Here is a 56,511-nt window from a genome sequence, read left to right as displayed (position 1 = left end):
GCGCTGAAATACGAGCCGTCGCGCGGCGGTGCGCTTTTCCCGCATCTTTATGCGCCGCTCGATCTCGCGGCGGTGAAATGGGTAAAGCCCCTACCCGTCGGGCCTTCGGGCAAACATGAACTCCCGCTGCTGGAGGCCGCATGAATTTTTTCGAGCGTATCGGGCGCAAGGCGCTTTTCACCCTCGATCCTGAAACCGCGCATGGCATGTCGATTGCGGCACTGCGTTGCGGTGCGCCGGTCGGCTTTCATCGCGCATCTCAGGATGCGCGTCTAAACGTTCAGCTTTGCGGGCTGAATTTTCAGAACCCGCTCGGTATGGCCGCAGGCTACGACAAGAATGGCGAAGTGCCGGATGCGCTCTTGAAGCTCGGTTTCGGCTTTACCGAAATCGGCACGGTCACGCCGCTCGCGCAGCCGGGCAACCCGAAGCCGCGTATTTTCCGGCTTGTCGAAGACGATGCCGTTATCAACCGGCTTGGCTTCAACAATGAAGGACACGCTGCCTGCGAACAACGCCTTGAGGCACGCAAGGGCCGCAGCGGCATCGTCGGCGTCAATGTCGGCGCGAACAAGGACAGCACTGATCGCATCGCGGATTACGAGGCAGGCGTCAGCCGCTTCGCAAAATACGCCTCCTATCTGACGATCAACATCTCGTCGCCCAACACGCCCGGCCTGCGCACGATGCAGGCGCGCGAAAGCCTTGCCGAACTTCTTTCGCGCAGCCTCGCAGCGCGTGCGCAAACCGGGGTCAACGTGCCGGTTTTCCTGAAAATCGCGCCCGATCTCGTCGAGGCCGAACTGGAAGACATCGCCGCCGAGGTTCTGGAAAAGGGCGTCGACGGGGTGATAGTTTCAAATACAACCATTTCCCGCACCGGATTGCGCAGTGCTACGCATACCGGCGAAACGGGCGGGCTTTCCGGCAAACCGCTTTTCGAGCGCTCGACCATCGTTTTGGCGAAAATGCGCAAATTGCTTGGGCCGAAAGTCGCGATTATCGGCGTTGGCGGCGTGGATTCGGCAGAAACAGTGCTCGAAAAAATGCGCGCCGGTGCCGATCTGGTCCAGCTCTATACGAGCCTGATATATGGCGGACCGGCATTGCCGGGCAGGATCGTTTCGGATCTGAGCAAACTTGTCGATCAGAGTGGTCTTGCTTCAATCTCCGAATTCCGCGACCTGCATCTCGATCGCTGGGCCGATCGGACTATACAAAGTTAATTGGCCGAAGCGCCGCGGTGCGTTAATCAGGCAGACCGTCCCAAAACTCTTCGGGCAGATGGTTATGAGCTTGGCTTACCATGCACCAACCACATCAGGAATCGGCTCAAGGGTTTTGGGACGGTCTGCGGAAGTTGTGCGACAAACCCTGTCAAGAATGTATGGTGCAATACATTGGCTACGCTTTTTGATGACGCGCTCGATGAAAAGCGCCTTCTGCGCCCTGCATTCCTTCTGGCGCGTGGGTTCAAAGCTCAGATATTGCCTGATGTTCTCGACAGGGCCGCGTTCCTTGTCCTGGCAGGGATTGCTGGCTCCCCCGGAAGGTCCGTCAGTATCTTCCATGCCGAGTTCGGCAAGCGGCCGGAGAAAACCACCAGCATCGAACCGGTTCGCGCATGGGACGATCTTTTTCAAGTTTTCCATGAGGACGTCATCCTGGAGTTCTCATTTGGTCCGCTTTGTGTGTGGCTGCCCGCTGGCGAGCGTTTTCATGTCGTGTTCGGGAGCAAAGAGATGATCGACCAACTCGGCAATATGCGGGATCAGGCCGGCTCGTTTTCCGCATTCGTTGACGCATCGCACCTGACCGAGAAAGGCAAGCAATTCCTGCGCGAAGCCTATAAGCGATACACGATCTGATGTTGCGCGTTCCAGGGTGCATTGGGTCAGCCATGTCGAGCAACCGCCTGCGTTCGAGTAGCGCCGGTGGCAGCCTGATCAACGGAGCGGAAGATGACAGCAGCGTACCAATTTCGGGCAATTTTTCCGGCGGCGATACTGTCGATAGGTTTGGCTATCAATGTTGCGTCGGCAGAATCTGGCAACGATGAGGCCCGCGACTGGATAATCAGCGGGACGGAGCTGATCAAGGCGCTCGAAGGAAAGTCCGATGATGGCGCTCTACGGAGCGAGGCTGGCCGTATCAAGTCGGGCGCTCGCGGTGGTGCTTATATAGCTGGGGTGGCGGATGCTACCAGCGGGACGGGGTGGTGTGGGGCCGGATCGGTTCTCCCTCATGAGCTTGCAGACCGCGTATACACCCATCTTCGGATCGTCACGCCAGAGCGCCTCAAAGAGAGAGCATCGACATTGGTGATTGAAGGACTGGCCGCTATTTTTCCCTGTCCTACGGATTAAAGAGGAGTTTTCCCGTTATGCTATTATTGGAAATCTTGCTTTTTTCAGCAGCGTTCGTGGCGGTCGGCCTTCTAGCCGCTCACCAGATTATCGCGCAGGTCAGGGAATACCGATTTTATAAGAATAATGGAGGTGATTTTTCCGTCGATAGCGGCATGGACAATGTGAAGCTTGATGAGCGCGTTTATATCAATGCTCTCGGCCTCACGAATTGGCAGCGTTTCTATCTCTTCCGCCCGTTTTACATCGTGCTGCTCATAGCCTTCGCTGGCATGATGATCTTCTCCCTGTTCTAATGCCGCTTCACATCGTTCATCACCCGGACTACGACGCCGCCTTCCCTGTGGCGCATAGATTTCCAATGGGCAAATATTCGATGCTTATGGAGCGGCTGCACGAATTGGCGCTGGTCCATCCCGGCTTCCTGCATGTGCCTGCGCCCGCACGTTCTGAATGGCTCGAATTCGCCCATGAGCCCGCCTATGTCGAGCAGGTTATTTCCTGCAAGGTGCCGGAAAAAATCGAACGCGAGATCGGCTTTCCGATCAATGAGCGCGTCTCGCGCCGCGCACTGCTCGCCGCTGGCGGAACGATCCTCGCCGCACGGCTGGCGCTGGAACATGGCCTTGCCTGCAACACGGCTGGCGGCAGCCATCACGCCAAGCGCGCGCATGGCGCAGGCTTTTGCACCTTCAACGACGTTGCGGTCGCAGCACTGGTGCTGATTTCGGAAAAACTGGCGAAGAAAATCCTGATTGTCGATCTCGACGTCCATCAAGGCGATGGAACGGCCGATATTCTGGCAAAGCACGACCGGGTTTTCACCTTTTCCATGCATGCGGAAAGGAATTATCCGGTGCGCAAGATCGCGTCTGATCTAGATATTGCTCTGGCCGACCAGACGGACGACGAAGCCTATCTGTCACGGCTCGACACGGCACTTCATACGATTTCGCATCAGGGGAAATGGGACTTCGTGTTCTACAATGCAGGCGTCGATCCCCATCGCGACGACCGCCTTGGACGGCTGGCCATGACGGATGAGGGTTTGAGAAAACGCGACGATCTGGTGATCGGGCATTTTCGCGGTCGCGGCGTACCGGTTTGCGGTGTGCTCGGCGGCGGCTATTCCAACGACCTGCCGACGCTTGCCGCGCGCCATGCGATCCTGTTCGAAATCGCCGACCGCTATGCCGGACCGGTCAGCGGCGGTAGCTGAAAAGCCTGAGCAGGATGAAGGCCGGGACGACGATCACCGCACCGATCACGAAATAGTCGCCGAAGCGGCCAAGCGCTGCGAAGCCCATATTCCAGATGCGCAGGATGAAATCGCGAACGCCGTGCAGAACGTCCATCGGATACCAGCCGAACGTATTCATGACGATACCGACCAGAAACGAGACGACGACCAGCTTGAGCAAGACCCTGAGCGGGGTGTCTCCCAGAAAACGCGTCAGTCCGGACATGGCATTCTCCAAGTTTAATAATGCGCCCCTGCACATACGCAAAGCAGCCGCTCGCATCAAGCGGAGCGCATCTGAATTTCCATTGCGACGCTCGCGCCGCGCGTGATAAATGATCGTCTGTGCGGGTATGATGTAATGGTAGCTTGTCAGCTTCCCAAGCTGATCGCGCGGGTTCGATTCCCGCTACCCGCTCCAGCCGTTTCTAGAATAATTCCTGTTTCGATGGAATCGCGAGGCACCCCCCTCTGGCCTGCCGGCCATCTCCCCCTCAAGGGTGGAGATTGGCTGACACGATCCTCCACCTTCATTCTGCAACGTCAGCAATTCGTACCGTGCGTTGATGACGGGGTAATCTCCACCCTTGAGGGGGAGATGCCCGGCAGGGCAGAGGGGGGTGCTGTCCCGCCAACGTTTCTATTTAAAAATAAGTTCTAAGCCCGAAAATGCTTCGACAGTTTCAGGCCCTGTGCCTGATAGTTCGAGCCGAGATCCAGCCCGTAAAGCGCCTTCGGTCGCGACAGCATGTGCTCATAGACCAGTCGTCCGACGATCTGGCCGTGTTCCAGAATGAACGGCACCTCATGGCTGCGCACTTCCAGCACTGCGCGGCTGCCCGTGCCGCCTGCCGCCGTGTGGCCAAAGCCGGGGTCGAAGAAACCCGCATAGTGAACGCGGAATTCGCCGACCAGCGGATCGAAGGGCGTCATTTCCGCTGCAAATAATGGCGGCACATGCACCGCTTCGCGCGAAACGAGAATGTAGAATTCATCGGGATCGAGGATCAGTTCACCGCTGCCGCGATTGTAGAGCGGTTCCCAGAATTCGTGCAGATCGTGCGCGGCCCGCACATCGACATCGACAAGGCTCGTATGGTGCTTGCCACGATAACCGATCAGGCCGTTTTCACCGCCCTTGAGGTCGATCGACAGCGCAATGCCGCCGCCCGAAATATTGGGCTGTTCGGAAGCGACGAGCATGTCTTGCGTATGCAAATCCTGCAATTCGCTTTCGCCAAGCAGCGCATTGCCGATGCGGAAACGTATCTGCGAAAGACGCGAGCCGGTGCGCACGACGATGGGGAATGTGCGCGGGCTGACTTCCAGATAAAGCGGGCCGGTGTAGCCCGCCGGTATCTTGTCGAACTCCTGTCCGAAGTCGGTCATGACGCGCGTGAAAATATCGAGACGGCCGGTCGAGCTTTTCGGATTTGCCGAGGCCGAAATGCTGGTTGGAAGCTGAAGTCCCTCCAGAAGCGGCACGATATAGACGCAGCCTGTTTCCAGCACCGCACCTGCCGTCAGGTCGATCTCGTGCAGTTTCAGCCGGTCGAGCTTTTCCGAAACAAGGCTGCCCGGTCCCGGCAGAAAGCTTGCGCGCACCCGCCACGCCTTTTCGCCGAGCCTCAGATCGAGGCTGGCGGGCTGGATCTGATCGGTATCGAGCGCGCGGGGTGCAGCCAGCGCGCCGGACTGAAACAGCCCTGCAATGTCCTGATCCGGGAGAATTCCTGATTGCCGCAAAACTTCGCTCCGATGATGGTCGCGGAAGGTTTAATGATGACAAAGATTGACGCAAGCATGGTCGGGGTCTAAAGAAACGTTATCCCGTGGTGATTTGGCCGGTCGGCTTGCAGCCACGTTAAACAAATCGCTAAAGGGCCGCTGACAGACCGGCGTGCGACTTTCGCGGCCGGTTTTTTTATTTAGGTCAGGACCGATGACGACAGATAGCAAGCGCAACTGGAAGCCTCAAACCGCTCTCGTTCACGCAGGCACGATGCGCTCCGGTTTCGGCGAAACGTCCGAAGCTATTTTTCTCACGCAAGGCTATGTCTATGAAACCGCCGAAGCTGCCGAAGCGCGCTTCAAGGGCGAAGAGCCCGGTTTCATCTATTCGCGCTACGCCAACCCGACCGTCGATATGTTCGAAAAGCGCATGTGCGCCCTGGAAGGCGCGGAAGACGCCCGCGCCACCGCCTCCGGCATGGCGGCCGTTACCGCCGCCGTTCTGTGCGGCCTGAAGGCTGGCGACCACATCGTTGCAGCGCGCGCGCTGTTCGGCTCGTGCCGTTGGGTCGTCGAAACACTCGCGCCGAAATACGGCATCGAGGCAACGCTGGTCGATGGCAAGGACATCGCCAATTGGGAAAAGGCTGTCCGCCCGAACACCAAGCTTTTCTTCTTCGAAAGCCCGACCAACCCGACGCTTGAAGTTGTCGATGTCGCCGCAGTCGCAAGCCTCGCGCGCTCGGTCGGCGCACGGCTCGTGGTCGACAATGTCTTCGCAACGCCTTTGCAGCAAAAGCCGCTGGAACTCGGCGCGCATGTCGTCGTCTATTCCGCCACCAAGCACATTGACGGCCAGGGCCGCTGCCTCGGCGGCGTGATCCTTTCCGACAAGGAATGGATCGACGAAAACCTGCACGATTATTTCCGCCACACCGGCCCCAGCCTTTCGCCTTTCAATGCATGGACGCTGTTGAAAGGTCTGGAGACCTTGCCGCTGCGCGTTCGTCAGCAGACGGAAAGTGCTGGCAAGATCGCCGACTTTTTGGCCGAGCGTTCCGAAGTTGCAAGCGTGATCTATCCGGGCCGCGCCGACCATCCGCAGGCCGATCTGGTCCGGAAGCAGATGAGCGGCGGCTCGACTTTGATCTGCCTGAATGTGAAGGGCGGAAAGAAAGCGGCCTTCGCATTCCAGAACGCGCTGGAGATCATGAAAATCTCCAACAATCTTGGCGATGCAAAAAGCCTGATCACGCATCCGGCAACCACGACGCATAAGAACCTGACCGACGAGGCTCGCGAAGAGCTCGGCATCGATCCGGGCACGCTGCGCATTTCGGTCGGCCTCGAAGACGTGGACGATCTGCTGCAGGACGTCGAGAAGGCGTTGCGCGCAGCGGGTTGATCACGCGAAAGTCACATTCCGATTTACGATGGCTGAATTACGATAGATCGGACAACCCGGTCTATCAAAAGCCTTCGGGAGCATGCCCATGTACCGCGCAGTAACGCGCAACATCGCAGTCGTCGTACAGCCCTTCTATCTCGAAGAGCAGTCGTCTCCCGCTGAAAACCGCTTCGTCTGGGGCTACCGGATCACCATCGACAATCAGTCCAACGATTCCGTGCAGCTCATGTCGCGCTACTGGCGCATCACGGATGGCAACGGTACGGTCGAAGAGGTGCGGGGCGCGGGCGTGGTTGGCGAACAGCCCGAACTCGACCCCGGCGACAGCTATCAATACACATCCGGCTGCCCGCTCACGACGCCATCCGGCATCATGGCCGGGCTCTACACGATGCGGAACGAGCGCGACGAGGTTTTCGACATCGAGATACCGGCGTTTTCGCTGGATCTGCCCGGCGCGCGACGCGTGGTGAATTAGGACAGTGGCCCCTCATCCGCCTGCCGGCACCTTCTCCCCGTAAAAACGGGGAGAAGGGATAAGCGGGTTCGCCGCGCAAATCTTGTTCGTCCGGTTCACTCCAACATGCTAAGCGAAACATTGAGGACATCGTCCTTCTCCCTGCTTGCGGGGAGAAGGTGCCGGCAGGCGGATGAGGGGCGAGCCTTCCCGAATTTAGGACCAACATTCAATGCGGATTGAGACTTTCGACACTGTCGTTCTGGGGGCAGGTGCTGCGGGAATGATGTGCGCGATCCACGCTGCGTCGCGCGGCGGGCGTGTGCTTATCGTCGATCATGCGAAATCGCCCGGCGAGAAAATCCGGATTTCGGGCGGCGGGCGCTGCAATTTCACGAATATCGGGACCAGCGCGCGCAATTTTCTCTCAGGTAATCCGCATTTTGCGAAATCCGCGCTTGGCCGCTACACGCAGCGCGACTTCATCGCCCTGGTCGAAAAACACCGCATCGCCTACCACGAAAAGACACTGGGGCAGCTTTTCTGCGATAATTCCGCCAAGGACATTATCGCCATGCTGCTAGACGAAATGCGTAGCGCGGGTTGCGAATTGCGGCTCGCGACCACGCTGGAAGGGCTTGAGCGGGCCGAAGACGGATTTGCGGTGACGCTTGGCGGCGATGGCGCCGCAAAAATCCGCTGCAGGTATTTCGTTGTCGCCTGCGGCGGCAAATCCATTCCGAAAATGGGCGCGACGGGGCTTGGCTACCAGATTGCGGGCCAGTTCGATTTGGCTGTGACCGAAACACGCGCAGCACTGGTTCCGCTGACATTCGGTGAGGATGTTCTGGCAAGCTTTCGTGAAATCGCAGGCGTCGCAGCAGATGTCCGCGTCTCGCACGGCAAGACCTCTTTCGACGAGGCCCTGCTATTCACGCATCGCGGCCTTTCCGGCCCGGCGATTTTGCAAATCTCGTCCTATTGGCGCGAGAAAGAGCCGATAAAGATCGCGTTTCTGCCCAAGGATGACATTTTCGGAGCCCTATGCGCATCGAAACGCGAAAACGGCCGCCGAAGTATCTCAAACGCGCTCGGCGAAATCCTGCCCAAGCGGCTGGCGACATATCTGGCCGAAGCGCATGGCTGGGCGGGTACGATGGGCGAGTGCAGCGACAAGAAGCTCGCGGCGATTGCCTCGATTGTTCAGGGATGGGAGGTGTTCCCCATCGGATCGGAAGGATACCGCACCGCCGAAGTGACGCTCGGCGGTGTCGATACGGCAGGTCTGAACTCGCGCACGATGGAAGCGAAAACCGTCGATGGGCTCTACTTCATCGGCGAAGTGGTGGATGTGACCGGTTGGCTCGGCGGATATAATTTTCAGTGGGCGTGGTCGTCCGGCTGGGCGGCGGGGACGGCCATTGCGGAGCGTTAGGGTGCTTCCTGTTTTAACGGAATCGCGAGGCGCCCCCCTCTGTCCTGCCGGACATCTCCCCCACAGGTGGGGAGATTAGATTTCATCTATGATTTCGCAAAACTTCGTCGCCAGTTAGCCGCCATCGACAGCGGACGGCTAATCTCCCCACCCGTGGGGGAGATGTCCGGCAGGACAGAGGGGGGCGCTTTCCCCCCAACCTAAAATGAAAGGCTCTTACGCCTTCGCGGCAAACTCCGAAGGCTCAAACGCATACTCCTTCGAGCAGAATTCGCAGTTTACGCGAATCTTGCCGTCTTCCACGCTGTCCTGGATCTCTTCGGCGGAGAAGCCGTCGAGAATGCCGCGGATGCGATCGCGTGAGCAGGAGCATTCGTCCGCCACTTCGACGCCTTCGAACACCCGCACGCCATGCTCGTTGAACAGACGGTAGAGCAGCCTTTCGGCACCGACAGTCGGGTCGATAAGTTCGCTGGGCTCGATGGTCGAGGTAAGCGCCAGCAATTCGCGCCAGGAATTGTCCTCGACTTCAACGTATTCCTCATCAGGCGCGCCATCGCCGCCCGGCAAATCCGCTACGCGAAGACGCTCCGGCGCTTGCGGCAGGAACTGCGCGAGAATGCCGCCAGCGCGCCATTGCTCGACATTGCCCTTCTCGGAAGGCTGGACGAGCTTCGCGACCGACAGACGCACATCCGTCGGGATCTGCTCCGACTGCCTGAAATAAGTGCGCGCGGCATCTTCAAGCGACGTGCCGTCAAGCTGCACGATGCCCTGATATGGCTGCGTGTTCGGCCCCTGATCGATGGTCAGCGCCAGCACGCCGGAGCCAAGCAATTGCGCGGGCGTCGCAGCCTTGGCCTGCACGGCCGCATCGACCCTGTCCGCATTGAAGCGGGCATAGGCGCGCAACGAACCCGGCGTCGAAAAATCCGCAACCAGCAGATCGACCGGACCGTCCGAACGCGTCTGCAGAATGAATTTTCCGTCGAATTTGAGCGACGTTCCGAGAAGCACGGTGATGGTAGCGGCTTCTGCGAGAAGCTGCGCGACGGGTTCCGGGTAGTCATGGCGGGCCAGAATCTGGTCGATCATCGGTCCAAGCTGCACCGTGCGGCCACGCACATCGAGCGAGGCTACCTCGAAGGGCACCACATGATCGTCGCCGGCAAAGCCAAATTCGCCGAGTTTTCTTTCGGTTTCAGCCACAGAATCGTTCCTGTCAAAAGCTCGTTAGAACGGCATTTTATGCAAGCATGCGTCGCTCACCCGCAACGCGTCAACAAAAACGCGCGCGGTTAATCGTTCAAACGAATGTGAATTTCGATTTCCGGCAGATAGGCATTGTGCCCGGCTAGATCAAGCACCGAGGCTCCACGCCAGCACGGCCTTCTGCGCATGGAGACGATTTTCCGCCTCGTCGAAGACGACCGAATTCGGCCCGTCGATCACTTCGTCGGTGACTTCCTCGCCGCGATGCGCGGGCAGGCAGTGCATGAAAAGCGCATCGGATTTCGCGTGTTTCATCAAATCTGCATTGACCTGATAGGGCAGGAAAACATTGTGGCCGCGCGCGCGGTGCTCCTGACCCATCGAGACCCAGGTGTCGGTGACAATGCAATCGACATCGCTGACCGCCTGTTCGGCCGAGCCGAAGAAATTCACCACGCCGCCATTGGCCTTGGCCCAATCGACATGCTTTTGCTCCGGCTCGCTGCCATCCGGCACGGCGATGTTCAGGTTGAAGCTGAACCGGGCGGAAGCTTCGAGAAGCGAATGCAGCACGTTGTTGCCATCACCGACCCAGGCGAAGGTGCGGCCCGAAACGCTGCCGCGATGCTCTTCGAACGTCATGATGTCGGCCATGATCTGGCACGGATGCGTATCGTCGGTCAGGCCGTTGATCACCGGAATGGTGGCGTTTTCGGTCAGTTCCACCAGACGCTCATGCGAGGTCGTGCGGATCATGATCGCATCGACATAGCGCGACAAAACCTTGGCGGTGTCGGCAATCGTCTCGCTGCGGCCAAGCTGCATTTCCGTGCCGGTCAGCATAATCGTTTCGCCGCCGAGCTGGCGCATGCCGACGTCGAAGGAAACGCGGGTGCGGGTCGACGGCTTGTCGAAAATCATCGCCAGAACCTTGCCGTCCAGCGGACGGCTTTTCTCGCCGGCCTTGAGACGGGCTTTGCGGGCCGAAGCGTCTCGCAGCATTCCGCGCAGATCGTCGGCGGAAACGGTGGAAAGATCGGTGAAATGGCGAATGGCGTTCGTCATAAAGTCCCTTTTTCAGCCCGGTAACAGGGCAATCTGCGCAGGCTACGCCGCCTTGGTGGAAAGTTTTGCGGCAGCGGCGCCGATGCGGTCCAGCGCTTCGCGGATGTCCTCATCCGTCGAGGTAAGCGGCGGAAGCAAGCGGATGACATTATCACCCGCCGGTACGGCCAGAAGCTTTTCGTCGCGCAGAGCGGCGAAAAGAGCCGTGTTCGGCACCTTGCATTTCAGGCCAAGAAGAAGGCCAAAACCGCGAATTCCCTCGAAAATCGCGGGATATTCATCGGCAATGCCTGCCAGACCCTGCTTTAGAAGCAGTGCCTTCCGGTTCACTTCCTCAAGGAAACCGTCTTCGAGAACGACGTCGAGAACGGCGTTACCGACGGCCATGGCCAGCGGATTTCCGCCGAAGGTCGTGCCGTGAATACCCGCCGTCATGCCTTTAGCGGCCTCGTCCGTCGCAAGGCATGCGCCGACCGGGAAGCCGCCGCCGATGCCCTTGGCGATTGCCATGATGTCCGGCGTCACACCCGACCATTCATAGGCGAACAGCTTGCCGGTACGTCCAACGCCGCATTGAACTTCGTCGAAAATCAGCAGCAGGCCGTGCTTGTCGCAAAGCTCGCGAATGCGCTTCAGCGACTGCGCCGGGAACTGGCGAATACCACCCTCACCCTGAATGGGTTCAAGCATGATCGCCGCCGTTTCAGGCGTGATCGCCTTTTCGGCCGCGTCGATATCGTCGAACGGAACCTGATCGAAGCCTTCAGCCTTCGGGCCGAAGCCTTCCAGATATTTGGCCTGACCGCCTGCGGCGATGGTCGCCAGCGTGCGGCCATGGAATGCGCCCTCGAAAGTGATCGTGCGGAAACGCTCCGGGTGGCCGCTTACATATTGATAGCGGCGCGCGGTCTTTATCGCGCATTCGATGGCTTCCGCACCGGAGTTGGTGAAGAACACCTTGTCGGCAAATGTCGCGTCAGCCAGCCTTTCGGCGAGCCGTGTCTGGTCTGGAATCTGGTAAAGATTGGAGACATGCCAGAGCTTCGCGGCCTGCTCAGTCAACGCTGCAACAAGCTTTGGATGGCTGTGGCCCAAGGAATTGACCGCGATGCCGCCTGCGAAATCGAGGTAGCGCTGGCCATCTTCGGTCACAAGCCAGCTTCCCTCCCCAAATTCGAAAGAAAGGGGAGCCCGAGCAAAAGTCTCGAAAAGCGCCGAACCGCTCATTATATGCGTCTCCGGTACCGGAAAAATCAAAAAAGCCGCCCAAGCGGCGGCTTGGGCGACATATTCCGTTTTTCGGCCATCAAGTCAACGAAAAGGTCACTTAACGGGACCGATCAACAAGTCTAACCGTTTTAACGCCCCCAACTGTCGGCAAGTTGGGGAAAACCGAAAAAACAGATTCGCGAACCTGCCCGGACTCTTGTCATGGAGTCAGCCGATAAGGTAGTTTGCGGCTAAGAAATAACTAGATTTCGTGCGGCGATCCTAATCACCCTGTATATGTGGTGTCGCCTGGCGGTTGCCAGGACGTTGAAGGATTCCGATTGCTGCACCAGCATCAGGAGCCTGCTCTCATGAATTGGACTGACGAGCGCGTCGAACTTCTTAAAAAACTTTGGTCCGAAGGGCTAAGCGCAAGCCAGATTGCAGCGCAGCTCGGCGGCGTCAGCCGCAATGCCGTCATCGGCAAGGTGCACCGCCTGAAACTGTCCGGCCGCGGCCGCACGACAGCAGCACCGGCGCGCCAGAAAAAGCCAAGCACGGGCGGCACTGTCGCACCGAAGAGCCCGACCCGCACCGCACCGCGCGCGGCACCAAGCTCGATCGGCGCAACGGCCCTTCAGGCACAGTTCGACGCCGAGCCGATCGTTCGCCAGAATGTGCGTTCATCCGACAATGTCGTGGTGCCGATCTCGCGCCGCCTGCAGCTCGTCCAGCTCAGCGAACGCACCTGCAAATGGCCGAATGGCGACCCGCTTTCGGAAGATTTCAGCTTCTGCGGCAATGAATGCTCCGATGCAGGCCCTTACTGCACCTATCACGCAAAGCTCGCCTTCCAGCCAGCTTCCGAGCGCCGTCGCAGCCGCTGAGAGACCATTTGCAAATTCTACCCCGCCGGCCATCTGACGCGGTTTTCTGCGCTTCCGGTGCTCACGTACTTTATGTACGCTCCGCTCCGGTTCTCGAAAACCACGCCATATGACTCGCCAGGGCGAATTATCAAACGGTCTCTATGGGCGTAACTGCAATTAACAGGACGGTCGCACCCTGGCGCCGTCATAATCACTTGCCGCTATCGTACTGCACAACTCGACCCACTCGCATCCGGCACAGGCTTCCCGGATGCGACCGGCGCGGAAAGCCAGACGCATTCTGGCAAGCAGCGCCGCATCCAGTCTGAGCACCTTGCCGATATAGATCGCCTCGCCCAGCAATTCGCCGAGATCGCGCGCCGCCAGATTATCCCGCTTATGCACGCTGTCGCGCCTGCAATGCGCTTCGGCGTCGGCCAGCAGTGGCGTGCAAATATCATCCGGGCCTTTGACAATCAGAACATGTTCGCCTTGCGAAAGCCGCCCTGCGATCGCGTCGTAATTGACGACGAATGCAGGGCTATAGCCTTTTCCGATATAGGTCAGCGCGCAAAGAAGATGGTGCGCACGTAGCCTGATGGTCATTCGCCGGAACGCGCCTTGCCTCGCACAAGCACTTTCAGGACGGCAGCGCCCAAAGCCGACTTCAAAACCGCGCCGACAAGAAATGGCGTGACACCAAAGGCAATCGCCTGCTCCGCGCCGATAAGCGTCGCCAGCCATGCGGCTCCAAGAGCGAGGCCGAGCGCGTTTCCGAGCAGCATGCCGAGGAAAGCCAACCCAGTCCGATTGCCGCTCCATCCGCGTTCGGCCAGCCAGCCCATAAGCACGGCCATAAGCGGGAACGAGAAAAGATAACCGGCGGTCGGGCCTGCAAAATGATGCAACCCGGCAGCCCCGCCAGACAGAACCGGCATTCCCATTGCAGCTTCGGTGAGCCAAGCGACGATCGTAATACCGCCAAGCCGCCATCCATAAAGCGCGCCGATCAGAAGCACTGCGAAGGTCTGCATCGTGACCGGCACCGGCACCATCGGCACTTCGATATAGGATGATGCGGCCAGAAATGCGGTGCCGCCGACAACAGCAGCAATCTGCCATCCGACGGAGCGGTTTTGCAGATTAAGCGGGCTGAACGGACGGGCAGTAATGGATGCAGTAGCGTTGGACACTCGTCTCTCCTAAATTATAGATAATTTTACGATTCTATCGCTAAAAGAATCCACAAATATTCAAAGAGCGCAAGAGGGCTTGTTTTCGATGCCGTTTGAGAGGGGGATTCGGGTGCATGCTTCGACATGCTCAGCATGAGGGAGGTGGGGTGCGTCTTTCGAGGCTCGCTTTGCTCGCACCTCAAGATGAGGGAGGCTGGTTCTAAAATGCGTGACTTCGAAGGTTGGCAACTGAATGTTGCTACCTCCCTCATGCTGAAGTTGCACCTACCTCCCTCATCCTGAGGTGCGAGCAACGCGAGCCTCGAAGGACGCACTATTTAGCCCCTCAAAAAACGGATGCGGCCTTGCTTCGGGATGAAAAGCGACCCTGACCAATGAGCCTGAATCTATCGCCTTGAAAAAGACTGGGTCGGTTTTCCGGGCTTGTTGCCAATCCATTGAACGTGCCGGGACAGAACGGAAGCTGCCAGTTCGATCTGGCCTGCCCGCAAGGCGCCGAGAATAGCGCGGTGGTCCCTGTCGGTCGGGGCTTCCCATTCGGCGCGCCAGCCGGAGAACAGAAAGCGTGCGCTGGCGGCTTGCAGATCATCGATCGCTTTCAGCAGACGCGGCATGGCGCAGGGCGTCAGCAAAATGCGGTGGAATGCCCTGTTTGCATCTTCCCACGCCTGCACGTCGCCGGCCTTATCGCCTGCCTTTGTTGCATCTTCCGCGCGGTCGAGGATCGCGGATGTCAGGTGCGGCGCGGCATGACGCAGCGCCAGAACTTCAAGGGCGGCGCGCATTTCCGCAACTTCCTTGACCTCGTCCAGACTGAACCCGGCAACACGAACGCCACGGCGCGGTTCGCTGACGACCAGCCCTTGCGCTTCCAAAAGCCTGAACGCTTCGCGCACAGGCACATGGCTCGCATCGAATTCAACGGCAATATGGTCCTGCCGGAGTCTCGCTCCAGCCTCGAGAGTTCCCGATATTATGCGCTCGGCCAGCGTCTTGCTGATCCGCACGGCCAGCGTGTCATCTTTGGGTGGCGTCATATTTTATAGATAATTCAGACGCAGCGAGCCGTCGAGCGTATTTAAACGCTCAGCGGAATTTCAAGCTACGCGGTCGAGCGCTCCAGCGTCACGGTATGGGTCGTGTCTTCCTTTGGCCGTTCGGCCGGAAGCAGCGAACCGGTGACGACGTAGTAGATGGTTTCGGCGATATTGGTCGCATGATCGCCGATACGCTCGATGTTTTTCGCGCAGAAAAGCAGATGCGTGCAGGGCGTGATGTTACGCGGGTCTTCCATCATGTAGGTCAGAAGTTCGCGGAACAGCGACGTGTACATCGCGTCGATCTGCTCGTCGCGGTCGCGCACGAAGCCGATCTTCTCGACGCTTCGCGAAGCGTAGACGTCGAGCACTTCCTTCAACTGCGTCAGCGCAAGTTCGGCCAGCGCTTCCAGCCCGCGAAACAGGCTTTCGGGCTGGCGCGCCTCGGAAATGGCGCTGACCCGTTTGGCGACGTTTTTGCCAAGATCGCCGACGCGCTCAAGATCGGCCGAAATACGGATCGCACCGATGATTTCGCGCAGATCGGTCGCCATGGGCTGGCGACGCGCAATGATGAGGATCGCCTTGTCGTCGATTTCGCGCTGCGCCTCGTCGAGTACGGCGTCGTCCTTGATGACACGCTGCGCTAGGCCGAGATCGGAATTCACCAGCGCGATTACAGCCTGATCGACCATGCGTTCGGCGTGACCGCCCATCGAGGCGATCTTCCTTGCGAGGAACTGCAATTCCTCCTCATAGGCGCGAACGATATGCTGTGACGTCATCTTTGCCCCAAGGCCTCCCGAAACCCGTGAATCAACCTTTGAATCTCGACCGTTAGGCTATTCGTGTGACGGTAAAAAGAAACCGCTATTCGACCGGCCGGTTATTTTTGAGCAATGGCAGGTGCACCGAGAATGTCGAGCCCTTTGCGAGCGCCGATTTGATGGACAGCCTGCCATTGTGTCTCGTCAATATATGCTTGACGATCGCCAATCCCAAACCGGTACCTTTCTGGGCGCGGCTGGTTTCGACATCGACGCGGTAGAAACGCTCGGTAACGCGGGGGATGTGTTCTGCCGGAATGCCCGGACCGAAATCCCGGAAGGAAATCTCGACTTCACTTCCATCGCCCTTTGAAAGACCAGCCGAAACGATGACTTTTTCGCCGGACTGACCGTATTTGCAGGCGTTTTCGAGCAGGTTTTCGAAAACCTGAAACAGTTCGTCGCGACTCCCGGCCACTTCGATCTGCTTTTTGGGAAGGTTTTTCTCGATCGTGAGGCCAGTTTCACTAGCAAGCGGCGTCAGCGTGTCGATGACGCTTTGCAGGATTTCGCCAACATCGACCGTTGCGCCCGGCACGAGATAGGTCTTCATTTCAAGACGCGACAGGGAAAGCAGATCGTCGATCAGCCGCGCCATGCGTCCCGTCTGGTTCTGCATGATCTGCAGGAAATGGTCGCGGGCATTGGCGTCATTGCGGGCTGGGCCGCGCAGGGTTTCGACGAAGCCTGAAATCGAGGCAAGCGGCGTGCGCAATTCATGGCTGGCATTGGCGATGAAGTCGGCCCGCATCCGATCAATGCGCCGCGCTTCGCTCTGGTCCTTGAAGACCAGCACATAAAGGCCGGTGCCGCGCCCAACCGACGAGGCGGTGACGCGGTAGACCCGCTCGATGGGAATGCGCTCGATATATTCGGCAGCGAGGCTGCCCTGCGGAACGGTGCGGATCGTCTCGATCAAATTCTGCATTTCCGGCGCGCGGAATTTCAAAAGCAGCGACATTCCCTGATCGAGCGGATTGAATGCGCTGATTGCAGCGGCGTTCGCATGGACGATGCGGCCATTGGCATCGAAGATCACCATCGGATCGGCAACGGCTGCGGCAAGCGTTTCCGCCGTCAGTCTTTCAAGCCCGGAACGCTCGCCCTTGGTCGCCTCCCGGTCGGCTCGCATTCTGGATCTTTGGCGCGGCGCGACGAAAGCGATTGCGACGAGGCCGAGCACGATCAAGGCGGTAATGCCGGGTGAAAGCTCTGTTATTGCCGCTATGACGAAGATCGCCGCGATGCCTGCCGCCAGCATCCAGCGATTGTCGCGGAACCGCGCTGCGGCAAGGCGCGTGCGCCGTCGCAGATCGCGCCTTTCGCTGTCGTCGTTCTGGCCGCCCGTTTCGCTCATGCTTGTTCCATTTTGGCGTGAAATCCCGCTGGACCCTGCATCACGCACCCAATAGCATGTGTTGCAACTGTGGAAAGGCATTGCCTACATGAAAAATGTTCCAGAAATATCTCAGGCTGCAGAAACAGGCCCGATCCTCATCGGCTCCGGCAAAAGCCAGAGGACGTTCGACATCAACGATCCGGTTCTTCCCGAGTGGATCGAAAAGAAAGCGATGAGCTCCGGCGGCTATCCGTATGACAAAAAGCTGAAGCGCGCAGAATATGACGAGACGCTGGAAAAGCTGCAAATCGAGCTCGTAAAATTGCAGGCATGGATGCAGGCCAAGGGCGAGCGCGTGCTGATCCTTTTCGAGGGCCGCGACGCTGCCGGCAAGGGCGGCACGATCAACGTGCTTCGCGAATATATGAACCCCAGAACCGCCCGAAACGTCGCGCTGACCAAGCCGACCGATACGGAACGCGGTCAATGGTACTATCAGCGCTATATCGCGCATTTCCCGACGGCGGGCGAATTCGTGACCTTCGACCGCTCCTGGTACAACCGCGCGGGCGTCGAGCCGGTCATGGGGTTTTGCACGCCGCAGGAGCATCAGCATTTTCTGGAAGAGACGCCGCGCTTTGAGAAAATGATAGTCAAGGAAGGCATCCGCTTCTTCAAATTCTGGCTGAGCATCGGGCAGGAAATGCAGCTTAAGCGTTTCCATGACCGGCGGCACAGCCCGCTGACGAACTGGAAGTTTTCGCCGATGGACGTGGCCGGAATTTCCAAATGGGACGCCTATACGGAAATGCGCGATCTGATGGTCGAGAAGACACATACCGATCTTGCGCCATGGACAATCGTGCGGGCCAACGATAAGCGCCGTTCGCGCCTCGCCATCATGCGCCACATTCTGCAAGCGCTGCCCTATGACGGTCGCGACATGAAACTGGTCGGCGAAGAAGACGAGAAGATCGTCGGCGACGGCCCCAAGGTGCTCGAAAAATAGAAATTACTGTGAGTTCATGCGACGCAAAGACCTCGCTCTGTGCGGGGTCTTTTCCCATTCATGCGGGCTTCTGATGAGTTTGAAAACGGCGCGCCACGCAGCAAAAGAAAGCATCATCCAGTAAACCGGCGTGAATAGGCAAACCTTCCAGAAATCCTTCTTCTCGGTTTTTCGCAGCACAGCGCGACCAAGCAGAATGAACGACAGATAGCCAAGCGCGATATTGACCGCATCGATGACCAGCAGGCTCGATTGCAACACGCTGAAAGGCGATCCGATGATGAGCTTTGTCATGAGCCATATCGCCGTCACCACCAGCATCGGGTGAACCAGCGCAGAAAATGCCATGCCCGCAAACAGGATTTGCGCCACGAAGAACGACCGCTTTTCCATATCCGACCAGAGTTCTGCCGGATTGCGCATATGCACCAGCCAGGTTTGCAGCCAACCCTTGAACCAGCGCGTTCGCTGCGGAAGCCATGTCCGGAAATCTTCGGGGCCGTCTTCCTGCGTCGGGTAGGTCAGCGTGCCGGTCGAATAGCCGAAGCGTGAGAGACGCAAGCCGAGATCGGCATCTTCGGTGACGTTGTGTGGATCCCACGCGCCGACATCTTCAAGCACGGAGCGCCGGAAATGGTTCGACGTACCGCCAAGCGGCAGCATCAGCCTCTTGCTTTCGAGCCATGGCAGCGTCCGCCGGAACAAAGCCGCATATTCGAACGCGAACATCAGTGCGATGCCGCTTGCCGATCTGTTGGTGACTTCCAGCGGCGCCTGAAGGCAGGCAAGCTCTGCTGGGCCATCGCGAAAGCGCTGCCAGGCTTCGGCAAGCTGAAGCGGGTGCGGATGATCTTCCGCATCGTAGAGTACGACGAATTCGCCGCTGGTCAGCGACAGCGCATAATCGAGCGCCTTCGGCTTGGTGCGCGGCATGGATTTCGGCACGATCACCACCTCGACAAAATCACGCAAAGGGTGTGCGGTGATTGCCGCGATGGTCTCGGCGTCGTCCTCCTCGCAGATCAGCTTGATCTCCAGCTTGCTGCGTGGCCAGACAATCTTGCTGAGACCGACCAGCAATTCGGGCACCACATCGGCTTCCTGATAGAGCGCAACAAGTACGGAATAGACCGGGCAATCGCGCGAAAGCGGGCCGGGTCTTGCGACTGGAACCGGCGGGGGAACCCACCACACCGCCATCATCCGCAGCACGATGCAGGCAAGAAAAAGCAACGAGCCCAGAATATGCAAGGCCAGCATCGTCTCATGAAAGAAGGCGAACAGCGCGACCGGCAAAATGATGGTCAGCGCACCGGCCGCATAGGCCTGCCAGCCACTGAGAACGATTTTGGCCGAGCAATCCGCGTAGAGCTTCGACAGGCCGGATGTCGCCTTCTCGGTCAGGACTGGCCGCAACCGCCAAAGAAGCGCCTGACGCAGCACGGTCGGCGCGACGATCCTGATGCGCTGGCGGTTCTGCGGGTCCTTCTCACATAGTTCGCGCAGTCGCCTGACCGAAGCGAGGTCCGGTGCGAACAGAAAGGGGGCGCCCGCGTCCCGGCTTTCCATGCGCACGCACAGCCCCCTGTCCTGCCGGCGCAGCAGCGCAGTATGATCTTTCTCATGCAGGATGATGTCGTTCGGTGCGACCTTTTCCTGAAACAGGACTCCGAGGTCGTCGGCTATTGCACGGTAGAAATCCTGTTCCGTGACCAGTCGCGAAACCATCAACTCGGTCTGGAAATTCGTGCCATGGGACGCAGCACGAGAGGCAACCCAAACAGCCGTTTCGAAGGTGATGCCGAGCCTTTCAAGAACCGGGTTCCACTCAGCAATTTCGGGAAGAAGCAGCGCAGTGAAAAGGCTTATGCCATTTTCATTCGCCTGCTCCGCTTTGAGGCGGGGATGCGTGGCCGAGGGCCAGTTTTGTTTGCGACGGGACGTTTCACCTGAATGATGCTGCTCCGCTACAGCCATCGCAGAGCGTCTCCGCCGCGGAACGGTTTCGACAGCAGGTCACAAGATGCAAAAAGACGCCATTCGCATCGGCAGAAAGCTGCTGACGCCAAGAAAAATGCGAATGCCCCTGAATACGCGGCTGCAGATTGCACCACGCAACATCCCCCAATGTTGCAAACCCCGGTTCAATTATGCACATGATGCGCGACGCGCCAACGGTTTAGTTTACCGGCTAAGAAAATTTCACGCCCGGCAAGTTTTGGAACATGTGCTTGAAGCTCGTTAGAATTCTGCTTGCCGCGATTGTCGGCATCGTCCCGTTTTCGAGCCAGGCTCAGAAAACCGAAGTTCCCGTGTTCTGGGACGCGAAGGAGCGGCTGCCGAAGCCCGATCTTTCAACGCTCACGCGTATGCGCTTTCTGACGACGACGGACTTTCCGCCTTTCAATTTCATCGATGGCGGTGGCCGTCTATCCGGCCTGCATGTCGAACTGGCGCGCGCGATCTGCGCCGAGCTGGACATTGCAGATCGTTGCCAGATACAGGCGCTGCCTTGGGGCGAACTCGACGATGCGCTGAAAAAGGGCGAAGGCGAAGCAATCATCACCGGCATTTCGGTAACCGAGGAAAACCGCGAAAAATATGCGTTTTCGCGACCATATCTGAAGTTTCCGGCCCGTTTCATCATGTCGAAGACCAGCGTTCTTTCAGAACCGCTTTTCGACAAGCTTGATGAAAAACGCATCGGCGTCGTGGCCGGATCGGCGCATGAGCGTATGCTGCGCGCCTATTTTCCGAATGTTCAAACCGTCACCTACACCAAGCAGGAATGGCTGTTCGACGATTTGAAAGCCGCAAAGATCGAGGGGGCTTTCGGAGATGGAATGCGCCTCGGCTTCTGGCTGGCAGGTGCGGATTCCGACGATTGCTGCCGCTTTGCCGGTGGGCCTTATCTGGCGCCAGAGTTTCTTGGGCAAGGGCTGGCAATCGCCGTCTCGAAGGACGACACAAATCTGACCGGGGCGCTCGACTACGCCCTGCAGCAGATTTCCGCCAAGGGAACCTTCGCGGAACTTTATCTGCGTTATTTCCCGGTCAGCTTCTTTTAGGGTCGGCTATCTCACGTCAGAGTGCGATGGCGCGCCTTGGTCGCCAGCTCCAGCGCGCCGATCGTCACCGAATCCAGTTCGAGATGCTCTCGCATGAGCTGAAGCACGCGCAATTCCTCGAAGCGCATTTCGAGATCGACGGATGCGACCTCGAAGGCAAGCGCATAGGCAGTATCGTGCAGACGGTGCGGCAGCACCTTGCCGACGAGCGCAAGCGCGCCCGAAAGCCCGGCAGGTTCGTGCAGAAGCACCTGGCAGGCGCGCGCCGTTTCGACCAGCTTGTTGTCGTCGAAATCGACGAAAATCGGCCAGGAACGGACGATCTCGCCGATGCGCCCCAATTCGACATTGGTCATATCGCGGTCCGAGGCGGAGGTTATGACCATCAGATAAATCAGAGCTTCGTGGGTCGAGGGCAGCGCCATGTATCGTCCTTGTGAATGATTAGCGCCACTCAATTAGGAACGAGCGCGCCGCGCAACAAGGAAAAATCCGCCAAATCGTTGACGCCTTGAACCCCGGCGCATAGAGCAATCAGCAAATTCGCTGAAAAGAATGCAGGATCACCCATATGACGGGATCAAACATCATCGATCTCAACCCCGAAGTTTTCGAGGCCGCCACCGAGAGCAAAGCCTGGCCTTTCGAAGAAGCGCGCAAGATCGTCGCGCGCTACAAAGGTCATGAATTCCCCGAAACGGTCCTGTTCGAAACCGGCTACGGCCCATCTGGCCTGCCGCATATCGGCACGTTCGGCGAGGTAGCGCGCACGACGATGGTGCGCCATGCCTTTCGTATTCTGACGCAGGACAAAGTCGCAACCAGACTGCTCTGCTTCTCCGACGATATGGACGGGATGCGCAAGATTCCGGAAAACGTGCCGGATCGCGCCGCACTCGAACCCTATCTCCACATGCCGCTGACTGTCGTGCCGAACCCGTTCGACGGCGACTATCCAAGCTTTGGCGACCACAACAATGCGATGCTGCGGCGCTTCCTCGATACGTTCGGGTTCGATTATGAATTCGCCAGCGCAAGCGACTATTACAAGTCGGGCCGCTTCGATGCGATCCTGAAGCGCGTGGCCGAACGCTATGACGACATCATGGCCATCATGCTGCCAACGCTCGGCGAGGAGCGCCGTGCGACCTATTCGCCCTTCCTGCCGATCTCGCCGAAATCCGGCCGCGTGCTCTACGTGCCGATGAAAAAAGTCGATGCCGAGGCAGGCACGATCACCTTCGATGACGAGGACGGCCAGGAAACGACGCTGCCGGTGACAGGCGGTCGCGTCAAACTGCAATGGAAGCCCGATTTCGGGGCACGATGGGCAGCGCTGAACGTGGATTTCGAAATGTTCGGCAAGGACCACGGGCCGAATATGAGCGTCTACGACCGCATTTGCGAAGCGCTTGGCGGGCGGGCGCCGGAGCATTTCGTCTACGAGCTGTTTCTCGACGAGCAAGGCCAGAAGATTTCGAAGTCGAAGGGCAACGGCCTGACGATCGACGAGTGGCTGACCTATGCGCCGACAGAAAGCCTGGCCCTCTATATGTTCCAGAAGCCGCGCACGGCCAAGAAGCTGCATTTCGACGTGATCCCGAAGGCGGTAGACGAATATTACAGCTTCCTCGCCGCCTACCCGAAGCAGGACTGGAAGAACCGTCTCGGCAATCCGGTCTGGCACATACATGACGGCAATCCGCCGGCGATCGAACTGCCGGTGAGCTTCGCTCTGCTGCTCAATCTGGTGAGTGCGTCGAACGCGCAGAACAAGGATGTTCTGTGGGGCTACATTTCGCGCCATGCCAGCGGTGTTACGCCCAAGACCAATCCCGAACTCGACCGCCTCGCGGATTTTGCGATCCGCTATTTCGACGATTTCGTGAAGCCTACGAAAGTTTATCGTCCAGCCGACGAGGTGGAGCAGGAGGCTTTGCAAAGACTGTCAGACGCGCTCAGCGCACTGCCTGCGGGTGCCGACAGCGAGGCTATCCAGAACGCATCGCTCAATGTGGCGCGTCAGATCGAGCGCTATCAGGATCATACCAAGAAGAGCCCGGAGGGAGGCCCCGGCGTCTCCGTCGCGTTCTTCCAGATGATCTATCAGGTGCTGATCGGCCAGGAACGCGGGCCGCGTTTCGGCTCATTCGCAGCCTTGTACGGCATCGCGGAAACGCGTGCGCTTATTCAGAAGGCGCTGTCGGGACAATTGGCGGCGTAGGCGCTGGCGGAAAAACGCCTGCGCCGGTTTCCGGCGCGGGCTCTTGAACCACAGGCGCCTCAACACTTGGCAATCTGACTGCGGCAGGCGGACGACCGAAGACGCCCTTGCCCGCTTTTTGAGCCGCCTCGCCAGCGTCGGCATAAGGGCCGCCTTCCGCGGCGCGCGCCCAGCCATTGGCGACAAGCCATTCGCCGATATCCTGCCTGCCGATGTGGCATGAAGAAATGACAGACTGTTTCGACGGCTCCGGCGGAACGGTGCAGGTGACCGCCCTGCCCCTCAGAAACGAACGGAACGCGGTGCGTGCGCTTGCTCCGCACTGCCATTGCGTTCCATCGGTCGTGCATGTCTCGTCGGCAGTGACGGCGTCGATATTGTCGATCTCGACCGTATAACCCATCGCCTCGATCCTGCCCGCAGCCGATGCGACCGGCCGGTAAAGCGGCTTGGCCCTCGGCTCTCCCTGTTGCGGCGGCTGGGCCTGACCTATGCCGCTCAAGGGATCGCGCGGTTCGACACGTTCGAAGCCTGCCTGCGTTTCAGGTGCAGGCGGTTTATGGCGTGAGGGTCGCCATGGAAGAGGCTTTTCCGCCTCAGGTTCGACGTCGCTCACCTCCGGCGGCAAATCTGCCGGGTCGATCGGATCGATGGTGATTGCATCTGGCTGGCCGGGCTGAGGCACGGAGACTTGCCGGTCGAGCAGATTGCCGCCCGCGACAATCAAAATTCCCATGACGACGATCGAGCCTGCGGCGCTGACTGCTATGAGGGGTCTCATCGCCAAAGCTTAGACTTACTGGCTTGCCCAGACAATCCGCGCCAGCCATTCGACCTCGGCCACCGGAATGTGCCTGTTCGGATGTTCGGGATTGAGCGAAAGCAGGTCGACAGCCTTGGTGTTGCGGTGTTCGAGCACCTTGGCCATGACTTCTCCCGAAACCGTCTTCAACACCACGCGGTCGCCCTTGCGTACCGTGGCGCCCGGCTCGACGATCAGCACATCGCCATCGCGGTAAAGCGGCAGCATGGAATCGCCCTGCACCTGCAACGCATAGGAGTTTTCCGTGGAACGCGATGGAAGCTCGATCAGCTCATGCCCCTGCCCGGTCGGGAACCCGGCATCGTCGAAGAAGCCGCCAGCACCTGCCTGCGCAAAACCGAGCAACGGGATTTTCGAAGTTTGGGCGGAAGCATGTTGAGGCTTTTCTTCCAGCAGCCGCATGAACTCCTGCATCGAGGAATTGGTGGCGTCCATGATCTTGGCCAGCGATTCGGTCGACGGCCAGCGCGGCCTGCCATCAGATGACGCCCGCTTCGATTTGTTGAAAGCCGTCGAATCCAGCCCGGCGCGCTTGGCAAGCCCGGATGCGGAGAGAGAATGAAGAGCAGCCAGCGCATCGATCGCGGCCCAAACCCGGCTATGCGAGAGCATTCATTGCTCCATTCCAAAGAGGAAAAAATACCTTTTTATGTTTAAACGTGTGGGATTCGGATGTCTAGGGGGATTTGGTGCTGGGAGGTGTGGGGGTGCGTGCTTCGACAGGCTCAGCATGAGGGAGGTGGGCGCTTGGGTGCGTCCTTCGAGGCTCGTTTCACTCGCACCTCAGGATGAGGGAGGTAGTGGATTTCAGGAAATAAACCTGAACCACCAACGTCCATATTTTAAGTAGCAAGTGCGCCCACTTCCCTCATCCTGAGGTGCGAACGCAGTGAGCCTCGAAGGACGCACCTAAGCGCCCCTCATGCTGAGCCTGTCGAAGCACGCACAACCTACCCCTAGCGCTTCGCAATCTCCCGCAAGCCCGAATGTGATTCCATGAAGATGCGCTCCGCCTCGCTTGGCTCACGCGGATGCGCCACGACACCCAGCGCATCCAGCACATCGGACATTTCGAGGAACTTCTTGTTCCGGGTGTCGTAAAGCCCGGCAGTCGTCAGAACGATTGCCGCGACGCGCCCGTCTTCCAGCACGAATTTGTGCCGCCCGATGACCTGCGAGCCGTCCCAGGTCTCGATGCTCGAAACCACGTCGAATTTCTTCCACAGCCGGATCTCGCGCACGAAGACGGCTTGCAGGCCGCCGAGCATCGGTGCCCACTTATTCTTCCGGGCAATTTCGATCAGGCCGGTGCGGTAGAAAATATCGATGCGGCCGATGTCGGCCAGCATCATGTAGCGCGCATTGTTGAGGTGCACGTTGGAATCGATGTCGGTCGGCAGGCATCGAAACGACAGGCGGCTTTCATCACCGACCATATACGGGCCGCGGCGAGAAGACGTCGCCACGACCCTTAGAAGACGCGCCCAGACATACATGCGGTTTCTCGAAAGCGGCCTCAGGCCGCCTTCTTCGCCTCGCGCTTGCCGTATGGATCGAAACGCTCGTAGAAGGTTTCGCCCTTGGCGGCCATGTCGATGAGAAGCTTGGGCGCCTTGAATTCCGCGCCGTATTTCTTCTGAAGCGACTTGGCGATTTTCACAAACTTGTCCGCGCCAATGCCATCGATGTAGGACAAAGCACCGCCCGTATAGGGCGCAAAACCGAAGGCGAGGATCGAGCCGACATCGGCTTCGCGCGGATCGGTGACGATGCCCTCCTCCATGACGCGGGCCGCTTCCAGCGCAATCACCACGAGGAAGCGCTGCTTGAGTTCCTCATAGTCGATCTTGTCGGCATCGAGCTGCGGGTAAAAATCCTTGAGGCCCGGCCACAGGCTCTTTTTCGCGGGCTTGGCCGGATAATCGTAAAAACCCTTGCCGTTCTTGCGGCCGAAGCGGCCATGCTTGTCGACCATGGTGTTGATCAAATCCATCTGCTTTGGATCGACGGCCTTGTCGCCAAGATCGCGGATGGTCTGCTTCATGATCTTCTGCGCCAGATCGACGGCTGTCTCATCCGTCAAAGCGAGCGGGCCGACCGGCATTCCGGCTGCCTTGGCGGCATTTTCCACCATAGGTGCAGGTACGCCCTCGATCAGCATCTTGTAGGCTTCCGACATGTAACGAAGCACGCAGCGATTGACGTAGAAGCCGCGCGTGTCGTTGACGACGATCGGCGTTTTCTTGATGGCGCGGACATAGTCGATCGCCACCGCGAGCGCCTTGTCGCCGGTCTTCTTGCCCAGAATGATCTCGACCAGCAGCATCTTGTCGACGGGCGAGAAGAAGTGGATGCCGATGAAATTTTTCGGGCGGATCGAGTTCTTCGACAGTCCGGTGATCGGAATGGTCGACGTGTTGGAGGCGAAGATTGCGGCAGGTTTCAGCACCGCTTCGGCCTGTTCCGTCGCAGCTTTCTTGACCTCGGAATCCTCGAACACGGCCTCGACGACGAGATCGCAGCCGTCCAGATCCGCATAGTCGGCGGTCGGCGTGATCAGCGACAGAAGACGGTCCTTGTCTTCCGCGCTGGCGCGGCCCTTCTTGACCTGCTCGGCGATAAGATTTTCCGAATGGGCCTTGCCCTTGGTAGCGAATTCCAGATCGCGGTCGAGCAGCACGACGGGAATGCCCGCCTTGGCCGTGACATAGGCAATGCCCGCGCCCATGAAGCCCGCACCGAGCACGCCGATCTTCTTGAACTTCGTTTCGGCAATGCCTTCGGGACGACGCGCGCCCTTGTTCAGTTCCTGTAGGGACACGAACAGCGAGCGGATCATCATCGCCGCTTCGGTCGTCTGCATGATTTCGGTGAAATAGCGCTGCTCGATCTTCAGGCCCGTATCGAAGGGAATCAGCAGACCTTCATAAACGCATTTCAGGATCGCGGTTGCGGCGGGATAATTGCCGTAGGTTTCGCGGCGCAGAATAGCGATTGCCGGTGGCCAGAGGTTTGCACCGGCTGCGGAATAGACCGGACCGCCGGGTGCCTTGAAGCCTTTTTCGTCCCAGGGCTGGACCGGCTTCAGGCCATTCTTGATAAGGCCCTTTGCAGTCTCGATCAGCTTTGCGGGTTCGGCGACTTCATGGACGAGGCCCATGCCCTTCGCCTTCTTGGCGGAAAGGTTTTGGCCCGACGTCAGCATCTGCAGGGCTTCCTGCGTGTTGGCCAGACGCGGAACGCGCTGCGTGCCGCCAGCACCGGGGAAGATGCCGACCTTCACTTCAGGAAGCGCCATCTTGACCTTGTCGCCATCGGCCGCCACCCGGCCATGGCAGGCCAGCGACATTTCGAAAGCGCCGCCCATGCAGGTGCCGTTGATCGCCGAAACCCACGGCTTGCCGGAGGTTTCGATCTTGCGGAAAAGCGCGCTCATGCGACCGGCATTGTCGAACAGAAGCTGGACTGCCGCCTGCGGGTCCTTCGCCTTCTTTTCGTGGAATAGCGTCAGCATACGCTTGAGCATGGTGAGGTCCGCGCCGCCGGAGAAGGTCTCCTTGCCGGACGTGATGACGGCACCCTTTACGGACGCGTCGGTCACCACCTGATCGACGATCTTGTCAAGCTCGTCCATCACCTCCTCGGTGAAGACGTTCATGGATTTTTCAGGCATGTCCCATGTTACGAGGGCGATGCCGTCGGCGTCGGTTTTGACGGTGAAATTTGTGTAGTCGGCCATTGGAGAGTTCCTCCTTGAAGTCTGTTGCGTCAGCGAAAAACCGCGACGGTGAAACTGTGGTCTTCTCCCCGTTCACGGGGAGAGGATGCCGGCAGGCAGGTGAGGGGCGGAACTGACCTTGCAAACTTTGACGCCGCCCCTCATCCGACCCTTCGGGCCACCTTCTCCCCGCACGCGGGGAGAAGAAAGAGGCGCTACACCCGTTCGATGATCGTGGCCGTGCCCATGCCAGCGCCGATGCAAAGCGTGACGAGCGCGGTGTTCAGATTGCGCCGTTCAAGCTCGTCCAGCACGGTGCCGAAGATCATCGCGCCGGTGGCACCCAGCGGATGGCCCATGGCAATCGCGCCGCCATTGACATTGATCTTGTCATGCGGAATGTCGAATGCCTGCATGTAGCGCAGCACGACCGAGGCGAAGGCCTCGTTGAGCTCGAACAGATCGATGTCCGAAATCTTCATCTTGGCGCGCTTGAGCAGCTTTTCCGTCACATCGACTGGGCCGGTCAGCATCAGCACAGGTTCCGAACCGATATTGGCAAAAGCGCGGATGCGCGCGCGCGGCTTCATGCCGAGCGATTTGCCAGCCTTCTTGGAACCGAGCAGAACTGCCGCCGCACCATCGACGATGCCGGACGAATTGCCCGCATGATGGACGTGGTTCACCGCTTCGATTTCGGGATGCTTTTGCACCGCGACCGCATCGAAACCGCCCATTTCACCGGGCATGACGAAGGACGGATTGAGCGCGGCAAGCGACTGCATGTCGGTGGTCGGGCGCATATGTTCGTCGCGGTCGAGAATGGTCAGGCCGTTCTGGTCCTTCACCGGCACGACCGAATTCTTGAAGTATCCCTTTTCCCAGGACTTGCCTGCGCGCTTCTGGCTCTCGACGGCGTAAGCATCGACATCGTCGCGGCTGAAACCGTATTTGGTGGCGATCAGATCGGCCGAAATGCCCTGCGGCACGAACCAGCCCGGAAAACCAACTGACGGGTCCATGAACCACGCGCCGCCCGACATGCCCATGCCAACGCGCGACATGGATTCGACGCCACCCGCGATGACGATTTCGTCTGCGCCCTGCGCGATCTTGGCCGCGCCGAAATTGATGGCATCCAAGCCCGATGCGCAGAAGCGCGAAATCTGCATGCCGGGAGCGGCATTGTCATAGCCAGCCTCGAAGGCTGCCGAGCGCGGGATGACCGAGCCTGCCTCGCCGACCGGATCGACGCAGCCGAAGATGATGTCGTCTACCGTGCCGGTGTCCAGATCGTTACGGTCGCGCAGCGCTTCGAGCACCTTTGCGCCAAGCCGGACGGCAGGCACTTCGTGAAGCGCGCCATCCTTCTTGCCGCGTCCGCGCGGCGTGCGCACCGCGTCGTAGACAAAAGCGTCGGCCATGTTTCTTCTCCCTGTTTTTCCGGTCGTCGCGTCAGACTGGCGACCGGCAGTTTAATTTCGTGCGGGGTCGTTTCGGGCGATAGATGAGTTTTAGAACGCGTCCGCCGAAAGCGCCATCATCGTGTCCGCGCCGGTCGAAATGCGGGCCAGATGGGCCGACGTTTCGGGCATCACGCGTTCCATGAAATAGCGGCCGGTGACGAGCTTGGTTTCAAGGAAATCCGCCGAACCATTTGCGCCTTCGGTGATCTTGCCCTGCGCCGTCTTGGCCATCCTTGCCCACATGTAGCCGAGCGCGACGAGGCCGAAGAGGTGCATGTAGTCGGTCGATGCAGCGCCTGCATTATCCGGCTTCTGCATGGCGTTCTGCATCAGCCACATGGTCGCCGCCTGCAGATCGTTCAGGCCTTTTTTCAGCGATTTGGTGAATGGTGCGAGCTTTTCGTCGGAACGGTTTTCCTCGCAGAATTCGCCGACTTCCTTGAAGAAAGCCTGCACTGCGCGGCCACCGTTCAGCGCCAGCTTGCGGCCGACGAGATCGAGCGCCTGAATGCCGTTGGCGCCTTCATAGATCATGGCGATGCGTGCATCGCGCACGAACTGGCTCATGCCGTGTTCTTCGATATAGCCGTGGCCGCCGAACACCTGCTGCGCCATGACAGCGTGATCGAAACCCTTGTCGGTCAGCACGCCCTTGACGATCGGCGTCAACAGGCTGAGCAGATCGTCGGCTTCCTGACGCTCCTTGTCATCGGCAGAGCGATGCGCGATGTCTGAGGAAAGTGCGGTCCACAAAAGCAGCGCGCGGCCGGCCTCGTTGAACGACTTCATGGTCATCAGCGAGCGGCGGATGTCGGGGTGCACGATGATCGGATCGGCCTTCTTGTCCGGCGCCTTCGCACCCGAAAGCGAGCGACCCTGAATACGCTCTTTCGCGTAGTCGACCGCGTTCTGGTAAGCGACTTCCGAGATCGCCAGACCCTGCAGGCCGACGCCCAGACGCGCTTCGTTCATCATCGTGAACATGGCTTTCAACCCGCCATTTTCAGCACCCAGCAGATAGCCGGTCGCCTCGTCGTAATTCATGACGCAGGTCGAATTGCCGTGGATGCCCATCTTCTCTTCGATGGAACCGCAGGACACGCCGTTGCGCGTCCCCGGATTGCCGGCATCGTCGAGATTGAACTTCGGCACGATGAAAAGCGAAATACCCTTCACGCCTTCCGGCGCACCTTCGATGCGAGCCAGAACGAGATGGACGATGTTGTCGGAAAGATCATGCTCGCCAGCGGAGATGAAAATCTTCTGGCCGGAAATCTTGTAGCTGCCATCGCCATTCGGCACGGCCTTGCTGCGCAGCAGGCCGAGATCGGTTCCGCAATGCGGCTCGGTCAAATTCATCGTGCCGGTCCACGTACCTTCGACCATCTTCGGCAGCCAGGTGGTCTTCTGCTCATCCGAGCCGTGGACGAGAAGCGCTGCAATCGCGCCCTGCGTCAGACCCGGATACATGATAAGCGACATGTTGGCCGAGGACATATACTCGCCGACAGCCGAATGGATTATGTAAGGCAGGTTCTGCCCGCCATATTCCTCAGGGACCGAAAGGCCGATCCAGCCGCCTTCGCGATATTGCTCATAGGCCTGCCGGAAGCTTTTCGGCGTCGTTACCGATCCATCGTCGTTGCGCACGCAACCTTCGAGATCACCGGCACGGTTGGTCGGCTGGAGAACGTTTTCCGCAAGCTTCGCGCCTTCGGCGAGAATTGCTTCCAGAACGTCTCCGCCGGCATCCGAAAAGCCGGGAAGATTGCTGTGACGCTCATAGCCCAGAACATCGTTGAGAATGAAAAGGGTGTCCTGAACAGGGGCGCGATAGATCGGCATGCATGTTCCTCCAAACACATGGGAAATCGGCCCTCGGAATGAAGGCCACATCCGCTTGCGAGACGTCTTAGCAAAAGTTGACGTTTGCGTAAACGTCAATTTAGTGCGTGCGTCGATTTTTCACCAGAGCACACTGACGATTTCTTCAAAATCAGAGATTGAAACTTGGCGCAGACGCGCAATGCGTCAACCACGCGACGCGCAAACAAAAAGGCCAGCCGCGTGAACGGCTGGCCTTCGAAGACGAAATATTTGAGAGATCAGTTCGCAGCGCTTGCCTTTGCCGGTGCCGCAGATGCCAGCATTTCGCGCACGGTGGACATTGCCTGGTCCAGTTCGGAGATGGCGTCCTCGATCACCAGCTTCTGCTTTTCAAGGCGGGCACGCTGCTTCTCGGATTTTTCGAGCGTCAGGCGAAGCTGCTTGGAATTGCTGCCGGTCGGATCGTAAAGATCGATCATCTGCTTTACTTCGCGCAGCGAGAAACCGACCTTGCGGCCGAGCAGGATGAGTTTCAGCCGAGCCCGGTCCTTGCGGGTATAGAGACGGGTGCTGCCGTCGCGCTTGGGATTGAGCAGGCCCTTGTCTTCGTAGAAACGAAGGGTGCGCAGCGTCACTCCATAGTTCTTGGCCATTTCGCCGATACGGGCAAAATCGTCATCATTGATTGCGTGGGTTTCATTGGAATTGGCCGCGGTTCCGCTGCCTACGGTTTGGGTCATCATCATGTTCTTGTATCCCCGTCGCGGCGTCAAATGTCAAAACGCCAGATCGGAAGCTTGGGGCTTCGCTTGCCGATCAAGGTTTAAGGAAGTGAGGAAATGGACGCATCGCCCTGCGTGCCCTTCCATCGAAGCCAGCGATATAATCGTGGCCGCTATATGTTGCAAGCGGCAAAAATCGCACTTTTTGACGCGTTTCGAGATCAAACCTTTGCGAGATTTTAAGTTTGGTTAACACCTTGTTTACCACGATTGGTCAAAGGTGCGTGCGTCAGTCTCCCGTGTTTGTCCAGTAACTGAGTCTCGCGGTCTTCGAAGAAGGGGCAACCCTGAGCAGGCGGACGGCAAGCCCAAGGGCGCGTTGTTCCAAAAGAGAATTCTGGGGCACCGGCGCCAGCCGGAACAGGAAAACGGGCGTTTCGATGAACAGCAAGCGATCCTATCTCGATACACTGAACGCAGGGCGTCAACGGCGCCCGCACTCGACGCTAGACCAGCTCAACAGATCGCTGGAAGAGCTCGAACAGCGCATTGGCCGGTCGAGAACCGAAACGCCTTACGAGGCCCCACGTGCTGCGCCGCGCCAGACGCAGAGCGCACGAAACATCTTTGAAGAAGAGCGCCTTCGCCAGCGCAGGCCTGCCGCAAACCCGCGTGTTTCGGATGCCGCCTACCATTCGCTCGCGCATGACATCGACCGCGTACGCGCACAGGAAAACGGCGTTGCCGAATTCGGCAAGATCGCCAGCGAATTAAAGGGCCTTCGCGAAGAACTGCGCGGCCAGTTGACCTCCGGTGTGAAGCGCGAATTCGATACGCTTCGCAAGGAAATGGCGGATACCTATTCCGGCGGCGTCAGCATGAAGGATTGCAGCGAGCTCGGCGTTGAGTTCGAACGTCTTTCGGGCGCAATTGCCAATCTTTCCGAACGCAGCGACGACAAGAGCATCGGCCTTCTGCGGCTCGAAGTCGAACAGGTGCGCAATGCACTTTCGACGCTTGCACGCGAGGAGACGCTGCGCTCCGTCGATCAGCGCTGGGATGATTTCGACCGGCGCTGGACGGATTTCGAAAGCCGCGTGACCGCACCTGCAAGCCCTGCATCCGATCCGGCCATCGAAGCTTTGACCGAGCGGCTGGAGCATATCAGCGCTGCCGTGAACAATCTGCCGGAATCGCTTTCGCTGCGCACGCTGGAAGAAAAGGTCCGGACGCTCTCCGGCGCGGTCGATCATTTCGTAGGCCAGGAAGCAAATCGCGGCTCCGACACATTCAACCTGATCGAGGAACGCCTCGATGAAATCTCGCGCGCCATTCTGGCTTCCAGCGTTGCAGCGCAGATCCCGAATTTCGACCCGGAGCCATTCCAGCGCATCGAGGCACGCATCGGTTCGCTGGCGCTTCAGATCGAGGAAGTGGCGGGCAGGCAAGCACCTCAGGCGCTCGATGCAGAGCCTATCTTTCGCGGTATCGAGCAGCGCTTCGACATTCTCTCGGACGTAATCGAGCGCCGTCAGGGCGACGCTATGGAACAGAGCAGTGTTCTGTTTCGCGATCTCGAGCGCAGGCTCGAAGACGTCGCAGACCGCCTCGACCGCAACAATGCTGAAAAGTCGCTCGACAATTCCAGCATCATGGACGCCATCGACGCCCGCTTCGCGGCTCTTGCGACGCGCCTCGAAACGCATGGCAGGGACGAATCCAACGGGGCGATCAGAGCGCTCGAAACGCGGCTTGAGGAAATCTCGGCGCGCATCGACAATTCTGCCAGCCAGTTTTCCGGCATCGATTCCAGCCTGATCAAGAGCCTTGAATCGCAGGTCGCCGGTCTTTCGGCCCATCTCTCGCAGCCGGGCGCTCCATTGCCCGAATTCGAAGACATCAGCCCGCGCCTCAGCGACATCGAAAAATCCATCGCCGAAAGCCGCGACAGCATTATGGAGGCTGCACGCTCTGCCGCCGAAAACGCCGTGCGCTCGCTGGCCATTCCGGCCAATGACGGCGCTTTGGCAGAAGATCTGAAAGCACTCGAGACGCTTACGCGCCGCTCCGACGAGCGCAACGCCAAGACGTTCGAGGCCATCCACGACACGCTTCTCAAGATCGTCGACCGTCTCGGTTCGCTCGAAACCCACGAGCCGGAATTGCCGGCGCTGGCCTTCGCGAACCGCGAAGCCGTTAAAAACGTTCCGTCGCTCGACCTGAACGACGCACTGCCGCTTTCGGCAGAAACGCCGTCCGTGTTCCAGGAAGAACGTCCGGTTCGCACGCCAGCGGAGGCAGCGGCTGCGGCCGCAATGGCAGCGATGGACTCCGACGTTACCGAAGAACAGGAAGGCAGCCGCAAGGCCAAGTCGCTGTTCGGCGGTCTTGCCCGCGCCTTTGCATCGCGCAAAAACGCTCCGCAGGCACAGCGTACGGAACCGACGACAAGCGCTTCGGCTCCCGAAGTCGCGCCGGCCGTCGATCTCGATGAACCGCTGAGCGCAAAATCGGCCAATCGTCCGCTGGAACCCGGTTCGGGCGCACCGGACTTGAACGCAATCCTGCGCCGCGTGCGTGATGAGCGTGGCCAGGCAAGCCGTGCCAACGAGATCGACGCAGGCAAGTCAGATTTTATCGCAGCCGCACGCCGCGCAGCGCAGGCCGCCGCCGCAGAGGCCGAAGTCCTCAAGCAGCAGTCCGGCGTAAAGGGTCCGGTTCGCGCGCTTCGCGTCGGCGACATTCTCAAGAAGCGTCGCAAGACGGTTCTGATGGCAACCACCGCCGTCGCACTCAGCATTGCCGGTCTGCAGCTTGGCAGCGCCTTTATGAGCGAGCCTGCGCAGAGCGTGCAGCTCGAAGACCAGACCACCGACACGTCGATGGATCTGTCCGCCACATCCGAAGTCACAAGCGACGCACCCGAAATTCAGGCTGCAAGCCCCGCGCCTGCAATCGAAAGCCCGATCCAGACGGCAGCAATCCAGCCGGATATCGACACGCCGGACCTTCCCGTCCAGCCTGCCGCACCTGCCATGGAAAAAGCAGAGACGCCTTCTCCCATCGTCGTGCCTGCAAATGCCGGTCCGGAGCCACTGCGCGAGGCAGCGCAGGCGGGCGATGCGAAGGCAATGTTCGAGGTCGCGACGAATTACGCAGAAGGCCGCGGCATGAACGCCAATATGGCGGAAGCCGCAAAATGGTACGAGCAGGCAGCCGAACTCGGCTTCGCGCCCGCCCAGTATCGCATCGGCAATCTTTACGAAAAAGGATTGGGCGTCGAACGCGACATCGCGAAATCCAAGACCTGGTACCAGCTTGCCGCAAATCAGGGCAATGCCAGCGCCATGCACAATCTGGCCGTGCTTTTCGCCATGGGTGCGGACGGCGTAACCGACAATGATTCGGCCACGCGCTGGTTCATCGAGGCCGCCGATCTCGGCGTGAAGGACAGCCAGTTCAATCTGGGCATCCTTGCCGCCAAGGGCGTCGGCATGCCGCAGAGCCTGGAGGAATCCTACAAATGGTTCGGCCTCGTCGCCAAGACCGGCGACAAGGATGCGACCGCAAAGCGTGACGAGATCGCCACATCGCTTCGCCCCGAACAGCTCGAGCGCGCCCGCGCCTCCGTCGAATTGTGGAAAGCCAAGCCGCTCAACGCCGAAGCGAACACGGTCGAGATCCCGGAATCCTGGCAGTCGATCGATCCGACGCCGACCGCCGGCATCGACGTGAAAAAGGCGATGCAGAACATCCAGACCTATCTGAACAAGAACGGCTATGACGCCGGCAAGCCGGACGGCCTGGCCGGGCAGAAGACAAAGGCTGCAATCGCCCAGTTCCAGAAAGACAACGACATGCCAGCCACCGGCGAGATCGACGAAAAGTTCGTACGGGCGCTGATTGCGCGCAATTAATTGCCGTTAGATCGCCATGCGTCCTTTCGGACGCACAAAGGACGATCTGAATATTTGATGGAGCGCGGGAATAATCCGAAAACCGGATTCCGCTTTTCCGTCCGACGCTCTGGTGTCGTTTCCGGAATGCCGCAGGCGAAAGCCGCGTGTTAACTATTTGACTTGTTTTTCGTTTCAGCAGGCCGCGGCATTTGACACTGCCGCAATGTCGGCGCAAGAACGACCTAATTCTGCAACATCCGTTTCCGACAAGAGACGGGAACCTTCGCAATACGAACTAGCTGATCGAGACCACGGGTGGGGATCTATCTCCCGATAGCGGAAATGTCCGTGAACGTCCTTGTACTGCTTGCCATGGGGGCGGCGGTAGGGTTCCTCTCGGGTCTTTTCGGCGTTGGCGGCGGCTTTCTCATCACCCCGCTTCTGATCTTCTATAACATTCCCCCCGCCATCGCAGTCGCCACTGGCGCGAACCAGGTCATCGCCTCCTCTTTTTCCGGCGCCCTGGCGCATTTGAAACGCAGGACGATCGACTTCAAGCTGGGCACCGTGCTGCTTGCCGGCGGTATCGTCGGCTCGACGGGCGGCGTCTATGTGTTCTCGCTGCTGCGCAGCATCGGCCAGCTCGACCTGTTCATTTCGCTGCTCTATGTCGTTCTGCTCGGCACTGTCGGCGGGCTTATGCTCGTCGAAAGCGTCAACGCTTTGCGGCGCAGCAAGGGCGGCCCGCCGCCTTCCCTGAAAAAACCCGGCCAGCACAATTGGATTCACCGCCTGCCGCTGAAAATGCGGTTTCGCACCTCGAAGCTTTTCGTCAGCGTCATTCCCGTTCTGGGCATCGGTGCTGCCATCGGCTTCCTGTCGTCGATCATGGGTGTCGGCGGCGGCTTCATCATGGTGCCAGCGCTCATCTATCTCCTGAAGGTGCCGACCAATGTTGTCGTCGGAACGTCGCTGTTCCAGATCATTGTCGTGTCCGCCTACACGACGATCGTACACGCCTCCACGAACCATACGGTCGATATCATCCTGGCCATCGTGCTGATGATCGGCGGCGTGGCGGGCGCGCAATATGGCGCGAAGGCAGGTCAGCGCCTGCGCGGCGAACAGTTGCGTGCATTGCTTGGGCTTCTGGTTCTGGCGGTGGCTCTCAGGCTGGCATTCGACCTGTTTATCCAGCCTTCGAACCTCTATTCGCTGACCGGTCTCGAAGGGCAGAGCCAATGAGGGCGGCGCCCGCAATCTTCGCGGCAGCAATGCTCTGGGCGGGCGCGGCCACGGCGCAAGAGCCCGATGTCAGGCAGGAAAACATCCAGATCGGGCTTTCGACCGACCGCGTTTCCATCACCGCCGATTTTTCGGGTGCCGACCTCACCATTTTCGGAGCGCTCGAAAATGTCGATCCGCTGATAAACCGGCAGGGCCGCTACGACGTCATCGTCGTGCTGGAAGGCCCGGCGCGGCCCGTGGTCGTGCGGCGCAAGAGCCGCGTGCTCGGCATGTGGATCAACACGGATTCCGAAACATTCGTCAACGTGCCGGTGTCCTATTCCGTATCGACCACGCGCATGCCACAGGACGTGACCGATCCGAATTCATACAAACGTCTGTCGCTGGGCGCCGACTATCTGCACATCGAACCGATGGACCGTTCCGGCAATCCAACAACCATTGCCGAATTCAAGGCGGCCTTGCGTGATCGAAAGAAAGCCACCGGCGTCTACACCGAGCGCATCGGCGGCGTGCACTTCCTGTCGCAGAACCTGTTTCGCGCCACGGTGGCACTGGCACCCAACATTCCAGTCGGCACGCACAAGGCCCGCGCCTTCCTGTTCCGCAACGGCCTGTTCGTGAAGGAAACCTCGGCACAGCTCGCAATCGTGAAATCCGGTTTCGAGCAGACGATCTATCGCCTGGCAAACAACCACTCGATTTTCTACGGCTTCTTTGCCGTCGGGCTGGCCATGCTTACGGGCTGGATCGGGCGGATCGTGTTCAAGAAGGATTGAGGCGGTTTCGGTTTGGAAGTGCGTGCTTCGAAAACCTCAGCCCGGCCTCAACATAGACCCCGCAATAGCAAACACCCTGTTCGCCCCCAGCATATAAGCCGTCAGGCTCTGGCGCTGGAAAAGCCCGGAATAAGCGCGGTCCAGCACGTTCAGCGACCCAGTAAAACTCCCGAATGCGGGCATGATCAGCCGGTGTCCATCGCTGGCAAAACAGCGCCGCCGCACCGAGCGACCGCGTTGCACGACGCGCGCGCAAGGGTGCAGATGCCCTGCGATCTCGCCGCGCCCCGCCTTATGCGAAGGCTCATGCCGGAAAAGCAGATTGCCGAGCGCGATTTCGAGCACGGTCTCGCCGGGAAGATCGGCAGGCGCATCGGGATCGTGATTGCCCGCAACCCAGAACCAGTCGCGACCAGCCATCATGTCGACCAATCTGTCGCGGAACGGCGTCGGCATGCGTGCGGCACCGCCGCCATCGTGGAAACTGTCGCCGAGGCTGATGACCGTGCGTGGCCTGTACGTCTCGATCACGCCATGAAGCCGCATGAGCGTCGCCGCCGTATCGTAAGGCGGGATCATCGCGCCGCGCCGCGCGTAGGACGAGCCCTTTTCCAGATGAAGGTCAGAGACTGTCAGCACGCCGAGATCGGGGAAGAACAGCACGCCGCGCGGGTCGCAGATCGCCAGTTCTCCGGCAATTTCGACCAGCTCGGGCTTAGCTCCCGTATCTGCCTTGAGTGCTATGGTCATCCTTCGCCCATGGCTTCTTCGATCATGCCGGATGCTTCGAGAAGCAGCGTGTCGTTTGCCTCGCCATTCACCGATTCCTTGCCGACTTCGAGCATGATCGGCACTGCAAGCGGCGAGATGCGGTCGAGATCCTTATGCATGATTCGTCCCTTGATGCGCGAGAGCATCTCGGCAAGTCTCCTGACATCGAGCAGGCCCGTGGCGGCTTCAGCCCGCGTCGCCTGAAGCAGAATATGGTCCGGCTCATGGCTGCGCAAAACGTCGTAAATGAGGTCGGCTGAGACCGTCACCTGCCTGCCGCTTTTTTCCTGGCCGGGATGGCGCTTTTCAATGAGCCCGGAAATCAATGCGCAATTTCTGAAAGTGCGCTTGAGCAGCCAGCTTTCCGCCAGCCACGCTTCCAGATCGTCGCCCAGCATGTCCTCGTCGAATAGTGCGTCGAGCGAATAGTCCCGCTTTTTGAACATCCGTCCGAGGTCGCCAAGCGCCCAGATGCCAAGCGCATAATCGGTCGCGACGAAACCCAGCGGCCGTGCCCCTGCCCGCTCCAGCCGTCGCGTCAGAAGCATGCCCAGCGTCTGGTGCGCCAGCCTGCCCTCGAAAGCGTAGGCAATCATGTAATGGCGGTTGGCGCGCGGAAACGTTTCGATCAACAAATCTTCCCGGCGCGGCAGGACCGATTTTTCGGCCTGAATGCGCAGCCAGTCGGCCACCTGTTCGGGCAGCGCCTTCCAGCGTTCAGGATCGGCGATCATGCTGCGCACCTGATCGGCAAGATAGGTCGAAAGCGGGAATTTCCCGCCGCCATAATAAGGCACTTTCGCATCGCTTCCGGTCGCATCGGTGACGTAGCATTCGCTCTCGCGAATGCCTTCGAACCGTACGACCCTGCCCCCGAACATGAATGTGTCGCCATTGACCAGCGTTTCGAGAAAGGCTTCCTCGATCTTGCCGAGCACCATGCCCCCGCGCATCGGCATGCCTTTTCGCGCGCGGCGCGCATAACGCACGTTGAGCGCCGGAACCTCGATGATCGTGCCGACATTCAGCCTGTATTGCTGCGCAATGCGCGGATGGCTGACGCGCCACAGCCCTTCCTTCGTCTTGCGGATGCGGGCATAGCGCTCATAGCTTTTCAGCGCGTAGCCGCCGGTCGCAACGAAATCGATAACACGGTCGAATGTTTCGCGGTCGAGGTCCGCGTAGGGTGCGGCACCGCGCACTTCCTCGTAAAGCGCATCGGCATGAAAAGGCGCGCCGCAGGCGCTTCCCAGAACATGCTGCGAAAGCACATCGAGTGCGCCTTCGACCAGCGGCGGCGTGTCCTGCGCGCCGAGATAATTCGCCTCAAGTGCTGCGCGGCATTCCAGCACTTCGAAACGGTTTGCGGGCACCAGAATCGCCTGGCTCGGCTCGTCCATTCTATGGTTGGAGCGACCGATGCGCTGCGCCAGACGGCTGGCACCCTTGGGTGCGCCGACATGCACGACCAGATCGACATCGCCCCAGTCAATGCCGAGATCGAGCGTCGAGGTCGCGACGATGGCGCGCAACGCATTGTCTTCCATCGCCTTTTCGACTCGCCGTCGCTGACTGACATCGAGCGAGCCATGATGCAGCGCTATCGGCAGGCTATCCTCGTTGACGCGCCACAATTCCTGAAACAGCAATTCGGCCTGGCTGCGCGTGTTGACGAACAGCAGCGTCGTCTTGTGATTTTTGATCGCTTCATAGACTTCCGGCACCGCATAACGCGCCGAATGCCCGGCCCACGGAACGCGCTCTTCCGAGTTCAGGATGGTGATGACAGGTTTCGCGCCGCCCGAAACGGTTATCAGATCGGCCATGTCTCCCGGCGGGTTCTGATCGACCAGCCAGCGGCGCAACTCGTCCGGTTCGGCAACGGTCGCGGACAGGCCGATCGCCTGCAGATGCGGATTGAGGTGGCGAAGCCGCGCCAGCCCCAGCGACAGGAGATGCCCGCGCTTGGACGTCACCAGCGAGTGGAGCTCGTCCAGCACGATGTAGCGCAAATCTTTGAAGAAACGCTCTGCATCATTGGCCGCGATCAGCAGCGCCAATTGCTCCGGCGTCGTCATGAGAATGTCCGGCGGCACAAGCTTCTGGCGCTGGCGCTTGTGTGCGGGGGTATCGCCGGTGCGCGTTTCCAGCGTTATCGGCAGGCCCATTTCCTCGACCGGCTTGCCGAGATTTCGCTCGATATCGACGGCAAGCGCCTTGAGCGGCGAAATGTAGAGCGTGTGAATGCCGCGCTGCACCTGCCCCGGTCTGCGCTTCGGGCGTTCCGCCAGATCGGTAAGCGTCGGCAGGAAACCGGCAAGCGTTTTGCCTGCACCCGTCGGCGCAATCAGCAGCACCGATTTGCCCGCCTGCGCACGCGACAGGAGATCGAGCTGGTGCGGCCGGGGCGACCATCCGCGCTCGCCGAACCATCTTAAAAATGGGGCTGGCAGGGTCGCTGCGGCACTGATCTCAGGATCGGGGCGGACTTGCTTCGTCACACGCCTGAACTAGCGCGAATATCTGCACTCGCCAAGCAAAATTGCGAACAAAAGGTGATCAGGGCTTTTTCGCCACGACGATCAACCCCTCCAGCGGCTCACCGCGATCACGCCGGATAATCTCCATTCGCATCGACAGGATTTCGAAATTCCAGCACGCCAGAACCTCTTTCAGGTAGCTTTCCGAATGCGCATAACGTCTCGATGGTCGAAGCGTAAAACCTTCCGGCTCGTCATGAAGCTCAACCGAAAACGCGAACAAACCGCCCTTCGAAAGCCCATTGGTTACAGTTGCAACTATATTTTCCAACGCTCCCAAATACATGAAAACGTCGGCGGCGGCGATCAGGTCGGCACTTTCGGGCGGCAGGAGCAGATCCTGCAGATCGGCTTTGGTGAGACTGTCATAGACGTTCTTGGCGCGGGCTTTTTTCAGCATTTCCGCCGAAATATCGTAGCCGTCGAGTCGCTCGCAGATCGGGCGGAGGCGTTCGCCCATCAGGCCAGTACCGCAGCCGAGGTCGATTGCATGACGAAAATCGCTCGTTTTCTGCGCCAGAATTTCGGATTCCAGCAGTTCAGGAACCCGATAATCGAGCAATTCGACCAGCGATTTCTCGAATTTCGGCGCGTATTGATCGAAAAGTGTCTCCACAAATGCGCTTGGCGGGGCGCTTGTGGCGGGTTCAACGCCTAGCAATTCGAGTTTGAGCGTTGCGCCCGGACGATCCGCCGGTTCGAGTTTCAAACTCATACGCCATGCCTCTGCGGCCTGAACTTTATCGCCAGCAGCCTCATGGAATTCGCCAAGACGGAACCAGCCCATCGCCCAATCGGGTGCGATTTCCAGCGCGCCCATCAGCACTTCGGCAGCGGCGGCATGGTCTTTCGAGGCGAACAGCATATTCGCATAGTCCGCACGGCGGTCCGCCAGCAGGTCGCCGGAAGAGGCAGGCAATGGCTTCACGGCGGTCGTCTCGCAATGTGAGGAAAGCAGCGCGATCTAGCGCCCGGAATATGATTTTGCAACAGGCTTTTCCCGCGCCACTGAGACACTATCTTGAAAGAATGCGCGCCAGCGAATTGCTCCATCCTCGGCCCGAAGGCCTTTATTGTCCGCCGGGCGATTTTTTCATCGACCCGATCCGGCCCGTGAATCGCGCGCTGATAACGCATGGCCATTCCGATCACGCACGCTCCGGCCACCGATCGGTGATGGCGACGCGCGAGACGCTGGACATCATGGCGCTGCGTTATGGCGAAAACTTTGCTGAGGAAACGCAGGCCGCGAAACTTGGCGAGCGCATCGACATAAATGGCGTGATGATCAGCTTTCATCCGGCGGGGCATGTGCTGGGCTCAGCGCAAATCGCGGTGGAACATGGCGGCGTCAGGATCGTCGCTTCCGGCGACTACAAGCGCGTGCGCGATGCGACCTGTCTGCCGTTCGAGCCGATCAAATGTGATGTCTTCATCACCGAGGCGACCTTCGGCCTGCCGGTGTTCCGCCATCCGCCGGACACCGAAGAGGTCGCGCGGCTGTTGAAATCCGTCGCGCAGTTCCCGGAGCGCTCACATCTCGTCGGCGCTTATGCGCTCGGCAAGGCGCAGCGGGTGATGCGGCTTTTGCGCGATGCCGGTTTTGACAGGCCAATCTATATTCATGGCGCGCTCGTCAAACTCAGCGAATATTACCAATCGCAAGGCATAGCGCTTGGCGATCTGCAGCCTGCTACCGTCGATAGCGGGCATAAGGGCGATTTCGCTGGCGCCATCGTCGTCGGCCCGCCATCGGCCTTTGCCGACCGCTGGGCGCGGCGATTTCCCGATCCCGTCTCGTGCTTTGCGTCCGGCTGGATGCGCATTCGCCAACGCGCCAAGCAGCGCGGCGTCGAGCTTCCGCTGATCATTTCGGATCATTCAGACTGGGACGAGTTGACGGAGACAATCGTCGAGACCGGCGCGTCGGAAGTGTGGGTGACGCATGGGCGCGAGGAAGCGCTGGTTCGCTGGTGCGAGATCAATGGTATTGCGGCGCGACCGCTGCATTTGGTCGGGTATGAGGATGAGGGGGATTGATGCAGTCTGTAATCATCGCCCCGCTCTACGTTGCCCCCCTCTGTCCTGCCGGACATCTCCCCCACAGGTGGGGAGATCAGACTTCATTGGTGATTTCGCCAATCTTTGAAGGATTAGCGCCGTCGAGGACACAGCCAATCTCCCCACCCGTGGGGGAGATGTCCGGCAGGACAGAGGGGGGCACGAAGGAACGCAAACCTCTCATCGCGCGGGCCGACAACTCATGAACCGCTTCGCCGAACTTCTCGACCGCCTCGTCCTCACCCCGTCACGAAACGGCAAGCTGACGCTGCTTGTCGACTACTTCGCCGCCGTGGAAGACCCCGATCGCGGGCTGGCGCTTGCGGCGATTACTGGTGATCTGTCCATTGCCGCCGTGAAGCCCGCAATGCTGCGCGCGCTGGTGGCCGAGCGGATGGACCCGGTTCTGTTTGGCTATTCCTACGATTATGTCGGCGATCTTGCCGAGACGGTTTCGCTTGTCTGGCCCGAGATACAAACCGGGCAAAACCATCAATTGACGCTTTCCGAAGTGATCGAGCGCCTACAGAAAGCAAGCCGGTCCGATGGACCGAAAGTGCTGGCCGACCTGCTCGACAATGCGGAAATCGCCGCGCGCTTCGCCATCATCAAGCTGGTGACGGGGGGATTGCGCATCGGCATTTCGGCGCGCCTCGCCAAGCAGGCGCTGGCGGATTTCGGGAAGGTCGATGTGGCGGAAATCGAGGAACTTTGGCACGGGCTGACGCCGCCCTACATCTCGCTGTTCGCATGGCTCGAAGGCAAGGCGGACAAGCCCGAAAAAACCGCGCAAGCGCTGTTTCGCCCGGTCATGCTTTCGACGCCGGTCAGCGACAGCGATCTCGAAAAGCTCGATCCGGCAGACTATGCCGCCGAATGGAAATGGGATGGCATTCGCGTGCAGGCAGTGTGCGAGGGCGGCGTGCGCAGGCTTTATTCGCGTACCGGCGACGATATTTCAGGCGCGTTTCCCGATCTGGTCGAGGCGATGGATTTCGACGCGGCACTCGACGGCGAATTGCTGGTTGGCGATCCGACGCAGGCCACCGGCACATTTTCCGATTTGCAGCAGCGGCTGAACCGAAAGACGGTTTCGCCGAAGATCAGGCAGCAATTTCCAGCCTTCGTGCGCTGCTACGATCTGTTGCAGGAAGGCACGGAGGATTTGCGCGCCCTGCCCTTTGCCGAGCGTCGCAAGCGGCTGGAAAGTTTCATCAAGACGCTCGACCCGACGCGCTTCGACCTCTCGCCGCTGGCACCTTATGCCGACTGGCACACGCTGGAGGCAATGCGGAAGGAGCCGCCGCATCCGGTCATCGAAGGCGTGATGATGAAGCGCTGGGATTCCACGTATGTTGCGGGGCGACCGAAGGGGCCGTGGTTCAAATGGAAGCGCGATCCGTTCACCGTCGATGCCGTGCTGATGTACGCGCAGCGCGGTCACGGAAAGCGCTCGAGCTTTTATTCCGATTACACATTCGGCGTCTGGCAGGGTGAGCAGGGCGAGGAAGAACTCGTGCCGGTCGGCAAAGCCTATTTCGGCTTCACCGACGAGGAACTGAAGCAGATCGACAAATATGTGCGCGACAACACGATAGAACGCTTCGGCCCGGTCCGCTCCGTGCGCGCCGACCGCAAACAGGGGCTGGTCCTCGAAATCGCCTTCGAAGGCCTCAACCGCTCGACGCGGCATAAATCCGGCGTTGCGATGCGATTTCCGCGCATTTCACGGCTGCGCTGGGACAAGCCTTCGGACGAGGCGGATAGGATCGAGACGTTGCAGGCGTTGCTGGATTAGGGCTGGTATAAAAGCGATCGAGGCTCCCCAACCGATACATTATTCCGTATCACTTCCCGTATGGGCCGTTAAAAACAGTAATGCGCAACCCATCGATTGAAAATTAGGAGAAGCTGATGTCGGTAGAAAAGGTCGCAGTTATAACGGCTGGCGGAAGCGGCATGGGTGCCGAGGCTGCGAAACGGCTTGCAGCCGATGGCTTCAAGGTCGCGATCATTTCGTCCTCCGGCAAGGGCGAGGAACTGGCAAAACAACTTGGCGGCGTCGGCGTTACCGGCTCCAATCAGTCAAACGAAGATTTGCAGCGGCTCATCGATCTGGCGGTTTCCAAATGGGGGCGTATCGATGTTCTGGTCAACAGCGCCGGTCACGGCCCCCGCGCCCCAATTCTCGAAATAACCGACGAGGAATGGCACAAGGGCCTAGACGTCTATTTGATGAATGTCATCCGTCCGACGCGGCTGATCACGCCCATTATGCAGAAGCAAAAGTCCGGCGCGATCATCAATATCTCCACTGCATGGGCTTTCGAGCCGAGCGCCATTTTCCCCACATCCGCGGTTTTCCGGGCCGGATTGGCATCGTTTACGAAGATATTCGCCGATACCTATGCAGCGGACAACATTCGCATGAACAACGTCTTGCCGGGATGGATCGACAGCCTGCCCGGAACGGATGAGCGGCGCGATGGAGTTCCAATGAAACGCTATGGGCGAAGCGAGGAAATCGCAGCCACTATCGCATTCCTGGCCTCCGAAGGCGCCGGCTACATAACCGGCCAAAACATCCGCGTGGATGGCGGGCTGACACGCGCAGTCTAATTCGCTCAAAGCACGCGGCAAAGTTCCAAGGGGCCGCCAGACCTTTCCGGGATTAGCGCAGATAATAAATATGCGGTCCCGAATGGTGCGCTGAGGTCTCCACCCGCGCTTCGACGGAAAAGACGTTTCTCAGGAGGTGTTCGGTCAGCACTTCCTCCGGCCGTCCCGACGCGACGATTTTGCCTTGTTGCAGGACAATCAACTCGTCGCAGAACATGGCGGCATGGTTGAGGTCGTGCAGGGCGACGATGCTGGTGATCGGCAGGCCCGCGACCAGCCGCATCAGGCTGATCTGGTGCTGGATGTCGAGATGATTGGTCGGCTCGTCGAGGATCAGCCCTTCAGGCGATTGCGCCAGGGCTCTGGCGATATGCGTGCGCTGTTTTTCTCCGCCCGACAGGCTCTGCCAGCGGTCATTGCGTTTCTCTCTCATGCCCGCGCGTTCGAGCGCAGCTTCGACGGCGTCATCATCAGCCGCGGTCCAGCCGGAAAACATCGACCGGTGCGGAAACCGGCCGAGTTTCACCACATCGATGACCTGCAGGTTGGAATTGGTCGTGGCCTGCTGCTCGACGAAGGCAATGCGCTGCGCCATCGAGCGGCGGCTGATGGTGCCAATGTCTTTGTCGTCAAGCGTGATGCGACCGGCATTCGGCTGTTTCAGACCGGCGAGAAGGCGCAGGAGCGACGTCTTGCCGGAGCCGTTCGGGCCGAGCAGGCCAAGCATCCTGCCTGGCTGCGCCTCGAAGGAGATGCCGTCAAGAATGGTCTTCCTGCCAATTTTCCAGACGAGGTTGTCGGCCCTGATCTTCATGAGGCACGCTGGAACCGATAGAGAATGATCGAGAAGAAAGGCACGCCCACCAGCGCGGTGACGACGCCGATCGGCATGACCTGCTGGGGAACGAGGGCGCGAGAGGCGATGTCGGCCAGCACCATGAAGATCGCTCCTCCGATGGCGCAGGCCGGTAAGAGGCGGATATGCAGTGGACCGACGAAGAAGCGTGCCGCATGCGGCACGACGAGGCCGACAAAGCCGATGGAGCCCACCATGCTGACGATCGTGGCCGTCATTATCGCAGTCAGGGCAAAGAGCACGATGCGCACCCGGCCGACATTGACGCCAAGCGCGGACGCCGCCTCGTCACCGAAGGCGAAGGCATCCAGCACGCGGGCGTAAAAAAGGCAGGCAATGAGCGCCACACCCACAACGCCGGAAACCAGCATAAATTCAGGCCAGCGTACGCCGCCGAAACTGCCGAGCAGCCAGAACATGACGTCGCGGGCCTGCTGGGCGTTGCCGGATGTCGTCACGATGTAGGACGTCGCGGCATTGAAAAGCTGCGAGGCGGCGACACCGGCAAGGATGGTGCGGTCTGCGCCGCCGCGCGTTCCGTTGGACAGCAGCGCGACGAAGAAGAAGGCTGCAAATGCGCCCGCAAAAGCGCCTGCCGACAACGAGACAGCGCCCGAACCTATGCCGAGGATGACGATCATGACTGCGCCGGTGGATGCACCGGCGGAAATGCCGAGAACATAGGGCTCGGCCAGCGGATTGCGCAGCAGCGACTGCATGATCGCGCCCGACAGCGCGAGGCCCGCGCCGCAGAAGGCTGCGACCAGCGCCCGGCTGAGGCGGTAGTCCCAGATCACCGTCTCATGGATGCGGTTGAGTTCGACCGCCGTCCATCCCAGACGGTTGGTAATGGCGGAGAACGTGGTGGCGAGCGGGATCGGCAGATCGCCTATGCCCACGCTGATGCCGACGACGAGGCCGATGGCTGCGAGCGAAGCCAGCAGCAGGACGCCGAAGGCGAATAGCTGCCGGAGGGAGCGTTGCGCCGCGGTCACTTCAGCAGACCGAGCGTCCTTAGCTGATCGGCCACCTGCTCCGCGCCATAGATCGTGCGGATGGTCGGGTTCATCGCCTGCCCATCCATGACGACCATCGCCTTGTTCTTGACGGCCGGGATCTGGCTGACGGCCGGATCGGTGGTCAGGAACTTGATCTTGGCTTCCGGCTTGTCGAGTTCCCAGCGATTGCGGTCGAGATTGGCGACGACGATCACGTCCGGGTTGGCGGCGATGATGCTTTCCCACCCGAGCGTCGGCCATTCGGCTTCCGAGGTAATCGCATTTTGGCCACCGAGCAGATCGGCGATGAAGCCGGACGCGCCGTTTTTCCCGCCGAGATAGGCATCAGCCGAGGGGCTGGGGCTGGAGAACCAGAAAACATAGGAGAGTTTCTTGTCGCTGGCGGGAACACTGGCGCGCAATGCCGCTTCGCGGGCCTTGAAATCCGCAATCAGAGCCTGGCCGCGATCAGCGACGTCAAATATCTGCGAAAGCTCGTCAATCTCCTCGTAGAGAAGGTCCATGTTCCAGAGTTGGGCGCGGCTGCCATATTCATCGCCGACATCGTTGCGGGTGCTGCATGTGCCGGGCGACAGATAGGTCGGAACGCCGACCTTGTCGAAATCCTCGCGCTTGGCGACTTTGCTGTTCGGCCCGATCAGGCTCGGCAGCGCAGAAGCCACGAAATCCGGGTTTTCGGCGAGAACCGACTCGAAAGTCGGGAACTCGACAGTCAGCAGCTTGACCTTGGAATTGGCCTCGGCAAGCTGCGGCAACACCTGGCTCGGCCAAAAGGCGGTGCCGACCATTTTGTCTTCAAGCCCCAGCAGCAGAAGAATCTCCGCGCTATTCTGGCCAAGGCCGATCGCCCTCTCCGGGGCCTTCTCGAAGGTGATTTGCGCACCGCAATTTTCGATGGTGAGCGGGTATTTCGTGGGGGCAGCAGAAGCAGGTGCCGCGGCAAAACCGAACGCCGCGAATAGGCCGGAGACGGCCAAGAGTGATTTAAACGCGATCATGAAAGGGCTTCCTGAGCCAAATGGCTGAAATTTGCGCCTAGATATTCCAACGGACAGCCGAAAACAAGAGATTAACGCTCATGTTTGTGAGACTGTGGAATATGGGCTTTGGCAAATGACCGCTTCTGGCCCAGCGACCTACCGCACGGGGCCTAGCGCCGTTACTGCGACAGCGAGACCCGGATTTCGTAGATATCGACTGCCTTGCCCGAATTCGAGAAATCCGAGTTTATGGCGATGGTGCCGCTGGCACCGGGGCGACCGGCGGGGAGTTCGACCTCGAAGAGATATTCGCTCTTCTGATAGCCGACATTGTAGCGCTTGCGACCGCAATCGCCCAGATTGCCGAAATTGCAGTCGATGGACATTTCAGTTTCCTGCCCGCCTTCGGAGCGCGCGACGATTTCGAAAATCGCCTTCTTTCCGGCAATCTGTTCCAGCGTGCCGCGGCCCACATCGAACATTACGGGCGAGCCCGTATTGCCCGAGCTTATGCGCATGAACGAGCCGGATTCATCCTGCATGACATTGGCGCTGGTGCCCGAAGGTGCTGATACCTGAGCCGGGTTTTCCGGCGTGAACACATTGATCCAGTTGCGATTGTCATTCTCGCCGGGCATCACCAGAGGCGCGGAAGCCTGAGGCGTGAAATCCTCGCTCTGGCTGGCAGGCTGTGTGCGAACGGCGGTGTCGCGCTCGGCGGCTGATTTGAAAATGCCGGTCTGATAGGCCCACAAAGCGCCGATGCCGATTGCCGCGATGACGGTCGCGCCCAGAAACAGCTTGGCCAGACGGCCCTTGCCGCGCCGTGCGCGCCGGTCATCACGGTCGGGATCGACGCCGGGAAAGGCGGATGCGGTCTCGCCAGGCGCATCGGTCTCCGCACGCTCCTGCCCCGAAAGGCTTGGAAATTCGGAAAACGACGCATCATCGGCTTCATCGATGGCGGGCTGCGCCGGGATGAACTCCGATTCGATGTTGGCGATTTTGTCCTGAAGCGCCTTGCGCCTGTTTATTGCGGCCTCGACGGTGGTGCCGGGTTTGGACTGCAAAGCCTTGTCCAGCGCGGCAAACGCCGAGCGATAAACCTTCTCGCGAAACGCAGGATCATTTGCGTTTCCCTTTTCAAAGGCATTCCGGATCGCCTTTTCCAGTGCTTCTAACAAGGCTACCCCACGGTGCAGTCAACGATTCACGATGGTTAACGGTCCAAAGCCGATCAATCAACGCCTTCATATGGTCAATCTGGTGGCACCGCGGGTTTCACACGGTTTTAAGCGGGTTGCAGCGCGGAAATCCTGTGATACGTATTACGTTTACGAAAACGTCAACTGTGGAGACGGCAGGTAGCATGGCCCAGAAGAGCAAAACCGAAACACTTGGCAAATCCCTGCGCGTTCCCGTTATCGGCGCGCCGCTCTTCATCATTTCACACCCGCCGCTGACGCTGGCGCAATGCAAGGCAGGCATTACCGGCTCGTTCCCAGCGCTCAACGCACGGCCCGCTTCGCAGCTCGACGAGTGGCTTTCCGAAATCCGCGAGGGGCTCGACGCGCATGATGCTGCGCATCCCGATGCGCCCGCAGCGCCTTTCGCGGTCAACCAGATCGTCCATAAATCGAACACCCGTCTCGAGGCCGATCTACAGCTTTGCGTGAAGCACAAGGTGCCCGTGGTCATCTCGTCGCTGGGCGCGGTCGAGGAGGTCAATCAGGCGGTGCATTCCTATGGCGGCATCGTGCTTCACGACGTGATCCATGACCGGCATGCCCGCAAGGCAATCGAAAAGGGAGCGGATGGCCTGATCGCGGTGGCCACAGGCGCAGGCGGGCACGCCGGAACGCTCTCGCCTTTCGCGCTGGTGCAGGAAATCCGCCAATGGTTCGACGGGCCGCTGGCGCTGTCGGGCGCAATCGCCAATGGCGGCGCGATATTGGCCGCGCAGGCAATGGGCGCGGATTTCGCCTATATCGGCTCGCCCTTCATCGCGACAAAGGAAGCGCGCGCAGTCGATGCCTACAAGCAGATGATCGTGGATTCGAACGCCGCCGACATCGTCTATTCCAATCTCTTTACCGGCGTGCACGGCAATTATCTGAAAGGTTCGATCCAAACGGCAGGCATGGATCCCGACAAGCTTCCGCAAGCCGACCCGTCTGCCATGAATTTCGGCAGCGATACCGGCAAGGCATGGAAGGAGATCTGGGGCTGCGGCCAGGGAATCGGCGCGGTGAAGGAGATCGTGTCCACGCAGGCGCTGGTCGACCGGCTGGCGGGCGAATATGAAAATGCCAGGCGAAAGCTGGCTGCATGAAGCCTGAAACAAGCCTCTGCGGGATGACGAAAATTTCGCTCCGATAGAAGCTTGAATTTACCGCGCGTTGCTTGTATCACGCGCACACCATTTCGCGGAAACATCGCGAATGGCCGGTTGCCGCTTTAGCTCAGTTGGTAGAGCACATCATTCGTAATGATGGGGTCAGGTGTTCGAGTCACCTAAGCGGCACCATCAAATTCTCAAGACCTGGCGCGTTGCCGCCTCTTTGACCAAAGTCATATTCACCAAACTCACAGACTGATGTTTGATTGGCCGCTTGTTTTTGTATGCATTTTTGCCGTCGGAGTGGTTGGGACGGTGGTTTATTGTTACGGCGTGATTTTCTTCGCGAAGCCGCATGGCGATCCCGTGGAACCGACGCCGATTGATGCCGTCGATCTGATTATGTTCCAGAACCACGACGATAAGTGACCTCGATCGCATCACGCCTTCACTGCAACGGAAGCATGACCTACGGTCGCGGACGCGCGTAGATCGAGACACGCTATTCGAACGGCTCGCGCGGTGATAGGCGTTTTAGCATGGGCTTGGGGAGACTTTTGAAAGATGTGGTGGCAACAGGCAACAGATAGGTTGAGTCATCTGCGCTACAGGATTGCCCTGCAGAACCGGCTCCTCATCGACGCTTTACTCGTTCTTGTCGGGCTGGCTCTGATCAAATGGGGCGGAACAAGCACTATTGATGTTGTGGGCGCGCTGACGTCTCTGCTTGGTGCCATTCTTTTCTTTATAAACATGCGCGAACGACGGGTTCGCAGTCTGGCAACGCATATCGTCGAAAACGAAAATTTCCTGGATAATCTCCTGTCGGCCAAGCTGCCTGATGGCTTCGAACTTTTCTACGGGTCAACACAGTATTCCACCCCCTCGCCGGAAATTAACCTGAAGGAGGCGAGGCCATATATTACAAACTCGGCGATTAACGAACAAATGGATGGAAGCAGGAACCCGATCGTCTTAAAAGACAAGCCTTATAAGGTTCCGACAACGCTTGTCGAACATCGTCTTCGATGCATCAATATCAACAAGCCCGACTTCAATGATCCCAAAGTTGGCTTGCGAACCGATCTTACGGTCGAAGCGTTGCTGGATCAGCGCCGCGTCCATCTCCAGAAAACGGACTACTTCAGCAGTTCTGCCACGAACGAGATGGCAGGCAAGCAATTCGTAGCAGCGAGTGAGACCCGTCAAGGCCGGCCGCGACTCATTTATGCCGTATCAGACCTGATTTTCGATAATCACGAACTGCTGGGCCTGAACGAAAGCTCTCTCTCAAATCATATTGGCGTGTCGACACTGGTGATCACCGCCGACAATTTTCTCGTCCTGCAAGACCAAGGACAGCAAACCGATTCCCCCAATGAAACAGCCGTCGGCGCCTCCGGGTCAGCCGATGGCTTTGACATTACAGAGACCCAGATTGGCGACCCGACACTGCAAGGGCTCGTGCGCCATGCGATGGAACGCGAGGCAAAGGAAGAACTCTCAGCTACGTTTACCACCGGGAGAAAGAATACGACCCTCACCGGCTATGCCAGATATCTTGCGAGGGGAGGAAAACCGGAGTTTTTTGGTATCTCGCGGACCTCGGCCTATCTCAATCAACTCCAACCGACAAAGGCTGATATGCGCTTTGTCTCAGGTATTTGGGGGCGACCGTTTGAACCTTCTCCCCAAGGTTTACTCAGCACGATTGAAGCCCTCTTATCCGAGGGGAAAACGCAGCGTCGACGGTATAGTTTGTCAATGATCGTCTGCCTGCGAATGGCCCAGGATCATCTCCGCAGAATGCCGCCTCATATAAAGCTTGGCTAGGTCAGCTCACGGCTTCAGGAGCGCCAGACAGACTTCGTGATGTTGCAGAGTGGCGGCGCGGCAGATAGCCTGCACTCTCATGGAGTGAAACATGGATTATCGAACCGCTACGACTGCCGATCTTACAGCCGTCTTCCAAGATTTATCCAGACGGATGGCCGAAGAATACACAACTGCTGGCCTGAATATCGACGAGGTAAAGGACGAATTCATGATGGGCCTGAAAGAAGGGCGCGGTCATACCTTGCTCGAGAACGGCCAGCCTGTAGCCCTAATCGCCTGGCGGGAAGTCGACCACGTCGCCGAGACGGCATTCGCAGCGCATGAAAGCTTCTTTTCCCGGTCCTCAGTTCGTTTCTGCAAGAAGCATATCAGGCGTATCCAAGCCATTTGCGGGAACACTCCAATCCACTCTTACAGTTGGTCAGATCGACCCGAGGTCATAAAATGGTTTCACATTTTAGGCTTTAAGGAGCTGGAACGCGCAAACGGATTCATTGTCTTCGAACTCGATCCTGCATAGCGTCTGACACCTGCATACCATCAGTTTCCTCCGCATCTGGAGGAAACTGCGTTGGTGGCAATTCGCCGATCCCTCGGAATGTCTCAAATCCACTTCAACGCGATAGTTGCGTCTCGCCACTGCGTACGCTGGTCCGCATGCGGAACCAAAGACCCTCAGCCGTGTTATTTTCGACAGTTGTGGAGGATCGACCATGTCGATGAAATCTCTTTTCACCGCTTTGGCTATCGGTTTGGGTGGTTTGACTTTGGGCGGCTGTGTTGCCGATGTTGGACCATATGGCCCTTCCGGCGTGTATTACGGAAGCGCTGTGGTCTACGACAGCCGGCCCGCGTACAGGCCGGGATATCGGTACGGGCGCTATTATGGTCCAAGATATCGCGACTACCGCCCTCGCGATTATTATCGCGGGCAGAGATATGTCAGGGGCGATTCTTATTATCGGGGACGTTATGGTCCACGCCCATACTATCGAAATCGCGGATATTGACGACGGCGGCACACTCCGGCTGGGCGGCTACGATATTTTTGCTGTTTCTTGTGCCTCCCGCTGTGGCGCAGGAGTCGGACCCCGTTCCGGGCCGGACGGACACTTATAACCATATGCGTGGTGTGGAGGGTGCCAACGATGCACCCAAGGATTTGCGGCCATGCGCATTTTCCATGCTTCCTATGGCAGAACAACTCAGACTGCAAAGATTGTCTCACGCGAAAATCCTCGAAGTCGGCGAGGATCAGGCGCAGGAATGGATTACCAATCTTTCGAAAGCGACAATCGCAAAGATGGTCGCCGAAGGCATGTGTATCGAAAACGATTGAGAATCGCCGCGACTGATCTAACTCAAAAACGGCAAGCTGGCGCAGACGAGTTCGCCGGTTTCGGCATCAAGGTCGAGCACGCCATCGATGACAGGACGTTCTGCGCTTTCAGGCACTATAACCCGGAAGGACCAGACTGGCTCGTCGATATCGGCACATGTCGTGCGTCCTTCGATGACAAGTCCAGCCGACTTGATGTTTCCGGCTACTTCCAGGGCGGAATCGCCGTAAGGATCGCCTTTCAGGATTTCGATGGCTTTGACCGTCGCATCTTCCTCGGTCAGATAATCTGCAGCACCGGCACCCGATGCTGCAGAAAGGAAGATTATCGAAAGACCGGTCGTCAGAAATCTCATCCCTCACCTTCGCATCTTCAAAAGGCAAGATGAAGAGATTTCTCGCAACACCGGCTCAGGAATCGATATCGACGTCCTTGGTTTCCTTGCCGATGACCAGCGCAATCAGCGTCAGCACTGCCATGGCGGAAAGATACACGCCCACCCAGAAAGGGCTACCCTCGCCATAGCTCCAGAGAGCGACAGCGACGAAGGGAGCGAGGGCGGCGCCCAGGATCGACGAGACATTGTAGGAAATACCGGAACCCGTGTAGCGCACATTTGCCGGGAAAAGTTCCGGCAGAAGCGCGCCCATTGGGCCGAAGGTCATTCCCATCAATGTGAAGCCGATGACCAGCCACAACAGCACGCCGACAAAGCCGGATGTCAGGAACGTGCCCCAGGTGAAGCCGAAAACGATGATGCCGAGCGTGACCCAGATCAGCGTTTTACGGCGGCCCCAGCGGTCGGCCCAGGGACCGGAAGCCATGGTGAAAATGCCGAAGAAAATGACGCCGAAGATCATCATCAGAACGAAGGTCGTGTAGTCGTAGCCGAGGCCCGGAACAGCAGCAGTCGTTGCCGCACGGCCATAGCTCAGCGAGAAGGTCGTCATCAGGTAGAACAGAACATAGGTTGCGAGCATGTAGAACGTGCCGAGCACGAGCTGCTTCCAATGCGTCGAGAACACACTGACAAGCGGCACGCGCTGAACCTTGCCGCGCTCGACGGTTTTCTCGAATGCGTTGCTCTCGACGAGGTTCAGGCGAACCCAGAGACCGACGACGACCATGACGGCGGAGAACAGGAACGGAATGCGCCAGCCCCATTCAAGGAAGGCCGTGGATGGGCGCGACGGATCATCGGACGGCAATATCGCCGCGATGATCAGGAACAGGCCGTTGGCAATGATGAAGCCAAGCGGCGCGCCCAATTGCGGAAAGGTGCCGAAGATGGCGCGCTTGCCTTTCGGCGCGTTTTCCGTGGCAACAAGTGCCGCTCCGCTCCATTCGCCGCCGATGGCAAAACCCTGCGCCAGACGCAGAATGACCAGCAGGGCGGGAGCGACCCAGCCAACCATTGCGTAGGTCGGCAAAAGTCCGATGAGGAAGGTGGCGATGCCCATGGTGAGCAGTGCCGCGACCAGCGTTACCTTGCGGCCCTTCTTGTCGCCCAGATGGCCGAAAACGATGGCACCCAAAGGCCGCGCGACCATGGCCGCGCCGAATACGGCGAAGGAGGCAAGCAGCGCGGTGGTTTCATTGCCCGATGGGAAGAACAAATGCGGGAAGACCAGGACGGCGGCGGTCGCGTAAACATAGAAATCGTAGAATTCGATGGTCGTTCCGACGAGGCTGGCGAGCAGCACTTTGGAACGGGAATTGGCCGGTGTATTCGCCGGCGCGGCGTCAGTGACTGTTGTAGACATGGATATGAATGCTCCAGAATGGATGAAGCGCCTGGGAGGATGCGCTTCATACGCTGGTTATGGGAAATGGCATGCGCGATGCGCGGCTGCCGCTCCCATGCGCCTGCCAAACGACATTTTCAACCCTTTTTGCGCTGAAAAATGGATTCTTGGAGCAGTTAGCGTCGCAGCCAACGACTATTTCTTGCGTTTGTCCTCGGCCGCTTTCGAATGC

General features: G+C 59.1%; 52 protein-coding genes, 2 tRNA genes and 1 riboswitch (2 of these 55 only partly in view). Of the genes, 24 read left to right on the top strand and 30 right to left on the bottom strand.

Annotation, left to right across the window (positions count from 1 at the left end; all coding sequences use genetic code 11):
- The 4 genes from ABFT80_RS18300 to ABFT80_RS18285 all read left to right on the top strand — a co-directional run.
- A protein-coding gene (locus ABFT80_RS18300) for a DUF952 domain-containing protein (protein ID WP_347973355.1) crosses the window boundary here: on the top strand, window positions 1–144 show its 3' end. The gene continues 207 nt to the left of window position 1, outside the view; 144 of the gene's 351 nt are visible here — the last part of the coding sequence; its start codon lies off the left edge, out of view; it ends in the stop codon at window positions 142–144.
- Window positions 141–1,226, top strand: coding sequence for a quinone-dependent dihydroorotate dehydrogenase (locus ABFT80_RS18295; protein WP_347973354.1), 1,086 nt, complete (start codon window positions 141–143; stop codon window positions 1,224–1,226). Before ABFT80_RS18300 ends, ABFT80_RS18295 begins: the two co-directional genes overlap by 4 nt.
- Window positions 1,227–1,868 (top strand): hypothetical protein, encoded by a 642-nt coding sequence (locus tag ABFT80_RS18290; RefSeq protein ID WP_347973353.1) that lies wholly within the window; start codon window positions 1,227–1,229, stop codon window positions 1,866–1,868.
- 93 nt (window positions 1,869–1,961) lie between these two features.
- Window positions 1,962–2,366: a Rap1a/Tai family immunity protein gene (locus ABFT80_RS18285; RefSeq protein ID WP_347973352.1), complete on the top strand. Its 405-nt coding sequence runs from the start codon at window positions 1,962–1,964 to the stop codon at window positions 2,364–2,366.
- A 71-nt stretch (window positions 2,367–2,437) separates the two neighbouring features.
- On the opposite strand, the gene ABFT80_RS18280 is transcribed toward ABFT80_RS18285, so the two are convergent.
- Window positions 2,438–2,728, bottom strand: a complete 291-nt coding sequence (locus ABFT80_RS18280; protein ID WP_347973393.1) for a hypothetical protein — start codon at window positions 2,726–2,728, stop codon at window positions 2,438–2,440.
- Between ABFT80_RS18280 and ABFT80_RS18275 the strand changes: the two genes are divergently transcribed.
- Window positions 2,662–3,585 carry a histone deacetylase family protein gene (locus ABFT80_RS18275; RefSeq protein WP_347973351.1) on the top strand — a complete coding sequence of 308 codons (924 nt, stop codon included), beginning with the start codon at window positions 2,662–2,664 and terminating at the stop codon, window positions 3,583–3,585. The genes ABFT80_RS18280 and ABFT80_RS18275 overlap by 67 nt on opposite strands.
- Here ABFT80_RS18275 and ABFT80_RS18270 read toward each other — a convergent pair.
- On the bottom strand, window positions 3,569–3,832 hold the full coding sequence (locus ABFT80_RS18270; protein ID WP_347973350.1) for a DUF6460 domain-containing protein: 264 nt from the start codon (window positions 3,830–3,832) through the stop codon (window positions 3,569–3,571). The genes ABFT80_RS18275 and ABFT80_RS18270 overlap by 17 nt on opposite strands.
- Before the next feature lie 121 nt (window positions 3,833–3,953).
- Here ABFT80_RS18270 and ABFT80_RS18265 point away from each other — a divergent pair.
- Window positions 3,954–4,027 (top strand) — tRNA-Gly (locus ABFT80_RS18265).
- A gap of 236 nt (window positions 4,028–4,263) precedes the next feature.
- Here the strand turns inward: ABFT80_RS18265 and ABFT80_RS18260 are convergent.
- On the bottom strand, window positions 4,264–5,352 hold the full coding sequence (locus ABFT80_RS18260; RefSeq protein WP_347973349.1) for a 2'-deoxycytidine 5'-triphosphate deaminase: 1,089 nt from the start codon (window positions 5,350–5,352) through the stop codon (window positions 4,264–4,266).
- 76 nt (window positions 5,353–5,428) lie between these two features.
- A riboswitch (SAM riboswitch) is annotated at window positions 5,429–5,506 on the top strand.
- A gap of 42 nt (window positions 5,507–5,548) precedes the next feature.
- Here ABFT80_RS18260 and ABFT80_RS18255 point away from each other — a divergent pair.
- From ABFT80_RS18255 to ABFT80_RS18245, 3 genes are all read left to right on the top strand, one after another.
- Window positions 5,549–6,742, top strand: a complete 1,194-nt coding sequence (locus tag ABFT80_RS18255; protein ID WP_347973348.1) for an O-succinylhomoserine sulfhydrylase — start codon at window positions 5,549–5,551, stop codon at window positions 6,740–6,742.
- Between the two features lie 88 nt (window positions 6,743–6,830).
- The gene (gene apaG / locus ABFT80_RS18250) at window positions 6,831–7,223 is read left to right on the top strand and encodes a Co2+/Mg2+ efflux protein ApaG (RefSeq protein ID WP_347973347.1); all 393 of its coding nucleotides are present in this window, start codon (window positions 6,831–6,833) and stop codon (window positions 7,221–7,223) included.
- Window positions 7,224–7,440: 217 nt separating this feature from the next.
- Window positions 7,441–8,637 carry a BaiN/RdsA family NAD(P)/FAD-dependent oxidoreductase gene (locus ABFT80_RS18245; RefSeq protein ID WP_347973390.1) on the top strand — a complete coding sequence of 399 codons (1,197 nt, stop codon included), beginning with the start codon at window positions 7,441–7,443 and terminating at the stop codon, window positions 8,635–8,637.
- 216 nt (window positions 8,638–8,853) lie between these two features.
- Here ABFT80_RS18245 and ABFT80_RS18240 read toward each other — a convergent pair whose 3' ends face one another.
- The 3 genes from ABFT80_RS18240 to ABFT80_RS18230 form a co-directional block, all read right to left on the bottom strand.
- Complete coding sequence (locus tag ABFT80_RS18240; RefSeq protein ID WP_347973346.1) at window positions 8,854–9,846, bottom strand: Hsp33 family molecular chaperone; 993 nt, start codon at window positions 9,844–9,846, stop codon at window positions 8,854–8,856.
- 150 nt (window positions 9,847–9,996) lie between these two features.
- Window positions 9,997–10,914 (bottom strand): ornithine carbamoyltransferase, encoded by a 918-nt coding sequence (gene argF / locus ABFT80_RS18235; RefSeq protein ID WP_347973345.1) that lies wholly within the window; start codon window positions 10,912–10,914, stop codon window positions 9,997–9,999.
- A gap of 42 nt (window positions 10,915–10,956) precedes the next feature.
- Complete coding sequence (locus ABFT80_RS18230) at window positions 10,957–12,141, bottom strand: aspartate aminotransferase family protein (RefSeq protein ID WP_347973344.1); 1,185 nt, start codon at window positions 12,139–12,141, stop codon at window positions 10,957–10,959.
- A 353-nt stretch (window positions 12,142–12,494) separates the two neighbouring features.
- On the opposite strand from ABFT80_RS18230, the gene ABFT80_RS18225 reads away from it, so the two are divergent.
- Entirely contained in the window at window positions 12,495–13,010 is a 516-nt protein-coding gene (locus tag ABFT80_RS18225; RefSeq protein WP_347973343.1) for a GcrA family cell cycle regulator, read from the top strand.
- A gap of 159 nt (window positions 13,011–13,169) precedes the next feature.
- Here ABFT80_RS18225 and ABFT80_RS18220 read toward each other — a convergent pair whose 3' ends face one another.
- The 5 genes from ABFT80_RS18220 to ABFT80_RS18200 all read right to left on the bottom strand — a co-directional run bounded on the left by ABFT80_RS18220 (window position 13,170) and on the right by ABFT80_RS18200 (window position 17,409).
- Window positions 13,170–13,598, bottom strand: coding sequence for a DUF1284 domain-containing protein (locus ABFT80_RS18220; protein WP_347973342.1), 429 nt, complete (start codon window positions 13,596–13,598; stop codon window positions 13,170–13,172).
- Window positions 13,595–14,185 carry a biotin transporter BioY gene (locus ABFT80_RS18215; protein ID WP_347973341.1) on the bottom strand — a complete coding sequence of 197 codons (591 nt, stop codon included), beginning with the start codon at window positions 14,183–14,185 and terminating at the stop codon, window positions 13,595–13,597. Before ABFT80_RS18215 ends, ABFT80_RS18220 begins: the two co-directional genes overlap by 4 nt.
- 389 nt (window positions 14,186–14,574) lie before the next feature.
- Window positions 14,575–15,225 (bottom strand): GntR family transcriptional regulator, encoded by a 651-nt coding sequence (locus ABFT80_RS18210; protein ID WP_347973340.1) that lies wholly within the window; start codon window positions 15,223–15,225, stop codon window positions 14,575–14,577.
- Window positions 15,226–15,290: 65 nt separating this feature from the next.
- Window positions 15,291–16,010 (bottom strand): phosphate signaling complex protein PhoU, encoded by a 720-nt coding sequence (gene phoU, locus ABFT80_RS18205; RefSeq protein ID WP_347973339.1) that lies wholly within the window; start codon window positions 16,008–16,010, stop codon window positions 15,291–15,293.
- Between the two features lie 85 nt (window positions 16,011–16,095).
- Entirely contained in the window at window positions 16,096–17,409 is a 1,314-nt protein-coding gene (locus ABFT80_RS18200) for an ATP-binding protein (protein ID WP_347973338.1), read from the bottom strand.
- A gap of 88 nt (window positions 17,410–17,497) precedes the next feature.
- Between ABFT80_RS18200 and ppk2 the strand changes: the two genes are divergently transcribed.
- Window positions 17,498–18,400: a polyphosphate kinase 2 gene (ppk2, locus tag ABFT80_RS18195; protein WP_347973337.1), complete on the top strand. Its 903-nt coding sequence runs from the start codon at window positions 17,498–17,500 to the stop codon at window positions 18,398–18,400.
- A 3-nt stretch (window positions 18,401–18,403) separates the two neighbouring features.
- Here ppk2 and ABFT80_RS18190 read toward each other — a convergent pair whose 3' ends face one another.
- Window positions 18,404–20,377, bottom strand: coding sequence for a glycosyltransferase family 2 protein (locus ABFT80_RS18190; protein WP_347973336.1), 1,974 nt, complete (start codon window positions 20,375–20,377; stop codon window positions 18,404–18,406).
- Between the two features lie 248 nt (window positions 20,378–20,625).
- Here ABFT80_RS18190 and ABFT80_RS18185 point away from each other — a divergent pair, with 248 nt between their 5' ends.
- Window positions 20,626–21,468, top strand: a complete 843-nt coding sequence (locus ABFT80_RS18185; RefSeq protein ID WP_347973335.1) for a transporter substrate-binding domain-containing protein — start codon at window positions 20,626–20,628, stop codon at window positions 21,466–21,468.
- Between the two features lie 11 nt (window positions 21,469–21,479).
- On the opposite strand, the gene ABFT80_RS18180 is transcribed toward ABFT80_RS18185, so the two are convergent.
- Window positions 21,480–21,893: a tellurite resistance TerB family protein gene (locus ABFT80_RS18180; RefSeq protein WP_347973334.1), complete on the bottom strand. Its 414-nt coding sequence runs from the start codon at window positions 21,891–21,893 to the stop codon at window positions 21,480–21,482.
- Window positions 21,894–22,039: 146 nt separating this feature from the next.
- Between ABFT80_RS18180 and ABFT80_RS18175 the strand changes: the two genes are divergently transcribed.
- Window positions 22,040–23,692, top strand: coding sequence for a lysine--tRNA ligase (locus ABFT80_RS18175; protein WP_347973333.1), 1,653 nt, complete (start codon window positions 22,040–22,042; stop codon window positions 23,690–23,692).
- On the opposite strand, the gene ABFT80_RS18170 is transcribed toward ABFT80_RS18175, so the two are convergent.
- From ABFT80_RS18170 to ABFT80_RS18140, 7 genes are all read right to left on the bottom strand, one after another.
- On the bottom strand, window positions 23,655–24,473 hold the full coding sequence (locus ABFT80_RS18170) for a thermonuclease family protein (protein WP_347973332.1): 819 nt from the start codon (window positions 24,471–24,473) through the stop codon (window positions 23,655–23,657). The two genes, ABFT80_RS18175 and ABFT80_RS18170, sit on opposite strands and share 38 nt — an antisense overlap.
- 15 nt (window positions 24,474–24,488) lie before the next feature.
- Complete coding sequence (locus ABFT80_RS18165; protein WP_347973331.1) at window positions 24,489–25,127, bottom strand: S24 family peptidase; 639 nt, start codon at window positions 25,125–25,127, stop codon at window positions 24,489–24,491.
- 344 nt (window positions 25,128–25,471) lie between these two features.
- On the bottom strand, window positions 25,472–26,011 hold the full coding sequence (locus tag ABFT80_RS18160; protein ID WP_347973330.1) for a thioesterase family protein: 540 nt from the start codon (window positions 26,009–26,011) through the stop codon (window positions 25,472–25,474).
- A gap of 20 nt (window positions 26,012–26,031) precedes the next feature.
- Window positions 26,032–28,254, bottom strand: a complete 2,223-nt coding sequence (locus ABFT80_RS18155; RefSeq protein WP_347973329.1) for a 3-hydroxyacyl-CoA dehydrogenase NAD-binding domain-containing protein — start codon at window positions 28,252–28,254, stop codon at window positions 26,032–26,034.
- A gap of 194 nt (window positions 28,255–28,448) precedes the next feature.
- A complete protein-coding gene (locus ABFT80_RS18150; RefSeq protein ID WP_347973328.1) occupies window positions 28,449–29,657 on the bottom strand; it encodes an acetyl-CoA C-acetyltransferase in 1,209 nt (402 codons plus the stop codon).
- A gap of 90 nt (window positions 29,658–29,747) precedes the next feature.
- Window positions 29,748–31,544, bottom strand: coding sequence for an acyl-CoA dehydrogenase C-terminal domain-containing protein (locus tag ABFT80_RS18145; protein ID WP_347973327.1), 1,797 nt, complete (start codon window positions 31,542–31,544; stop codon window positions 29,748–29,750).
- Window positions 31,545–31,804: 260 nt separating this feature from the next.
- A complete protein-coding gene (locus tag ABFT80_RS18140) occupies window positions 31,805–32,269 on the bottom strand; it encodes a MerR family transcriptional regulator (protein WP_347973389.1) in 465 nt (154 codons plus the stop codon).
- A 419-nt stretch (window positions 32,270–32,688) separates the two neighbouring features.
- Between ABFT80_RS18140 and ABFT80_RS18135 the strand changes: the two genes are divergently transcribed.
- The 3 genes from ABFT80_RS18135 to ABFT80_RS18125 all read left to right on the top strand — a co-directional run bounded on the left by ABFT80_RS18135 (window position 32,689) and on the right by ABFT80_RS18125 (window position 38,174).
- A complete protein-coding gene (locus ABFT80_RS18135) occupies window positions 32,689–36,165 on the top strand; it encodes a peptidoglycan-binding protein (RefSeq protein WP_347973326.1) in 3,477 nt (1,158 codons plus the stop codon).
- Between the two features lie 297 nt (window positions 36,166–36,462).
- Window positions 36,463–37,392 carry a sulfite exporter TauE/SafE family protein gene (locus ABFT80_RS18130; RefSeq protein ID WP_347973325.1) on the top strand — a complete coding sequence of 310 codons (930 nt, stop codon included), beginning with the start codon at window positions 36,463–36,465 and terminating at the stop codon, window positions 37,390–37,392.
- Window positions 37,389–38,174: a TIGR02186 family protein gene (locus tag ABFT80_RS18125; protein WP_347973324.1), complete on the top strand. Its 786-nt coding sequence runs from the start codon at window positions 37,389–37,391 to the stop codon at window positions 38,172–38,174. The genes ABFT80_RS18130 and ABFT80_RS18125 overlap by 4 nt, the downstream gene beginning before the upstream one ends.
- Before the next feature lie 36 nt (window positions 38,175–38,210).
- Here the strand turns inward: ABFT80_RS18125 and pdeM are convergent, their stop codons facing one another.
- The 3 genes from pdeM to ABFT80_RS18110 are packed head-to-tail and all read right to left on the bottom strand — an operon-like array spanning window position 38,211 to window position 42,413.
- On the bottom strand, window positions 38,211–38,924 hold the full coding sequence (pdeM, locus tag ABFT80_RS18120) for a ligase-associated DNA damage response endonuclease PdeM (RefSeq protein WP_347973323.1): 714 nt from the start codon (window positions 38,922–38,924) through the stop codon (window positions 38,211–38,213).
- On the bottom strand, window positions 38,921–41,446 hold the full coding sequence (locus tag ABFT80_RS18115) for a ligase-associated DNA damage response DEXH box helicase (RefSeq protein ID WP_347973322.1): 2,526 nt from the start codon (window positions 41,444–41,446) through the stop codon (window positions 38,921–38,923). The genes pdeM and ABFT80_RS18115 overlap by 4 nt, the downstream gene beginning before the upstream one ends.
- A 58-nt stretch (window positions 41,447–41,504) precedes the next feature.
- Window positions 41,505–42,413, bottom strand: coding sequence for a methyltransferase domain-containing protein (locus tag ABFT80_RS18110; protein ID WP_347973321.1), 909 nt, complete (start codon window positions 42,411–42,413; stop codon window positions 41,505–41,507).
- Window positions 42,414–42,514: 101 nt separating this feature from the next.
- Here ABFT80_RS18110 and ABFT80_RS18105 point away from each other — a divergent pair, with 101 nt between their 5' ends.
- The 3 genes from ABFT80_RS18105 to ABFT80_RS18095 all read left to right on the top strand — a co-directional run bounded on the left by ABFT80_RS18105 (window position 42,515) and on the right by ABFT80_RS18095 (window position 46,165).
- Window positions 42,515–43,525, top strand: coding sequence for a ligase-associated DNA damage response exonuclease (locus ABFT80_RS18105; RefSeq protein ID WP_347973320.1), 1,011 nt, complete (start codon window positions 42,515–42,517; stop codon window positions 43,523–43,525).
- A 223-nt stretch (window positions 43,526–43,748) separates the two neighbouring features.
- Window positions 43,749–45,344 carry a cisplatin damage response ATP-dependent DNA ligase gene (locus ABFT80_RS18100; protein WP_347973319.1) on the top strand — a complete coding sequence of 532 codons (1,596 nt, stop codon included), beginning with the start codon at window positions 43,749–43,751 and terminating at the stop codon, window positions 45,342–45,344.
- 116 nt (window positions 45,345–45,460) lie between these two features.
- A complete protein-coding gene (locus ABFT80_RS18095) occupies window positions 45,461–46,165 on the top strand; it encodes an SDR family oxidoreductase (protein ID WP_347973318.1) in 705 nt (234 codons plus the stop codon).
- Between the two features lie 52 nt (window positions 46,166–46,217).
- Here ABFT80_RS18095 and ABFT80_RS18090 read toward each other — a convergent pair whose 3' ends face one another.
- The 4 genes from ABFT80_RS18090 to ABFT80_RS18075 form a co-directional block, all read right to left on the bottom strand.
- A complete protein-coding gene (locus tag ABFT80_RS18090) occupies window positions 46,218–46,979 on the bottom strand; it encodes an ABC transporter ATP-binding protein (RefSeq protein WP_347973317.1) in 762 nt (253 codons plus the stop codon).
- Window positions 46,976–48,016: a FecCD family ABC transporter permease gene (locus tag ABFT80_RS18085; RefSeq protein WP_455189960.1), complete on the bottom strand. Its 1,041-nt coding sequence runs from the start codon at window positions 48,014–48,016 to the stop codon at window positions 46,976–46,978. Before ABFT80_RS18085 ends, ABFT80_RS18090 begins: the two co-directional genes overlap by 4 nt.
- The gene (locus ABFT80_RS18080; RefSeq protein ID WP_347973316.1) at window positions 48,013–49,038 is read right to left on the bottom strand and encodes an ABC transporter substrate-binding protein; all 1,026 of its coding nucleotides are present in this window, start codon (window positions 49,036–49,038) and stop codon (window positions 48,013–48,015) included. Before ABFT80_RS18080 ends, ABFT80_RS18085 begins: the two co-directional genes overlap by 4 nt.
- A gap of 161 nt (window positions 49,039–49,199) precedes the next feature.
- Entirely contained in the window at window positions 49,200–50,204 is a 1,005-nt protein-coding gene (locus ABFT80_RS18075) for a hypothetical protein (RefSeq protein WP_347973315.1), read from the bottom strand.
- Between the two features lie 185 nt (window positions 50,205–50,389).
- Between ABFT80_RS18075 and ABFT80_RS18070 the strand changes: the two genes are divergently transcribed.
- From ABFT80_RS18070 to ABFT80_RS18050, 5 genes are all read left to right on the top strand, one after another.
- Entirely contained in the window at window positions 50,390–51,352 is a 963-nt protein-coding gene (locus ABFT80_RS18070) for an NAD(P)H-dependent flavin oxidoreductase (RefSeq protein ID WP_347973314.1), read from the top strand.
- A 119-nt stretch (window positions 51,353–51,471) separates the two neighbouring features.
- Window positions 51,472–51,547, top strand: a tRNA-Thr gene (locus ABFT80_RS18065).
- A gap of 375 nt (window positions 51,548–51,922) precedes the next feature.
- On the top strand, window positions 51,923–53,191 hold the full coding sequence (locus ABFT80_RS18060) for a hypothetical protein (protein WP_347973313.1): 1,269 nt from the start codon (window positions 51,923–51,925) through the stop codon (window positions 53,189–53,191).
- Window positions 53,192–53,282: 91 nt separating this feature from the next.
- Complete coding sequence (locus ABFT80_RS18055; protein WP_347973312.1) at window positions 53,283–53,714, top strand: hypothetical protein; 432 nt, start codon at window positions 53,283–53,285, stop codon at window positions 53,712–53,714.
- A gap of 486 nt (window positions 53,715–54,200) precedes the next feature.
- On the top strand, window positions 54,201–54,533 hold the full coding sequence (locus ABFT80_RS18050) for a hypothetical protein (RefSeq protein ID WP_347973311.1): 333 nt from the start codon (window positions 54,201–54,203) through the stop codon (window positions 54,531–54,533).
- Window positions 54,534–54,550: 17 nt separating this feature from the next.
- Here ABFT80_RS18050 and ABFT80_RS18045 read toward each other — a convergent pair whose 3' ends face one another.
- The 3 genes from ABFT80_RS18045 to ABFT80_RS18035 all read right to left on the bottom strand — a co-directional run.
- Window positions 54,551–54,889 carry a hypothetical protein gene (locus ABFT80_RS18045; RefSeq protein ID WP_347973310.1) on the bottom strand — a complete coding sequence of 113 codons (339 nt, stop codon included), beginning with the start codon at window positions 54,887–54,889 and terminating at the stop codon, window positions 54,551–54,553.
- A gap of 55 nt (window positions 54,890–54,944) precedes the next feature.
- Entirely contained in the window at window positions 54,945–56,297 is a 1,353-nt protein-coding gene (locus ABFT80_RS18040) for an MFS transporter (protein WP_347973309.1), read from the bottom strand.
- A 177-nt stretch (window positions 56,298–56,474) separates the two neighbouring features.
- Window positions 56,475–56,511, bottom strand: the end of a protein-coding gene (locus ABFT80_RS18035; protein WP_347973308.1) for a DUF983 domain-containing protein. The gene runs 377 nt beyond the window's last position; the window shows 37 of its 414 coding nt (coding positions 378–414); its start codon lies beyond the right edge, outside the window — the gene reads right to left on this strand; the stop codon is at window positions 56,475–56,477.

Origin of the sequence: Foliimonas ilicis (assembly GCF_039939195.1) — a bacterium.
GTDB lineage: Bacteria > Pseudomonadota > Alphaproteobacteria > Rhizobiales > Rhizobiaceae > Foliimonas > Foliimonas ilicis.
The sequence above is the reverse complement of the archived record's forward strand: the minus strand, read 5'-3'. Positions and strand labels throughout refer to the sequence as shown.

What these genes read in the sequence shown, in the direction of transcription:
- ABFT80_RS18255 (WP_347973348.1), top strand. Translation starts at nt 5,549, where the DNA reads ATGACGACAGATAGCAAGCGCAACTGGAAGCCTCAAACCGCTCTCGTT.
- ABFT80_RS18185 (WP_347973335.1), top strand. Translation starts at nt 20,626, where the DNA reads ATGTGCTTGAAGCTCGTTAGAATTCTGCTTGCCGCGATTGTCGGCATC.
- ABFT80_RS18100 (WP_347973319.1), top strand. Translation starts at nt 43,749, where the DNA reads ATGAACCGCTTCGCCGAACTTCTCGACCGCCTCGTCCTCACCCCGTCA.
- ABFT80_RS18180 (WP_347973334.1), bottom strand. Translation starts at nt 21,893, where the DNA reads ATGGCGCTGCCCTCGACCCACGAAGCTCTGATTTATCTGATGGTCATA.
- apaG (WP_347973347.1), top strand. Translation starts at nt 6,831, where the DNA reads ATGTACCGCGCAGTAACGCGCAACATCGCAGTCGTCGTACAGCCCTTC.
- ABFT80_RS18105 (WP_347973320.1), top strand. Translation starts at nt 42,515, where the DNA reads ATGCGCGCCAGCGAATTGCTCCATCCTCGGCCCGAAGGCCTTTATTGT.
- ABFT80_RS18145 (WP_347973327.1), bottom strand. Translation starts at nt 31,544, where the DNA reads ATGCCGATCTATCGCGCCCCTGTTCAGGACACCCTTTTCATTCTCAAC.
- ABFT80_RS18220 (WP_347973342.1), bottom strand. Translation starts at nt 13,598, where the DNA reads ATGACCATCAGGCTACGTGCGCACCATCTTCTTTGCGCGCTGACCTAT.
- ABFT80_RS18295 (WP_347973354.1), top strand. Translation starts at nt 141, where the DNA reads ATGAATTTTTTCGAGCGTATCGGGCGCAAGGCGCTTTTCACCCTCGAT.
- ABFT80_RS18285 (WP_347973352.1), top strand. Translation starts at nt 1,962, where the DNA reads ATGACAGCAGCGTACCAATTTCGGGCAATTTTTCCGGCGGCGATACTG.
- ABFT80_RS18270 (WP_347973350.1), bottom strand. Translation starts at nt 3,832, where the DNA reads ATGTCCGGACTGACGCGTTTTCTGGGAGACACCCCGCTCAGGGTCTTG.
- ABFT80_RS18170 (WP_347973332.1), bottom strand. Translation starts at nt 24,473, where the DNA reads ATGAGACCCCTCATAGCAGTCAGCGCCGCAGGCTCGATCGTCGTCATG.
- ABFT80_RS18080 (WP_347973316.1), bottom strand. Translation starts at nt 49,038, where the DNA reads ATGATCGCGTTTAAATCACTCTTGGCCGTCTCCGGCCTATTCGCGGCG.
- ABFT80_RS18140 (WP_347973389.1), bottom strand. Translation starts at nt 32,269, where the DNA reads ATGATGACCCAAACCGTAGGCAGCGGAACCGCGGCCAATTCCAATGAA.
- ABFT80_RS18135 (WP_347973326.1), top strand. Translation starts at nt 32,689, where the DNA reads ATGAACAGCAAGCGATCCTATCTCGATACACTGAACGCAGGGCGTCAA.
- ABFT80_RS18095 (WP_347973318.1), top strand. Translation starts at nt 45,461, where the DNA reads ATGTCGGTAGAAAAGGTCGCAGTTATAACGGCTGGCGGAAGCGGCATG.
- ABFT80_RS18190 (WP_347973336.1), bottom strand. Translation starts at nt 20,377, where the DNA reads ATGGCTGTAGCGGAGCAGCATCATTCAGGTGAAACGTCCCGTCGCAAA.
- ABFT80_RS18150 (WP_347973328.1), bottom strand. Translation starts at nt 29,657, where the DNA reads ATGGCCGACGCTTTTGTCTACGACGCGGTGCGCACGCCGCGCGGACGC.
- ABFT80_RS18055 (WP_347973312.1), top strand. Translation starts at nt 53,283, where the DNA reads ATGGATTATCGAACCGCTACGACTGCCGATCTTACAGCCGTCTTCCAA.
- ABFT80_RS18175 (WP_347973333.1), top strand. Translation starts at nt 22,040, where the DNA reads ATGACGGGATCAAACATCATCGATCTCAACCCCGAAGTTTTCGAGGCC.
- ABFT80_RS18040 (WP_347973309.1), bottom strand. Translation starts at nt 56,297, where the DNA reads ATGTCTACAACAGTCACTGACGCCGCGCCGGCGAATACACCGGCCAAT.
- ABFT80_RS18225 (WP_347973343.1), top strand. Translation starts at nt 12,495, where the DNA reads ATGAATTGGACTGACGAGCGCGTCGAACTTCTTAAAAAACTTTGGTCC.
- ABFT80_RS18230 (WP_347973344.1), bottom strand. Translation starts at nt 12,141, where the DNA reads ATGAGCGGTTCGGCGCTTTTCGAGACTTTTGCTCGGGCTCCCCTTTCT.
- ABFT80_RS18045 (WP_347973310.1), bottom strand. Translation starts at nt 54,889, where the DNA reads ATGAGATTTCTGACGACCGGTCTTTCGATAATCTTCCTTTCTGCAGCA.
- phoU (WP_347973339.1), bottom strand. Translation starts at nt 16,010, where the DNA reads ATGACGTCACAGCATATCGTTCGCGCCTATGAGGAGGAATTGCAGTTC.
- ABFT80_RS18125 (WP_347973324.1), top strand. Translation starts at nt 37,389, where the DNA reads ATGAGGGCGGCGCCCGCAATCTTCGCGGCAGCAATGCTCTGGGCGGGC.
- ABFT80_RS18155 (WP_347973329.1), bottom strand. Translation starts at nt 28,254, where the DNA reads ATGGCCGACTACACAAATTTCACCGTCAAAACCGACGCCGACGGCATC.
- ABFT80_RS18200 (WP_347973338.1), bottom strand. Translation starts at nt 17,409, where the DNA reads ATGAGCGAAACGGGCGGCCAGAACGACGACAGCGAAAGGCGCGATCTG.
- ABFT80_RS18210 (WP_347973340.1), bottom strand. Translation starts at nt 15,225, where the DNA reads ATGACGCCACCCAAAGATGACACGCTGGCCGTGCGGATCAGCAAGACG.
- ABFT80_RS18090 (WP_347973317.1), bottom strand. Translation starts at nt 46,979, where the DNA reads ATGAAGATCAGGGCCGACAACCTCGTCTGGAAAATTGGCAGGAAGACC.
- ABFT80_RS18160 (WP_347973330.1), bottom strand. Translation starts at nt 26,011, where the DNA reads ATGTATGTCTGGGCGCGTCTTCTAAGGGTCGTGGCGACGTCTTCTCGC.
- ABFT80_RS18275 (WP_347973351.1), top strand. Translation starts at nt 2,662, where the DNA reads ATGCCGCTTCACATCGTTCATCACCCGGACTACGACGCCGCCTTCCCT.
- argF (WP_347973345.1), bottom strand. Translation starts at nt 10,914, where the DNA reads ATGACGAACGCCATTCGCCATTTCACCGATCTTTCCACCGTTTCCGCC.
- ppk2 (WP_347973337.1), top strand. Translation starts at nt 17,498, where the DNA reads ATGAAAAATGTTCCAGAAATATCTCAGGCTGCAGAAACAGGCCCGATC.
- ABFT80_RS18165 (WP_347973331.1), bottom strand. Translation starts at nt 25,127, where the DNA reads ATGCTCTCGCATAGCCGGGTTTGGGCCGCGATCGATGCGCTGGCTGCT.
- ABFT80_RS18060 (WP_347973313.1), top strand. Translation starts at nt 51,923, where the DNA reads ATGTGGTGGCAACAGGCAACAGATAGGTTGAGTCATCTGCGCTACAGG.
- pdeM (WP_347973323.1), bottom strand. Translation starts at nt 38,924, where the DNA reads ATGACCATAGCACTCAAGGCAGATACGGGAGCTAAGCCCGAGCTGGTC.
- ABFT80_RS18070 (WP_347973314.1), top strand. Translation starts at nt 50,390, where the DNA reads ATGGCCCAGAAGAGCAAAACCGAAACACTTGGCAAATCCCTGCGCGTT.